Origin of the sequence: Streptomyces himastatinicus ATCC 53653 (assembly GCF_000158915.1) — a bacterium.
In the GTDB taxonomy this organism is placed as follows: domain Bacteria; phylum Actinomycetota; class Actinomycetes; order Streptomycetales; family Streptomycetaceae; genus Streptomyces; species Streptomyces himastatinicus.
Window position 1 is genome coordinate 7,744,445 of sequence record NZ_GG657754.1, and the last position, 51,860, is coordinate 7,796,304.

A 51,860-nucleotide genomic window follows, 5' to 3' on the forward strand; every position below is an offset into this window, starting at 1 on the left:
CTCCGGCGCTTGTGCTCCCCGGCTACTTCTTCTGAGCCGGAACCTTGTCGCCCGTGGCCTTGTCCACGACCTCGCGGCCGTCCAGCGGCTTGTCGAGCGTGACCTTCTTCGTCATCTCCTTGGCCATCAGGATGCACGCCTGGCCCGGCTTCTTCGGCTTGCTCTTGATCTCGACCGTGACCTTCTTGGACGTCTCGTCGGCGGAGACCGAGTAGGTGTCGCAGACGCCGCCCCAGAAGCGCAGCGTCAGGGTCTTCCCGTCCGCGCTGTACGAGGTGATGTCGTCGGCCTTGGAGCCGCGGCCCGGCGTGCCCGGCTCACTGTGCTTCTTGCCCTGGCCCGGGGCCTTGCTGCGGGTCTCCGCCTTCTTCTTGATGAACTCCGGCTTCACGGCCGGGTAGGGGAGGGTCGCCGAGACGCCGTTGGCCCCGGTCGGCTCGGTCTTGAAGATCCACGACGGCACCAGGGCCCGCTGTCCGGCCACGGAGTGTGCGGCCAGCCCGAAGGTCACCGACTTCACGGTCACCTTCCCGGACCCGGCTCCGCCGCTCTTGGGGGCCGTGGCGTTGAGCTTCTTCAGCGCCTGCTCCGCGCTGATCAGCGGATAGCTGTCGTCCTCCTCGGGCGTCGACAGCGCGCCGTTCCCGCCGGTCAGCTCACCGTCCGCGGACACCTGGAGGCTGGTCGTCCAGCCCTGGGTGGGCAGCTTGTCCAGCACCGGGTCCGCGTTCACCATGCGCACGGCGCCGTAGCGGCCGCTCGCGTCGAGCTTCGCGTTCGTCAGCCCGAGCGCCTTGAGCACCGGCTCGGCCGTGCGCTCGGCCTTCTCCTCGGAGACGGCCTTGTCGTCACCGCCGCTCTTGTCGGTGCCGCTCTTCTTGTCGCCCTCGCGGTAGGTCGGGCAGGACGTACTGTCGGCCTTCGGCCCCGCGCCCGGCGGGTGCACACAGGTGTCGCCGCCCGGCGTCCCGAAGCGGGAGTACGACCAGCTGCCCGGGCCCTTCTGGCTCACCCGCAGCACCGGCCCCTGGCCGTCCTTGGTGCCCCCGACCTTCCAGTTGCCGTGGTCGGCCCGGGGGCTGCCGGAGACGTCCAGCGCCTTCGCCAGCCTCGCCACCTCGGCCTTGGTGACCTTGGCGTCGGTGCGGTAGACGGGCGCCTCGTCGGGCCCGTCCGGCAGCTTTCCGTCGACCTCGTAGCGGCCGCTGCCGTTCGGATCGGGCTCGCCGACCGCGATCCCCTCGTGTCCGTCGTTCCCCGCCGGGGCGGCGTACGCGTCCAGTGCGAGGGGCTGGGGGGATCCGTCGCGGCCCGCCGAGCCCGCGCCCTGGGAGCCGCCGCCATTGGCAGCGGTCGAGGCCCAGTAGGCGCCGCCGCCACCGGCGACCAGCACCGCTGCCGCCACCGATACGACGGCCAGCCGGGAACGCCGACGCGGCTGCGGATGGTCGTCGTCGGGGGTCTGCGGGGTGTCGGTCTCCTCGGTGCTCACCGTTTCTCTCCTTCGGCTCCGCTCACGTTGTCCGGCCTACTGCCCTCGCGAGGGGGTTGCCGGTGAGACGGGGGGAAGGGGCGGCTGGTTCCTTCCCCTGGTTCCGAAGCTTTTCGGCCGCGGTGCCCAGCCGCCGTCCTCAGTCGCCGTAGTCGGACATGCCGCCGACCAGATCGGCGGACGCGGTGGGAACCGTGATGCCGCGGATGCGCGACGGGGACACGGGCGCGGCGGGAGGCGCTACGGTGACCACCGGGACCGACCAGTGCGGCGCCATCCGCGCGCCGTAGCCGCGCAGTTCGGCCAGGGCCTCGGGCTCTATCGCCCCGGCGGCGTCCTGGGCGGGGGTGACGTGCTGCGACATGCGGCCTCCCGATCCGAGGGGCCCGTACGGGCACGAGCCCCGCCATCTCTGCACCGTATGCCCTACTACCGGGTAGTTCCTCCCGTTCGTAAGCGGCCCGGGAAGCCGATAGCGTGAAGCGTCCGATTTCGCCGCCGCCCCGAAACAGGAGCAGCTCTCGTGCGTATCGCCGTCACCGGCTCCATTGCCACCGACCACCTGATGACCTTCCCCGGCCGCTTCGCCGATCAGCTGGTCGCCGACCAGTTGCACACGGTCTCCCTCTCCTTCCTGGTCGACACCCTCGAGGTCCGCCGGGGCGGAGTCGCCCCGAACATCTGCTTCGGCATGGGGGTGCTCGGGCTGAGCCCGATCCTGGTCGGCGCCGCCGGCGAGGACTTCGCCGAATACCGTGCCTGGCTGGACCGCCACGGGGTGGACACCCAGTCCGTCCGGATCTCCGGGACGCGGCACACCGCCCGCTTCGTCTGCACCACGGACGAGGACCACAACCAGATCGCGTCCTTCTACACCGGCGCGATGAGCGAGGCCCGCCAGATCGAGCTCCAGCCGATCGCGGACCGGGCCGGTGGCCTCGACCTGGTGCTCATCGGCGCCGACGACCCGGAGGCGATGGTCCGCCACACCGAGGAGTGCCGCTCGCGCGGCATCCCGTTCGCCGCCGACCCCTCGCAGCAGCTCGCCCGCATGGACGGCGAGGACATCCGGGTGCTGGTGGGCGGTGCGCAGTACCTCTTCACCAATGAGTACGAGGCCGCGCTGATCGAGACCAAGACCGGCTGGACCTCGGAGCAGATCCTCTCCAAGGTCGGCACCCGCATCACCACGCTGGGCGCCCAGGGCGTCCGGATCGAGCGCGAGGGCGAGGAGCCGATCGTCGTCGGCTGTGCCGAGGAGGAGCAGAAGGCCGACCCGACGGGCGTCGGCGACGCCTTCCGCGCGGGCTTCCTCTCCGGCCTCTCCTGGAACCTCCCGCTGGAGCGCGCCGCCCAGGTGGGCTGCATGCTCGCGACGCTGGTCATCGAGACGGTCGGCACGCAGGAGTACGAGCTGCGCCGCGGTCACTTCATGGAGCGCTTCGCCAAGGCTTACGGCCACGAGGCGGCGGCCGAGATCGGCGACCACCTGGTCTGACGGCAGGGCACGGCACGCGGCGGCGGGGCCGGGGGAACGTTCCTCCGGCCCCGCCGCCGTATCCGTTTCAGGCCCGGCGGCTTCCCGGCCGGCGGTTTCAGGCCCGGCGGCGCACCCGGTACGCCGTGCCGCGCTCGGCGGGGCGCTCACCCTCGTACGTCTGCCCCCGCATCTCGCACCACGCCGGGATGTCCAGCCGGGCCGCCTCGTCGTCGGACAGCACGGTCACCACCTCGCCCACCGGTACGTCGCCGATGACCTTGGCCAGTTCGATCACCGGGATCGGGCACCGCTTGCCCAGCGAATCGACCACCAGACCGGACGTCTCAGCAGCGGCCTCCGCGGCAGCGGCGGCCACCGCCTCCGGGGCGCCCAGCCGCTCGCGTACCCCGGCCACCACGCCCGGCAGCACCTCCAGGAACCGTTCCACGTCCGTCCCCGCGGTCCCACGCGGGAGCGAGACGCGGATGTTGCCCTCGGACAGCACCCCCATGGCCCGCAGCACATGGCTGGGGACCAGCGTGCTCGACGTGCACGACGACCCGGACGAGACGGAGAACTCCGCCCGGTCCAGCTCGTGCAGCAGCGCCTCTCCGTCGACATAGAGACACGAGAAGGTGACCAGATGCGGCAGCCGCCGCTCCGGATCGCCGGCCACCTCTACGTCCGGCACCAGCTCCGGCACCCGGGCCCGGATGCGGTCCACAAGACCCCGCAGCCGCTCCGCTTCCTCCGCGGCCTCGGCCCGTACGGCGCGCAGCGAGGCGGCGGCCGCGACGATGGCCGGAAGGTTCTCGAACCCCGGGGCGCGGCCCGACTCCCGCTCGTCCACCGGGGCGGGGCGGAACCGCGTCCCCTTGCGCACCGCGAGAAGCCCGACCCCGGCCGGGCCGCCCCACTTGTGGGCGCTCGCGGTCAGCAGCGACCACCGGCCCTCCACCGGGCCCCAGCCCAGCGACTGGGCCGCGTCCACCAGCAGCGGCACGCCGTCCGCCGCGCACGCCTCCGCCGCCTCGGCCACCGGCTGCACCGTGCCGACCTCATGGTTGGCGGACTGGAGGCAGGCCAGCGCGATGTCCTCGGGCGCCTCGCGCAGGGCCGCCGCGTACGCCTCGGGCGCGACCCGTCCCGTACGGTCCACCGGGACCTCGGCGACCGTGCCGCCGGACGCCTCGTGCGCCGCCGCGGCCTGGAACACCGCGGAGTGCTCCACGGCGGAGACGATCAGCCGCCGCCCGGCCCGCCGGCGCCCGGCGAGCGCCCCGGCGATGCCGTCGTGCAGGGCGCGGGTCCCCGAAGGGGTGAAGGCCAGCTCGTCCGGGCGGCATCCCACGGACTCGGCGGCCGTCTCCCGCGCGGCGTCCAGCAGCAGCCGGGCGCGCCGCCCCTCGCGGTAGAGCCGGGCCGGATCGGCCCACCCCTCGTCGAGGGCGGCGAGCAGCGCCTGCCGGGCCACGGGGTGCAGAGGTGCGGACGAGGCCGCGTCGAAATAGGGCACGTAAAGAACGCTAGCCGCTGTGCCCGGCGCACGGCTCACGACAAAAACCCGGCGCCCGGCGCATGACAAAAACGCGCATGTGCCACGCACGGGCGTACGGCGTGCCGACGCGCGGCATCACACGAACGGGGCGCTGCCCGCACCACCTGTACCCCGGCCGTTCCCCGGCCACACCCCGTGCCGCCCGCGGTCCCGGAAAACGCTGGCGGAGCAGGTCATTCCGTTGGGATTCCCCGGTGTTCCAGGGGTGATGCCATCCCTTCGGGGAGGGGTCCGGCGCGTTGGGCACCCTCCCCGCGCAGCGCCAAATGGCGTCCAGTAGGGTTTGGTCCGCATAAACATCCAAACCCCTGCCCGCACCGGGCCGGCGACCGACCAGATGACGGCCGCGGCCGACCGCGCGGGCGAGACTCTCGGGAAGGCGCTACGTGAGTCCCAACGGCTCCGACCGCTCGTCGCGGCGCCCGGTGCGGCGGAAGCTGCTGCAGGCGCTGTCCGCGGGCTTGGTCCTGGCGACCGCCACCGGTTGCACATCCAAGGACTTCCCCCGCCTCGGATTGCCCACCCCGGCTACAGAGGAGGCGCCGCGGATCCTCTCCCTGTGGCAGGGCTCGTGGGCAGCAGCGCTCGCCGTGGGCGTGCTGGTCTGGGGCCTGATCCTGTGGTCGGTCGTCCTCCACCGCAGGGCCAGGACCAGGATCGAGGTCCCGGTACAGGTCCGGTACAACATGCCCCTCGAGGCACTGTTCACCGTGGTCCCGATCATCATCGTCTCGGTGCTGTTCTACTTCACCGCGCGCGATGAGAACGCCCTCCTCAAGACCTCCAAGAAGCCCGACCACGTAGTCAACGTCGTTGGCTACCAGTGGAGCTGGGGCTTCAACTACATGGAGAACGTCGACGGGAACGCGGCCAGCCCCAAGGCCACCCCGAAGGAGGTGTCGTCCATCCCCGACAAGATGCTCGACACCGCCCCCAAGGGTGCCGAGGGCGTCTACGACACCGGCACCCCCGGCGAGCGGAATCCGCAGAACGGCAACCCGGGTCCGACCCTGTGGCTGCCCAAGGGTGAGTCGGTCGAGTTCATCCTGACCTCCCGCGATGTCATCCACTCGTTCTGGGTGGTCCCCTTCCTGATGAAGATGGACGTCATCCCGGGCCACGCCAACCGGTTCGAGGTCACCCCGAACCGCGAGGGCACCTTCAAGGGCAAGTGCGCCGAGCTGTGCGGTGTCGACCACTCCCGCATGCTCTTCAACGTCAAGGTCGTTTCCCCGGAGCGCTACCAGCAGCACCTGAAGGACCTGGCGAAGAAGGGCCAGACGGGATACATCCCGGCGGGCATTGCGCAGACGGACCCCGCCAAGAACGCGGAGACCAAGACACAGTGAGCATCCTCAACGAACCCCAGGGTGCCGACGCAACCGCCTCGTACGAGGATGAGTTGCCGGTGCGCCGCAAGCAGCCCGGCAATGTCGTCGTCAAGTGGCTGACCACCACGGACCACAAGACGATCGGCACGCTCTACCTGGTCACGTCGTTCGCGTTCTTCTGCATCGGCGGCGTGATGGCGCTCTTCATGCGCGCCGAGCTGGCCCGCCCGGGCACGCAGATCATGTCGAACGAGCAGTTCAACCAGGCGTTCACCATGCATGGCACGATCATGCTGCTGATGTTCGCCACCCCGCTGTTCGCGGGCTTCACGAACTGGATCATGCCGCTCCAGATCGGCGCGCCAGATGTGGCGTTCCCGCGGCTGAACATGTTCGCGTACTGGCTGTACCTCTTCGGCTCGCTCATCGCGGTGGGCGGCTTCCTGACCCCGCAGGGCGCGGCCGACTTCGGCTGGTTCGCGTACTCGCCGCTGTCGGACGCGGTCCGCTCGCCGGGCGTCGGCGCCGACATGTGGATCATGGGTCTGGCCTTCTCCGGCTTCGGCACGATCCTCGGTGCGGTCAACTTCATCACCACGATCATCTGCATGCGCGCTCCCGGCATGACGATGTTCCGCATGCCGATCTTCACCTGGAACGTGCTGTTGACCGCCGTTCTGGTGCTGCTCGCCTTCCCGGTGCTGGCCGCCGCGCTGTTCGCCCTGGAGGCGGACCGAAAATTCGGGGCGCATGTCTTCGACGCGGCCAATGGCGGGGCGTTGTTGTGGCAACACCTCTTCTGGTTCTTCGGACATCCAGAGGTGTACATCATCGCGCTGCCGTTCTTCGGAATCATTTCCGAGGTCATCCCGGTCTTCTCGCGCAAGCCGATGTTCGGTTACTTCACCCTGGTCGCCGCGACGATCTCCATCGCGGGTCTGTCCGTGACCGTGTGGGCGCACCACATGTACGTCACCGGCGGGGTGCTACTGCCGTTCTTCTCCTTCATGACGTTCCTGATCGCGGTCCCGACCGGTATCAAGTTCTTCAACTGGATCGGCACGATGTGGAAGGGCTCGCTGAGCTTCGAGACCCCGATGCTCTGGGCGATCGGCTTCCTCATCACCTTCACCTTCGGTGGTCTCACCGGCGTCATCCTGGCGTCGCCGCCGATGGACTTCCACGTCTCCGACTCGTACTTCGTGGTGGCCCACTTCCACTACGTGGTCTTCGGCACCGTGGTCTTCGCGATGTTCTCCGGCTTCCACTTCTGGTGGCCGAAGATGACCGGCAAGATGCTGGACGAGAAGCTCGGCAAGATCACCTTCTGGACGCTGTTCATCGGCTTCCACGGCACCTTCCTGGTGCAGCACTGGCTGGGCGCCGAGGGCATGCCGCGCCGGTACGCCGACTACCTGGCGGCCGACGGCTTCACCGCGCTGAACACGATCTCCACGATCAGCTCGTTCCTGCTCGGCCTGTCGATACTGCCGTTCCTCTACAACGTGTGGAAGACGGCCAAGTACGGCAAGAAGGTCGAGGTCGACGACCCGTGGGGCTACGGCCGCTCGCTGGAGTGGGCGACCTCCTGCCCGCCGCCTCGGCACAACTTCCTCACCCTGCCGCGGATCCGTTCCGAATCCCCGGCATTCGACCTGCACCACCCCGAGATCGCGGCGCTCGACCAGCTCGAGCACCAGGGTGCGGCCGACCAGGACAAGGCCCTCGCGGGTGGTAAGGAGGCCGACAAGTGAAGGTCCAAGGCCGGATGTTCATCTGGCTCGCCGTCTTCATCCTGCTGATGGCGGTCGTCTACGGCGTGTGGTCGAAGGAGCCCGCCGGTACCACGGCGCTGTTCCTCGCCTTCGGGCTGAGCATCATGATCGGGTTCTACCTGGCGTTCACCGCGCGCCGGGTGGATGTCGGAGCGCAGGACAACAAGGACGCTGACGTCGCGGACGACGCCGGTGAGCTGGGCTTCTTCTCCCCGCACAGCTGGCAGCCGCTGTCCCTGGCCGTCGGTGGCGCCCTGGCCTTCATGGGTGTCGTCTTCGGCTGGTGGCTGCTGTTCTTCTCCGCCCCGATCATCATGGTCGGCCTCTTCGGGTGGGTCTTCGAGTACTACCGCGGCGAGAACCAGAACCAGTAGCAAGCTCTCTCGGAGGGGCCCGGCACCGACCACGGTGCCGGGCCCCTCTGCCGTGTCACCCTGCTGCCTCGCCCGGCGCGCCGTCCGTCGCGCGCGTCCATAGCGTGAGCGCATGAACCACACACCTCGATCTCCTCGAACCCGGGCGGTGCTCTCCAGTGCCCTGCTGGTGGCGTCGCTGATAGCGGGTCTCAGCGGATGCGGGGGCCCCTCCTCGGACCCGCTGTCCGCCAAGCCGTACGACGCCGCCGACCAGATCTCCTTCAGCGGCGAGAGCGGCGCACACAACGCCGACCCGGACCGGCCGCTCCAAGTGACCGCAAAGGGCGACGACGGCCGGATCACGGACGTCACCGCCACCGACGCGGCGGGCAGGTACGTACGGGGCGAACTGGCGCCGGACGGCAGCCGGTGGCGCTCCACCGTGCCGCTGGCGGCGGGCGCCCACTACACGCTGCGGGTGTCCACGGAGGACTCGGGCGGCGCGCCGGGCCGCCGCACGATCGACTTCACCACCAGCTCCAAGCGCAGGCTGCTGAAGGTCACCTTCGGCCCGAAGTCGGGCGAGTACGGGGTGGGCCAGCCGGTCACCGCCAAGCTGAGCCGCCCGGTGAAGGACCCCTCGGCCCGGGCCGTGGTCGAGCGGGGCCTGAAGGTCGACTCACAGCCCGCGGTGGAGGGTGTCTGGCACTGGGTGAACAGCAAGACGCTGCACTACCGCCCGGCCGAGTACTGGCCCGCGCACGCGACCGTCAAGGTCCGCTCCAACCTCAAGGGCATCAGGGTCGGCGGCGGGCTCTACGGCGGTGACGCCAAGCCGCTGCGGATCACCACCGGCGACCGGATCGAGGCCCTGACGGACTCCGGGACCCACCAGATGACGGTGCGGCGCAACGGGCAGGTGATCCGGACCATCCCGATCACGACCGGCATGCCCGGGTTCGACACCCGCAACGGCACCAAGGTGATCCTCGCCAAGGAGTCGGCGGTGCGGATGACGGGCGCCAGCATCGGCCTCGGCTCCGGTTCCTACGATCTGATGGTCTACTGGGCGGCCCGGGTCACCGAAAGCGGTGAATATGTCCACGCCGCGCCCTGGTCGACGGGCTCGCAGGGCTACGCCAACGTCAGCCACGGCTGCACCGGCATGTCCACCGCGAACGCCCAGTGGTTCTTCAACACCGTGCACCTCGGCGACCTCGTCAAGGTCGTCAACAGCAACGGGGACGACATGGCCACGTTCGGCAACGGCTACGGCGACTGGAACATGGCCTGGACCGACTGGCGTCAGGGCAGCGCCCTCGCCGCCGGCCAGCGGGACGGCAGCACCCCGGCCGACTCGGCCCGGCTCCGCCCCATGGCATGACCGCGTGACACCGCACCCAGTGCGGTCAGGCGCCCACCGCGAGCCGCTTGCGGAGCAGCCCGGCCAGCGCGTCCGTCAGGGCCACCGGGTCCACCGGATGCGTCACCGCGGCCTCCGCGCGGCTCCAGGTGGCCAGCCAGGCGTCCTGCGGGCGGCCGATGAGCAGCACCACCGGCGGGCACTGGAAGATCTCGTCCTTGATCTGCCGGCAGACGCCCATCCCGCCCGCGGGGGCCGTCTCCCCGTCCAGGACGCAGACGTCGATCCCGCCGTCCTCCAGCGCCTCCAGGACGGCCGGGAGCGTCGCGCACTCCACGAACTCCACCGGAGGCAGATCGGCGGCGGGTCGGCGACCGGTCGCGAGCCGCACCTGTTCGCGGGTGTTCGCGTCGTCGCTGTAGACCAGCACCGTGGCGGTCGGCCGCATCGTTTCCTCCGCATCAGCCAAGGGGACTACCGGGCTCCTGCGGCGGATGTTACTCCCGTACAGCCTTCCGGAGGAGGGGGCGAACCGATCTCTCCCTCCTTCGAGGGATCGCCCGGAACAGCGGCGACGAGCAGCATCGATGCCCTTGACGCCGCCCTGGACACTCCGAACGGCACCCCCGGGAGTGAGGGCCGGATAAGCGACCGACATAATGTCGGTCGTGGCGACAGCAACGACAGTAGAAACCGGGCACGCGCACCCGTCGGTCAACCGGCCGAACCTCACCAGCGTCGGAACCATCATCTGGCTGAGTTCCGAGCTGATGTTCTTCGCGGCCCTCTTCGCGATGTACTTCACCCTGCGATCGGTGACCGGAGCCGAGCACTGGAAGGAAATGGCGTCCTCGCTGAACTTCCCGTTCTCGGCGACGAACACCACGATCCTCGTGCTCTCCTCCCTCACCTGCCAGCTCGGTGTCTTCGCCGCCGAGCGTGGCGACGTGAGGAAGCTGCGCTCCTGGTTCGTGATCACCTTCATCATGGGCGCGATCTTCATCGGCGGTCAGATCTTCGAGTACACCGAGCTGGTCAAGAAGGACGGGCTTTCGCTCTCCTCCGACCCGTACGGCTCGGTGTTCTACCTGACCACCGGTTTCCACGGACTGCATGTGACGGGCGGACTCATCGCCTTCCTGCTGGTCCTGGGGAGGACGTACGCGGCCAAGAGGTTCACCCACCAGCAGGCGACGGCGGCCATCGTCGTGTCCTATTACTGGCACTTCGTCGATGTCGTCTGGATCGGCCTCTTCGCCACGATCTACATGATCAAGTAAGCCGGTCACCGCGACCGGAAGCACGTCCTTAAAGCATCGACGCAGAAGATCCTGACACCGGGGTAATCCGTGAAAAAGCTCTCCGCACGACGGCGCCATCCGCTGGCTGCGCTCGTCGTCCTACTCTTCGCGCTGGCGGTCACTGGGGGGCTGTACGCCGCGTTCTCGCCGAGCGAGGCGAAGGCCGATGACAGCTCCGCCCAGTCCCTCGCCATCGAGGAGGGCAAGAAGCTCTATTCCGTCGGCTGCGCCAGCTGCCACGGTACGGGCGGTCAGGGGACCTCCGACGGCCCGAGTCTGGTGGGCGTCGGCTCGGCCGCCGTCGACTTCCAGGTCGGTACCGGCCGGATGCCCGCCCAGCAGCCGGGCGCCCAGGTGCCGAAGAAGAAGAAGATCTACTCGGACGCCGAGACCGAGCAGCTGGCCGCGTACATCTCCTCGCTCGGCGCCGGGCCGGTGACGCCCTCCAAGGGCCAGTACAGCACCGATGGCGCGGATGTCGCGAAGGGCGGGGAGCTCTTCCGTACGAACTGCGCGCAGTGCCACAACTTCGCCGGCAAGGGCGGTGCCCTCACCAACGGCAAGTACGCGCCGTCCCTCGAGGGCGTGAGCAAGAAGCATCTGTACGAGGCCATGCAGACCGGCCCGCAGAACATGCCCTCCTTCCCCGACACCACGATGCCGGAGAAGAACAAGCAGGACATCATCGCGTACCTCGACACGGTCAACAGCGACAAGTCCAAGACCCCCGGTGGCCTTGAGCTCGGCGGGCTCGGCCCGGTCAGTGAGGGCCTCTTCGCCTGGGTCTTCGGCATGGGCGCGCTGATCGTCCTCACCATCTGGGTCGCCGCCCGGACCGCAAAGGCCAAGAAGTCATGAGTAGCCACGAGATTTCACAAGCAGAAGAGAAGCTGCCCGAGGAGCGGGCGGAGGGCGGCGCGACGGTCGTCGCGGAAGACCCGTTCGCCGACCCGGGGCTGCCCCCGCACGAGCACCGTCAGCAGGACATCGACGAGCGGGCCGCCCAGCGGTCCGAGCGCACCGTCGCCCTGCTCTTCACGGTCTCGATGCTGGCGACGGTCGCGTTCATCGCCTCCTTCGTGACGCTGCCGGTCGACAAGTACATCTACGTCTTCCCGATCGGCCACATCAGCGCGCTGAACTTCGCGCTGGGCGTCACCCTCGGCATCGCGCTGTTCGCCATCGGCGCCGGTGCGGTCCACTGGGCCCGCACCCTGATGTCCGACGTGGAGATCGCCGACGAGCGCCACCCCATCGAGGCCGACCCCGAGGTCAAGGCCAAGGTCCTCGACGACTTCCGGGCGGGCGCCAAGGAGTCCGGCTTCGGCCGCCGCAAGCTCGCCCGCAACACCCTCTTCGGCGCGCTCGCCCTGGTGCCGCTCTCCGGCGTCGTGCTGCTGCGCGACCTCGGCCCGCTGCCCGGCACCAAGCTCCGGCACACCAGCTGGGGCAAGGGCAAGCGGCTCATGAACTACAACACCATGCAGCCGCTGCGGCCCGAGGACATCTCCGTGGGCTCCCTCACCTTCGCCATGCCCGAGGGCATGACCGAGGAGGACCACGACTTCCAGACCGAGATCGCCAAGGCCGCCCTGATGCTGGTCCGGCTCCAGCCGGAGAACATCAAGGACAAGCGCGAGCTGGACTGGTCGCACGAGGGCATCGTCGCCTTCTCGAAGATCTGCACCCACGTCGGCTGCCCGATCAACCTGTACGAGCAGCAGACCCACCACGTCCTGTGCCCCTGCCACCAGTCGACGTTCGACCTCTCCGACGGTGGCCGAGTGATCTTCGGTCCGGCCGGTCACGCACTGCCCCAGCTGCGGATCAGGGCCAATGACCAGGGGTACCTCGAAGCCATGGGCGACTTCTCGGAGCCCGTCGGTCCTGCTTACTGGGAGCGCGGATGAGTACTGCAACAGACACGGGCACGCCGCGGCGCGGCAAAGCGCCCGCGGGCGAGCGCGTCGCCGACTGGGCCGACGGCCGGCTGGGCATCTACAGCCTGGCCCGGGCCAACATGCGCAAGATCTTCCCGGACCACTGGTCCTTCATGCTGGGCGAGGTCGCGCTCTACAGCTTCATCATCATCATCCTCACGGGTGTGTACCTGACGCTGTTCTTCCACCCCAGCATGGAAGAGGTCGTGTACCACGGCCCGTACGTCCCGATGCAGGGCGTCCGGATGTCCGAGGCGTTCGCCTCGACGCTCGACATCAGCTTCGAGGTGCGCGGCGGTCTGCTGATCCGGCAGATCCACCACTGGGCCGCGCTGGTCTTCCTCTGCGCGATGTTCGTGCACATGATGCGCGTCTTCTTCACCGGCGCGTTCCGCAAGCCGCGTGAGATCAACTGGCTGTTCGGCTTCCTGCTGTTCTTCCTCGGCATGCTGACCGGCTTCACCGGCTACTCGCTCCCCGACGACCTGCTCTCCGGCACCGGTCTGCGGTTCATCGAGGGCGTGTTCCTGTCGATCCCGGTCGTCGGCACCTACATCTCGATGTTCGTGTTCGGCGGCGAGTTCCCGGGCATGGACCTCATCCCGAGGCTCTACCCGGTCCACGTCCTGCTGCTGCCGGGCATCATGCTCGGCCTGCTGGTGGCGCACCTGATCCTGGTCTTCTACCACAAGCACACGCAGTACCCCGGGGCCGGAAAGACCAACAAGAACGTCGTCGGCATGCCCCTGCTGCCGGTCTACATGGCCAAGGCGGGCGGCTTCTTCTTCCTGGTCTTCGGCGTCATCGCGGTCATCTCCGCTATCGCCACGATCAACCCGATCTGGACCATCGGCCCCTACCGGCCCGACCAGGTCTCCACCGGCGCCCAGCCCGACTGGTACATGGGCTTCGCCGAGGGTCTGGTCCGTGTCATGCCGGGCTGGGAGATCACCGCGTGGGGTCACACGCTCGTCCTGGGCGTGTTCATCCCGATCGTGCTCTTCCCGCTGGTCCTCTTCGCGATCGGCTTCTACCCCTTCATCGAGGGCTGGATCACCGGCGACAAGCGCGAGCACCACATCCTGGACCGCCCGCGCAACGCCCCGACCCGTACGGCCTTCGGTGTCGCTTGGCTGACCGCGTACTTCGTGATGCTGATCGGTGGCGGGAACGACCTGTGGGCCACCCACTTCCAGCTGTCGATCAACTCGATCACCTGGTTCGTGCGGATCGGCTTCTTCGCCGGCCCGGTCCTCGCGTTCATCGCCACCAAGCGGATCTGCCTCGGCCTCCAGCGCCGCGACAAGGAGAAGGTGCTGCACGGTCGCGAGACCGGCATCATCAAGCGCCTGCCGCACGGTGAGTTCATCGAGGTGCACGAGCCGCTCACGCAGGAGCAGATGCACGTGCTCACCCAGCACGAGCAGCCGAAGGCGTACGAGATCGGCCCCGAGGTCGACGAGAACGGCGTCCGCCGCAAGGTCAAGGGGTCGCAGAAGCTGCGGGCCAGGCTGTCCAAGTCGTACTACGGCAAGGACGCCTTCATCCCGAAGCCGACCTCCGAGGAGTACAAGGAGATCACCAGCGGCCACGGCCACCACTGATCTCTTCCGTCTTCTGACGTCTGTACGCCACAGACCAGGGCCCCGGCCCGGACCTCACCGTCCGGGCCGGGGCCCTGGTCGTGGTTATGAACGCCGTACGCGCCGATAGGCTTGGCCTGATCGAGCGCGGATCGAGCCATCAGCCACTCAGGAGCGGACCATGGACGTTGTGACCCCAGCCGGAGGCGACAGCACCGCGACGGCCCGCACCTGGCCGGACGTGCTCAGCTCCCTCCTCGACGGCCAGGACCTCAGCGCCGACGACACCGCCTGGGCCATGGACCGCATCATGCGCGGCGAGGCCACCGACGCCCAGATCGCCGGGTTCGCGGTCGCGCTGCGGGCCAAGGGCGAGACCGTCGCCGAGCTGTCCGGCCTCGTCCGCGCCATGTACGGGCACGCCAAGACGATCGAGGTGCCCGGGCCGACCGTCGACATCGTCGGCACGGGCGGCGACCGCGCCAAGACCGTCAACATCTCGACCATGTCCGCCCTCGTGGCGGCCGGGGCGGGCGCGCGCGTGGTCAAGCACGGCAACCGCGCCTCGTCCTCCGCGAGTGGCGCCTCCGACGTTCTGGAGAAGCTCGGCGTCAACCTGGATCTCAGCCCGGCGCGGGTTGCCGAGATCGCCGAGGAAGCGGGCATCACCATGTGCTTCGCGGTCAAGTTCCACCCGTCGCTGCGGCACGTCGCGGCGGCCCGCCGCGAGCTGGGCATCGCCACCCCGTTCAACTTCCTCGGCCCCCTCACCAACCCGGCCCGGGTCCGCTGCCAGGTCACGGGCGTCGCCGACGCCCGGATGGCGCCGATCATGGCCGGGGTGCTGGCCGAACGCGGCTCCTCGGCGCTGGTCTTCCGGGGCGACGACGGTCTGGACGAGCTGACCGTCACCGCGACCTCCCAGGTGTGGGTGGTGCGGGACGGCGCGGTCCGCCGGGAGACCTTCGACCCGCGCGACATCGGCTTCGACCTGGCCCCGGTGGAGGCGCTGCGCGGCGCCGACGCCTCGCACAACGCGGATGTGGCCCGCCGCGTGCTGGCGGGCGAGACGGGCCCCGTCCGGGACGCGGTCCTCCTCAACTCGGCCGCCGCGCTGGCGACCCTGGACTGGGACGCCGAGCCGGTGGGCACCCCCCTCCCGGCCCGCATCGCGGCGGGCGTCACCCGAGCCGCCGCCTCGATCGACTCGGGCGCCGCGAGGGAATCCCTGGAACGCTGGGTGCGGGCCAGCAACGCGTAACCCTGGGTTTCGTTGCCGGGTGCGGCCCGGTGGCCGGGTTGTGCCCACCCGTCCCGCCCCGCGGGACGATTGCCCACAACGGGTCCAATATCCAGCCCCTCCGGCGTTTGAGGAGCGGGGGTGCAGGGGCGGAGCCCCCGCGGCGGGGGCCGGGGGCTTGCCCCCGGTTTCGGGAAGGGGCGGGTAGGGGACAGTCCAGCATGCGGACGCGCCGTGGTCACCGCGGAGCGGCGTGGCATAATCCCCCCAGGTCACGAGCGACAGCGACTTCGGCCCCGGCCCGCTGTCCGGCAACCCTCCGTCCGTGGCGGGGTGCCCCGGGTGATGACCAGGCCGCACGCAGCGAGGCGTGCGGCAAGCGCGGACCCCTCGCACTAGGGGTCCTGGTGGTCGAGGGAGTTCTTCCGTGACGCAGCGAATGCGCTAGGGCCGCAGCGCCCCGTTTTCCCCCCAGCTCCGCGCGGAGCCACCGTGCACCACACCCGCCCGCGCGTTGAGCGAGTTCCGCATGCTCGCAAACCCATCGGGAGAATCCGCCATGTCCGCATGCCCTTCTGCTGTCGAGACCTCCGCCCCGCTCGCCGTCCTCGGCAGTGACGTCACCGTGCCCCTGGTCACCGGCGGCGAGGTGACCTACGCAGCCCTCGACTACGCGGCCAGCGCGCCCGCCCTGCGGCGGGTGTGGGACGACGTCGCCGCGTACGCCCCGTACTACGGGAGCGTCCACCGCGGGGCGGGCTATCTGTCGCAGCTCTCGACGGACCTCTTCGAGAACAGCCGCAAGGACGTCGCGGCGTTTCTGGGGTGCCGGGAGGACGACCAGGTGGTCTTCACCCGCTCGACCACCGATTCGCTCAACCTGCTGGCCGCCGCGCTGCCCACCGGCACGGAGGTGTTCGTGTTCGAGACCGAGCACCACGCCTCGCTGCTGCCGTGGGAGCAGCGGGAGGACACCCGGGTGACGTACCTGAGCGCGCCGCGCTCGCCGCGGGAGGCCGTGGAGACGCTGGAGAAGGCGCTGGCGGGCCGGGACAAGGGCCCGGCGCTGGTGTGCGTGACGGGCGCGTCGAACGTGACGGGTGAGCTGTGGCCGGTGCGGGAGCTGACCGCGGCGGCGCATGCGCGGGGCGCCCGCATCGTGCTGGACGCCGCGCAGCTGGCCCCGCACCACCCGGTGGACGTCGCGGACGCGGACGTGGACTGGGTGGCGTTCTCGGGCCACAAGCTGTACGCGCCGTTCGGGGCGGGCGTCCTGGCGGGCCGGGCCGACTGGCTGCGCGAGGCGCGGCCGTATCTGGCGGGCGGCGGCGCGAGCCGCAAGGTCGCGCGGCGGGACGACGGCGGGGTGGACGTCGAGTGGCACACCACCGCGGCGCGGCACGAGGCCGGTTCGCCGAACGTGATCGGCGTGTACGCGATCGCCTCGGCGTGCAAGGCGCTGTCCGAGGCCGGGTTCGACGGCCTGGTGGCGCGGGAGCGGCAGCTGATCGCGAAGGTGCGGGAGGGCCTGGCGGAGGTGCCCGAGGTGCGGCTGCTGTCGCTGTTCGGGGACGACGCGCCGCGCGTGGGGGTGCTGTCGTTCGTGGTGGAGGGCTGGAACAGCTCGCACTTCGCGGCGGCGCTGTCCGCGGAGTACGGGATCGGCGTACGGGACGGGCTGTTCTGCGCCCATCCGCTGGTGCGGACCCTGCTGGGCAGCGAGCCCGGCGACCAGGGGGAGTGCGGCGCGCCGGAGGCCGCCCCGGGTGAGCGCTCCCTGAACGCGATCCGTGTCAGCTTCGGCGCGGGCACCCCGGACGAGCATGTGGAGCGCTTCGTCCGGGCGGTGAAGGAGCTGGTCCGGGACGGCGCCAAGTGGGACTACCGCACGGAGGACGGCCGCTGCGTGCCGGTGCGCTAGAGGGAAGACACCCGCTAGCTGTCGAGGCCGATCGCGAAGGCGGCTTCCAGATCGTGCTGCGAGTACGTCCGGAAGGCGATGTGGGTCTCGGTGGAGGCCACCCCCGGCAACTTGCTGATCTGGCCCGTGATGATGTCCGCGAGGTCGTCGTGGCGGGCCACCCGCACCATCGCGATCAGATCGTGGGCGCCGGTGACCGAGTAGACCTCGCTCACACCCTCCAGCGCGGCGATCTTCTCGGCGGTCTCCGGGATCTGGTCCACGCTGGTCTTGATGAGCACGATCGAAGTGATCACGGCTGGCTTTCTCCCTCGCTGGCCCTGGCTGCGCCGCCCACTCTATCCGGCCGCCCGAAGCGGGCCCACGCGTAGAGAAAACCCAGGGTGAAGCCCACGAGATGGGCGAGGTAGGCCACTCCGGGGCGGGCGTCGGCCTGGCGGGCGGCGAGCCACTGGAGGGTGACCCAGAAGATCAGTACGACCCAGGCGGGGAAACGCAGCGGGAGGAAGAACAGGAACGGGAACAGGCTGGTCACCCGGGCGCGCGGAAAGAGCCATAAAAAGGCGCCGAGGACGCCGGAAATGGCACCGGAGGCGCCGACCAGCGTCTGCGGCGAGGAGGCGTGGGCGGCGGCGTAGCCGAGGAGCGCGAGATAGCCGGTGACGAGGTAGAAGAGGGCGAAGTGCATACGCCCCATCCGTTCCTCGGTCATCGCCCCGAAGACGTAGAGGAACAGCATGTTGCCGAGGAGGTGCAGCCAGTTGCCGTGGACGAAGAGCGCGGTCAGCGGCGTCAGCGGCTCGGCGGGGGTGCCGCTCCACAGGGCGCTGGGGACGACTCCCCAGCGCTCGAAGTACGAGGTCTGGGCCTGGAGGAGGTCCCCGCCGGAGCCGTAGCGGGGGTCGAGCCCTGAGGCCGGTCCGAGGACGAAGATCAGGCAGCAGATGACGATGAGGGCGTACGTCATCACGGGACGGCCGGACCCCGCCGACTTCTCGATCATGGGCAGATCATCGCGTACCCGGCACAACCTGCACAGAGCGCCTCGCCGCCGCCCGGGGGCGGGGTACGGGCCCGACAACGCCCGGGGCTCAGGCCGTAGGGTTACAGGACGCCGATGAGCCGAGTAGCGAGGACCCGACACCATGGCCGTTCCCACGCCGACAGCCGAGACCCGCTGGCGCTGCACGCTGTGCGGCAACCTCACCCGTTTCGATGTGACCCGCTCGACGAAGGCCGTGGAGTTCATCCACCTGGACCTGGCCGGGGAGCCTCGGGTCGAGGAGCGCGATGTGCTCAGTGAGACCATTGAGTCAGTACGTTGTCGCTGGTGCAACGCGGTCGACCAGATCGAGCTGGTGGACCGTCCGAGTGCGAACGCGAGCGCCTGAGACACGGAGCGAGGAGAAGGTGGTGGACCGGACGGGCGGCCGCGAAGCGGCCGGTGACGCCGAGGGCGTCACCGAGGCGCTGGACCGCCCCCTGCCGGAAGGGGTGCGGCGGCGCGTGGTGGCGCTGGTCGCGGATGCGTTCGGTGGTCTGACGGTCACCGAACTGCCACCCCAGCTGCGGCAGTACGCCCGTTTCACCCCGAACCGGCGCGCCAAGTTCGCGGGAAACGCGATGGCCGCCGCGGTGGAGAGCGACCCCGTTTTCCGGCAGCGGATCGGACAGCGGCTGCGCGAGACCCAGGCGGAGCTGACCGAGGCCATCGAGGGCGGTTCGCCGCCCGCGGCCGCGGACCCGGTGGACGTCGCGGCGGTGGCGTACGTGCTGCGTCCCGTGGGCTGGGTGAAGCTCGTCGAGGCGGCGGGCGAGGAGGCCCAGCGGGCGTCGGCCGAGCGGGCCGGCGAGGAGGCCGAGCGCGAGCTCCAGCGGCTGCGCGAGGAGCTGGCGGCCGCCCGTTCGGTGGCGCGCAAGGAAACCGACAGGGTCCGCGCCGAGCTGGACGCGGCCCGCAAGGAGACGGACGCGGTGCAGCGCAAGCTGCGCAGCGCGCAGAGCGATGTGAAGCGCGGGGCGGCGGCGCTGCGCAAGGCCGAGGGCGAGCTGGAGACCGTGCGGTCGGAGGCGGCGTCGCGGCAGGCGGCCGCCGACGGTGAGGCGCGGCGGCTGCGGGCCCGGCTGGCGGAGGCCGAGTCCGCCCTGGAGGCGAGCCGGCGGGCGGTGCGCGAGGGCCGCAGCGTGGAGGACATGCGGCTGCGGCTGCTGCTGGACACGGTGCTGGATGCCGCCCAGGGGCTGCGCCGCGAACTGGCGCTGCCGCCCGCGTCGATGCACCCGGCGGACACGGTGGACGCGGTCGAGCCGGGCAAGATGACGCCGAAGGACATAGCGACCAGGGCGCTGTCGGAGATGGATCCGGCGCTGCTGGACCAGTTGCTGGCGCTGCCGCAGGCGCATCTGGTGGTGGACGGCTACAACGTCACCAAGACCGGCTATCCGACGATGCCGTTGGAGAAGCAGCGGCTGCGGCTGCTGGGCGGGCTCGCGGTGCTCGCGGCGCAGACGGGCGCGGAGATGACGTGTGTCTTCGACGGGGCGGAGCTGGCCGCTCCGGTGCTGCTGGCGCCGCCGCGCGGGGTCCGGGTGCTGTTCAGCAAGCCCGGAGTGACGGCGGACGAGCTGATCCGGCAGCTGGTGCGGGCCGAGCCGCCGGGCCGTCCGGTGGTCGTGGTGTCCACCGACCGCGAGGTCGCGGACGGGGTCGCACGCGCCGGAGCGCGCCCCGTGGCATCCGCTCTGTTGCTGAAGCGACTTGCGCGCACCTGACGGCCGATAATCATCAGCACAGCGTCAATTGACCGTCACTGCCCGTGCGATGTTTGTAAAAGATGCGTCCCTGGCCAATTTTTTTGTCGTCGGGATTTGAACGGATCACGGCAGGGTCACTAATGTCGGCTCGAACCTTCGCGCGGTTGATCACCCATCCGGGGTGACAGCGGGGGTACCGCCGAGTCCGCGGCGTATCCGCGGAGCCCGGGGTCGCACCTCAACCCCTGGTAGGCGGCCGGAGGAAGAAGGAGCTCGCCTTCGTGGCGTCCCACCGTCGACCCAAGCAGCCGAGCCGCACTCGGGTATCCGTACTCACGGCGACCGCCGCAGCCGCCGTCGCGCTCACGTCCCAGGCCGCCCAGGCCGCTCCTAAGCAGGACAAGAAGGACGTCAAGGAGCAGGTCGACAAACTCTACGAAGAGGCGGAGGCGGCGACCGAGAAGTACAACGGCGCCAAGGAGAAGCAGGAGAAGCTGGAGAGCCAGGTCGGCGACCTCCAGGACAACGTGGCGCGCGGTCAGCAGGATCTGAACAAGCTGCGCGACGGCCTGGGTTCGATGGCCACCGCCCAGTACCGCACCGGCGGTATCGACCCCTCCGTACAGCTGATCCTCTCCTCCGACCCGGACACCTACCTCGACAAGGCGTCCACCCTCGACCAGGTGAGCGGCAAGCAGGCCGAGTCCCTGCGGAAGATCGCCGACAAGCAGCGCACGCTCAAGCAGCAGCGCGAGGAGGCGTCCACCAAGCTCCAGGACCTGGCGGACACCCGGAAGGCCCTGGGTGAGAAGAAGAAGCAGATCCAGGGCAAGCTCGCCAAGGCCCGGAACCTCCTCAACACCCTCACCGAGCAGGAACGCGCCAAGATGGCGCAGGAGGAGAAGGAGCGCGCCAACCGCGCCAGCAGCCGGGCCGACCTGGGCAGCGAGGTGCCCGACTCGCAGCGTGCCGCCGCCGCGCTGGCCGCCGCCAAGACCAAGATCGGCTCGCCGTACGTCTGGGGCGCCACCGGTCCGTCCTCCTTCGACTGCTCCGGCCTCACCGGCTGGGCGTACCAGCAGGCCGGGGTCCAGCTGCCGCGCATCTCCCAGGACCAGGCCAACGCCGGTACGCAGATCGGCCGCGGCGAGCTCAAGCCCGGCGACCTGGTGCTGTTCTACGGCGACCTGCACCACATAGGTCTGTACGCGGGCAACGGGCAGGTGCTGCACGCCCCCAAGCCGGGTGCCGGTGTGCGCTTCGAGTCGATGGACAACATGCCGTTCCAGTTCGGCGTGCGGGTCTGACGACGTCCGTTCGGGCGAATCAGGACAACTCCCCACGACTCCCGCCCCGTCGGTGACCTGCGGTCTCCGGCGGGGCGTCAGTTTGTGTGCCCGCGATCGGCTTTGGAACCCGGGTGGTGGCGCCGCTACTGTCTGCGCGCAGTTCCTCACCGACTCCGCGGAAGGGAGTGCGGCTCCCATGGCGTCCTCTCGCCGCTTCTCGAAACCCGGTCCCGTCCGGGCCACCGTCGCCCTCACCGCCGCCTCGGCGGCCGCCGCCACCGGCGCCGTGCTGGCCGCCCCGGCCGGGGCCGAACCCCACGACACCCCGGCGGACCGCCCCTCGGCCCGGACCGCGGCCGACCGGATCGACCGGCTCTACGAGCAGGCGGAGCGGGCCACCGAGCGCTACAACGCGGCCGGCACCCGAGCCCACCGGCTGCGCCGCGAGACGGACCGCCTCCGGGACCGCGCGGCCCGCGGCCAGGAGCGGGTCAACCGGATGCGGGTGGCGCTCGGCGCGATCGCGGGCGCGCAGTACCGCACCGGCGGCTTCGACCCGGGCCTCGCCCTCCTCCTCTCCTCCGACCCGGCCCACTACCTCGACCGTGCCGCCATGCTGGACCGCATCACCAGCCGCCAGGCCGGTCAGCTGCGGGTCCTGGCCCGCGCCCAGCGCACCCTGCGGCAGCAGCGCGCGGACGCCGCGGACCGGCTGCTGAAGCTGGAGCGCAGCCGCCTGGCCGTCGCCCGCCACAAGCGCGAGGTGCAGCGCAAGCTGGCCACCGCGCGACGGCTGCTGGGCGCGCTGCGCCCGGGGGAGTGGGAGGCGTACGCACGCGCCTCGCGCGACGGGGACGGGCACGGGGCGCACGCCGTACCGGGCGCGCCCCCCGGTGGCGCGCACGCAACACCTGGTCTGCCGCCGTCCTCACCGCGCGCCGCCGCCGCGTTCGGCGCGGCGCGGGCCGCGGTCGGCCTGCCGTACGCCTGGGGGCAGGCCGGGCCCACCGCCTTCGACTGCTCCGGGCTGACCCAGTGGGCCTACCGCCGGGCCGGGGTGGCGATCCCGCGCACCTCCCAGGCCCAGGCGCACACCGGGCAGTCGGTGCCGCTGTCCCAGGCCCGCCCCGGCGACCTGATCGTCTACCGCTCCGACGCCGGGCACGTCGCCATGTACGCCGGGGGCGGGCGGGTGATCCACGCGCCCTACCCCGGCGCGGCCGTCCGCTACGACCCCGTCGGCATGATGCCGATCTTTTCCATCACTCGCGTCTGAAGCACGGCGGCGGCTCGTACGATCTATGGCGTGACGGGTCGGTGGAGAACGGGGCGATGGCGGACGGCACTCTGTCTGCCGGTGGTGTGGGCGCTGCCGCTGGCCGCGCTCACCGCGTGCGGCACGGCCGTCCCGCCCGACGACCCCGCGGGGCGCGACGGGCGCGCCGTGCAGCGCATGCTCGACCAGCGGGCCGCGGCGGTACGCAGCCGGGACGCGGGCGCCTTCCTCGCCACCGTCGACCGCCGCTCGGCCGGTTACCGGGCCGAGCAGCGGCGGGTGTTCCGCCGCCTGTCCGCCGTACCGCTGCGCTCCTGGACGTACCGGCTGGTGCACACCGGCGGCTTCCGGCCCGCCGTCGGCAGCGGCCGCCGCCTGGCCGCGCAGGTCGAACTCCGCTACCGGCTCGCCGGATACGACACCGCCCCCGTTGTCGCCCCCCAGTACCTGACGCTCGCGCAGCGCGACGGGCGGTGGTTCGTCGCCGACGACGACGGCCGGGTGGACGGCAAACGCGGCGTCGACCAGCTGTGGGACCAGGGCCGGGTCGACGTCGTCCGCGGCAAGCACAGCCTCGTCCTCGGCGTCGGCCAGAACCGCCGCCTGCTGCGCGGCGTCGCCGCCACCGCCGACCGGGCCGTGCCCGCCCTCGACCGGGTCTGGCCCGGCTCCTGGGCCGGGCGCGTCGTCGTCGAGGTGCCCGCCTCGCTGGACCGGATGGCCGCCCTGCTGGGCGCCTCCGCGAGCGGCTACCGGGGCATCGCGGCCGTCACCACCGGCGAGGTCGGCGGCGCGAGCGACTCCTCACCGGCCGACCGCGTGATCGTCAACCCCGATGCGTACCGGGCGCTCGGTGACTTCGGCCGCCAGGTCGTGGTCACCCATGAGACGGCCCATGTCGCCACGCGTGCCGCCACCACCGCCGCCACGCCGCTGTGGCTCTCCGAGGGCTTCGCCGACTGGACCGGCTACCGCACCCCCGGGCGCACCCCGCGCCAAGTCGCCCCCGAACTCTCCGAGTCCGTCGCGAGCGGCCGCCTCCCCAAGGCCCTCCCGCCCGACGAGGCCTTCCGCTTCGGCAGCCGCCCCGACCGGCTCTCCGAGGCGTACGAACAGGGCTGGCTGGCCTGCCGCATGATCGCCGACCGGTGGGGTGCGGGGAAGTTGGTCGCCCTGTACCGAGCGGTCGGCGCCGCTCCGCGGCGCGAGGGCGCGGTTGAGGCGGGCCTGCGCGATGTGCTGAACGTCAGCCTGACGGACTTCACGGCGGAGTGGCGCAAGTACGTGGCGGGCGTGCTGGGCTAAGCCCCCACCCCGCCCCTTCCCGAAACCGGGGCCCCGCCCCGGCCCCCGGGCGGGGCTGGGGGCCGCCGCTGGGTGCGGCTCCGCCGGGTGGAGCCTGGGGTTTCGTTGCCGGGTGCGGGCCGGTGGCCGGGTTGTGCCCACCCGTCCCGCCCCGCGGGACGATTGCCCACAACCTTTCCAGCCCCTCCGGCGATTGAGGAGCGGGGCCGGGGCGGAGCCCCGGGGTCGGGTAGGGGCGGGGTGGGGAAAAGCCGCTCGCACCCCCACCCGGTACTGTCGGCCACGATGGACAAGACCCTGCTCGTGACGAACGACTTCCCGCCCCGCCCCGGCGGCATCCAGGCGTTCCTGCACAACATCGCCCTCCGCCTCGACCCGGCGCAGATCGTCGTCTACGCCTCCACCTGGAAGCACGGCGAGGAGGGCAAACAGGCCACCGCCCGGTTCGACGCCGAGCAGCCGTTCCCCGTCATCCGCGACCGTACGACGATGCTGCTGCCCACGCCCCGCGTGACCCGCCGCGCCACCGAGCTGCTCCGCGAGCACGGCTGCCGCTCGGTGTGGTTCGGCGCCGCGGCGCCACTCGCGCTGATGGCCCCGGCACTGCGCAAGGCGGGGGCCGAACGGGCGGTGGCGACCACGCACGGGCACGAGGCGGCCTGGGCCCAGCTCCCCGCCTCCCGGGCGCTGCTGCGCCGGATCGGCGAGGGTACGGACACGATCACCTACCTCGGCGAGTACACCCGCTCCCGCATCGCGGAAGCCCTCACCCCCGAGGCCGCGGCCCGCATGGTGCAACTGCCGCCGGGGGTGGACGAGAAGACGTTCCACCCGGGCTCGGGCGGGGACGAGATCCGGGCCCGGCTGGGGCTCGCGGAGCGGCCGGTCGTGGTGTGCGTATCGCGGCTGGTGCCGCGCAAGGGGCAGGACACGCTGATCGAGGCGATGCCCCACATCCTGAAGCGGGTGCCGGCCGCGGTGCTGCTGATCGTGGGCGGCGGGCCGTACGAGAAGGATCTGCGACGGCTCGCGGAGACGACGGGCGTGGCCGAATCCGTACGGTTCACCGGCCCGGTGCCCTGGGAGGAGCTGCCCGCCCACTACGGCGCGGGCGACGTGTTCGCCATGCCGTGCCGTACGCGGCGGGGCGGGCTGGACGTCGAGGGCCTGGGCATCGTCTACCTGGAGGCGTCCGCGACCGGGCTTCCGGTGGTCGCCGGGGACTCCGGCGGCGCACCGGACGCGGTGCTGGAGGGCGAGACCGGCTGGGTGGTGCCGGGCGGCTCCGCGGAGCAGAGCGCGGAGCGGATCGTGGCCCTGCTGGAGGACGAGGCGCTGCGCCGCCGGATGGGCGAGCGGGGCCGCGCCTGGGTCGAGGAGCGCTGGCGCTGGGACCTGCTGGCGGACCGGCTGCGTTCGCTGCTGTGACGACAACGGGCCCGGGGAAGCCCCGGGCCCGGTCCAAGAGAAGTCCAAGAGAAGTCCAAGAGAAGCGCCGCGGCGCTCAGCCCCCGTACAGCGCCTCGATCTCCGTCGCGAAGTCCTTCGCCACCACATTCCGCTTGAGCTTCAGCGACGGCGTCACATGCCCCGAGTCCTCGGTGAACTGCTGCGTCAGCACCCGGAACTTCCGCACCGACTCCGCCTTCGAGACCGCCGCGTTGCCGTCGTCCACGGCCGTCTGGATTTCGGCCAGCAGATCGGCGTCCTCGCGCAGGTCGGCCGCCGTCGCACCGGCCGGTTTGCCGTGTTCGGCGGCCCAGCGGGGCAGGAACTCCTCGTCCAGGGTGATCAGCGCGCCCACGAACGGGCGGCCGTCGCCGACGACCATGCACTCGGCGACCAGGGCGTGCGCCCGGATGCGGTCCTCGATCACCGCGGGGGCGACGTTCTTGCCGCCCGCGGTGATGATGATCTCCTTCTTGCGGCCGGTGATGGTGAGGTAGCCGTCCTCGTCGAGGGTGCCGACGTCCCCGGTGTGGAACCAGCCGTCGGCCAGCGCCTCCGCCGTCGCCGCCTCGTTGTTCCAGTACTCCGTGAACAGGTGGTCCCCGTGCAGCATCACTTCGCCGTCGTCGGCGATACGGACCACCGAGCCCGGCATCGGCTGGCCGACCGAGCCGATCTTCTGCCGGTCCCACGGGTTGAAGGTGGTGGCCGCACAGGATTCGGTCAGGCCGTACCCCTCCAGCACCGTGAAGCCGATGCCCCGGGTAGAAGTGGCCGAGCCGCTCCGCCCAGCGGGCGCGCGGAGATGCGTGGTGCGCGGCGCTAGGCGCCCGATGGCGGCGTCGGCGGCCTTGTCGAAGATCTTTCCCTTGCCCTCGGCCTGGGCCTTGGCCCGCGCCGAGTTGTAGACCTTCTCGAAGACGCGCGGCACGCCCAGCACCAAGGTCGGCTGGAACGCGGCGAGTTCATCGGTGAGCGTCTTGATGTCCGAAACGTGGCCGAGTTTGATCGGTGCCAGGACCGCGCAAATCTCCACCAACCGCCCGAAGACATGCGCCTCCGGGAGGAAGAGCAGCACGGAGGAGTCACCGGTGGCGAAGATCGGCTTGAGCCGCGCCACCGCGTTGCCGCATTCGGCGAAGAAGCTGCGGTGCGACAGGACGCAGCCCTTGGGGCGGCCGGTGGTGCCCGAGGTGTAGACGATGGTGGCGGGGGAGTCCGCGTTGGCGAGCGAGGAGCGCTCGTCCACCGTCTCGTCCTTGACGTCCGACCCCAGCGTCCGCAGCGTTCCGATCGCGTCGTCCTCGATCTGCCAGACGTGCTTCAACTCGGGCAGGGTGTCCCGTACGGACTCCACGGCCGCCTCGTGCACCCCGGTCTCGACGAGGACCGCGACTGCGCCCGAGTCGCTGAGGATCCACTGCACCTGCTCCGGTGAACTCGTCTCGTACACCGGCACGGTGATGGCGCCCGCGCTCCAGATGGCGAAGTCCAGCAGCGTCCACTCGTAGCGGGTGCGCGACATCAGGCCGACCCGGTCGCCCGCCGACACCCCGGCCGCGATCAGGCCCTTGGCGGCGGCGCGTACCTCGGCCAGGAAGTCCGCCGCGGTGACGTCCTCCCACCGGCCGTCGACCTTGCGGCCGACCACCGCGACATCGGGGTGCTGCGTCGCGTTGCGTTGGATGAGGTCCGTCAGATTGCCGTCGGCCGGAACCTCGTAAAGGGCCGGAAGGCTGAACTCGCGCAAGACTGCTGCTCCTCGTGGGCGCCGGCGCCGCTACAGGGCAATGGGGGGTGCTGGACTGCCCGGACGTTACCCATCGGTATGGCTGTGGGATAGGGGTTTCCGTACAGATGTTTTATGCGTCACACATCGCCCTCATACTGCCCGCAGACTAGTGGACCGCCACCGGGGCCCGGAAGGAATCGCAGGTGGACGCGGGTCACTGTGCGAACGGAACACCTTACGGACGGATGGTCACAGGTCTTAGGGTGACACGCATGCGAGTCCACGTGGTGAGTGACGTGCACGGGAACAGTCAGGATCTGGGGAAGGCGGGGGACGGGGCAGATGCCCTGATCTGCCTCGGCGACCTCGTCCTCTTCCTGGACTACGCAGACCACTCCCGCGGCATCTTCCCCGACCTCTTCGGTGTCGAGAACGCCGACCGCCTGGTCGAACTCCGCACCGCCCGCCGCTTCGAGGAGGCCCGCGATCTGGGCAACCGGCTGTGGGACGGGATGGACCGCCACGCGGCCATCGAGTCGGCCGTACGCAGGCAATACGCCGAGCTGTTCGCCGCGTTCCCCGCCCCGACGTACGCCACCTACGGCAATGTCGACATACCGGCGCTCTGGCCTGAATACGCCGAATCCGGCACCACGATCCTCGACGGCGAGCGGGTCGAGATCGGCGGTCTCGTCTTCGGCTTCGTCGGCGGGGGCCTGCGCACCCCGATGCGCACCCCGTACGAGATCGACGACGAGGCGTACGCCGAGAAGATCGCGGCGCTCGGCGGCCGCGGCGAGGTGGACGTGCTGTGCACCCACATCCCGCCCGAGGTGCCGGACCTCTGCTACGACACCATCGCCCGCCGCTTCGAGCGCGGCAGCGAGGCGCTGCTGGACGCGATCCACACCATCCGGCCCCGCTATTCGCTTTTCGGTCATGTGCACCAACCGCTCGCCCGCCGGATGCGGATCGGCGCCACCGAATGCGTCAACGTCGGACACTTCGCCTCCTCCGGGACCCCCTGGACCCTGGAGTGGTGACCCACCCGCGATAGCCTTCACCGGCAGACACCCCATGCGGCGGACCGGTACGGAGGAGCCACGGCGATGGCGGAACACACCAGCTCGAGCATCACGATCGAGGCGGCCCCGGCCGACGTGATGGAGGTGATCGCCGACTTCGACCGTTACCCGGAGTGGTCCGGTGAGGTGAAGGAGGCCGACATCCTCACCAAGGACGGCCAGGGGCGCGGTGAGCAGGTACGGATGGTGCTCGACGCCGGGGCCATCAAGGACGACTACACGCTCCAGTACACCTGGAGCGGCGACCAGGTCAGCTGGTCCCTGCTCAAGTCCCAGATGCTGCGCACCCTCGACGGCTCCTACCGGCTGGCCGCGCTGGACGGTGGCAAGAGCACCGAGGTGACGTACCAGCTCACCGTCGACGTCAAGATCCCCATGCTCGGCATGATCAAGCGCAAGGCCGAGAAGGTCATCATCGACCGGGCGCTCGCGGGTCTGAAGAAGCGCGTCGAGGCCGCTTAACCCCCGATTCGGCGCGCGGCCGCCACCGGGCCGGGCGTGGGCCGGTGGCGGGGTACGCTCCGGCGGGGGCGGCCACCGGGAGCCGCACCGCACACCCACGTACCACCCTGCCGGAGGCTCTCTTCATGCGTACGGTCCTCGTCACCGGTACGGGCGGCGCGGGCCGCACCACCGTGGCCGCCGCGACCGCCCTCGCCGCCGCCCGCGAGGGACAGCGCACCCTGCTGCTCACCGCGGACCGGGACGGCACGCCCGAGGCGCTGCTCGGCATCGGCCCGCTGCGCGGCGCCCCCGGGGGCAGCGCCGACCGGCTGCCGTGGTCCGTACCCGTCGCGCTGACCCCGGGGCTGTGGGCGGCCCGGGTCGTGACCGAGGAGTGGTTCCGCGACGAGCTGACCGTCCTCCAGGACCGCGGTCGCGGCATGCTCGACATGCTGGGCTCGACCCCGCTGGACGGCGAGGAGCTGACCGCGCTCCCCGGCGTGGAGTCGGTCGCACTGCTGCGCGCGCTGCGCGCCGCGCAGACCGCCCCGCCCGGCACCGGCTGGGACGTCCTCGTGGTCGACCTGCCGCCCGCGCCGGAGACCGTCGCCCTGCTCGCCCTGCCCGAACAACTGCGCCGCTATCTGCGGCGGCTGCTGCCCGCCGAGCGGCAGGCGGCCCGCGCGCTGCGGCCGATGCTGGCGCAGCTGGCCGGGATGCCGATGCCCGCGCAGAAGCTGTACGAGCTGGCCGAGCGCTGGGAGCACGAGCTGGCCGCCGTCCAGGGCGTCCTGGAGTCGGAGGCCACGACCGTACGGGTGGTGGTGGAGCCCGGGCCGCTCGCCGACCGCGCGCTGCGCACCGCCCGCGCCGGGCTCGCTCTCCACGGTTGCCGGGTGGAGTCGGTCATCGCCAACCGGCTGCTGCCCACCGGCACCCCCGACCCCTGGCTCGGGGCGCTGTCCGGACAGCAGCAGGCCGCGCTGAAGGACCTGTACGAGCAGTGGGCACCGGCCGTGCCGATCCGCGAGCTGCCGCACCTGGGCCGCGATCCGCAGGGCCTCGGCGACGCCACCGATGCCCCCGACACCGCCGACAGCGGCCCCGGTGACGACCCCGGAGTGGTCTCCGGGGTGGTGGTCTCCGGTGGGGGCGGCGCGCCCCGCCCGACCGCCGGTCTTGGCGCGCTGGCCGGTCCCGTCGGGGCGCCCGATCCGCGCCCTGACCGCCCGGCGGCCGACCCGTGGACCGTCGAGGACCGGCTGGCCGACGAGGGGGTGCTGCTGTGGCGGCTGCCGCTGCCCGGTGCCTCCCGGGACGGGCTGAGTCTGGTCCGGCGCGGCGACGAACTGATCGTCACGGTCGGGACGTTCCACCGCGTGCTGCCGCTGCCGTCCGCGCTGCGCCGCTGCACGGTCTCCGGGGCCGGGCTGCGCGACGGCCACCTCCAGGTCCGCTTCACCCCGGACCCCGACCTGTGGCCGAGGCGGCCCTGACCTCCCGTACGCCCCTCCGCGGGCTCTGACCGAGGCCCGTCGTTCCGGTAACGTCGAGAGCAAGCCCGGTTGAACGAACGGACCGGGCAGCCAGCCTCCCCGCCGCAGGAGTTCGCCATGAGCGATGCCACCGAGCGCCCCGCCGACAGCCCCGGCACCGACGTACCGGTCACCGAGATCGACCCCGATGCCTGGGAGCGCGCCTGCGCCGAGGACCTGGCCGCCGAGAAGGAACGGCGGCGGGCCCGGGAGGGTGGTGGCGAGGAGCCGGGCAGTGCCGCCGAGGAGCTGCGCAAGCTGGCCGACGCCGTCGCGGAGAAGCTGGCCGGACTCCAGACCCCGCTCGCCGGTACGGCGGTGGAGGGGGCCGTACAACAGTTGATCGCAGGGGCGAAGGCGGCCGTTGAGCCGGTCATAGAGCGCAATCCCGACGTATTCGAGCATCTCGCCAGCGCCGGAAGCGAACTGCTCGCCGCCTACCGCGCCGCCGTGACGGGCCAGGAAGAGCGTTGGACCCGCGGTGGCGACGACAAGGACACATCTCACGGAGACGAAGGTCAGAGTTCGAGTAGTGAACACATCGACCTCGATTGAGCGCTACCTCCGGTACCGTTAGCCGTGGCGGGGTTCGACCAAATAACTGAGGGACTCATGGGACTCACCATCGGCGTCGACATCGGCGGCACGAAGATCGCGGCTGGCGTGGTCGACGAAGAGGGCTCGATTCTCGAAACGAGCAAGGTATCGACCCCGCCGACCCCCGAGGGAGTCGTCGACGCCATCGCGGACGCGGTGCGCAAGGTCAGCACCGGTCATGACGTCGAGGCGGTCGGCATCGGTGCGGCCGGTTACGTGGACGACAAGCGCGCCACGGTGCTCTTCGCGCCCAACATCAACTGGCGGCACGAGGCGCTGAAGGACAAGGTCGAGCAGCGCGTCGGCCTGCCCGTCGTCGTCGAGAACGACGCGAACGCGGCCGCGTGGGGCGAGTACCGCTTCGGCGCCGGCGCGGGCCACGACGACGTCGTGTGCATCACCCTCGGCACCGGCCTCGGCGGCGGCATCATCATCGGCGGCAAGCTGCACCGCGGCCGCTTCGGCGTCGCGGCCGAGTTCGGCCACATAAGAGTCGTCCCCGACGGTCTGCTCTGCGGCTGCGGCAGCCAGGGCTGCTGGGAGCAGTACGCCTCGGGCCGCGCCCTGGTGCGTTACGCCAAGCAGCGCGCCGCCGCCACCCCGGAGAACGCCGAGATCCTGCTCGGCCTCGGCGACGGCACCGCCGAGAACATCGAGGGCAAGCACATCAGCGACGCCGCCCGCCAGGGCGACCCGGTCGCCATCGACTCCTTCCGCGAGCTGGCCCGCTGGGCCGGGGCCGGGCTCGCCGACCTCGCCTCGCTCTTCGACCCCTCGGCGTTCATCGTCGGCGGCGGGGTCTCCGACGAGGGCGATCTCGTCCTGGAGCCGATCCGCAAGTCGTTCCGCCGCTGGCTGGTCGGCAACCAGTGGCGGCCGCACGCCCAGGTGCTGGCCGCCCAGCTCGGCGGCAAGGCCGGGCTGGTCGGCGCGGCCGACCTCGCCCGCCAGGGCTGACGGCCAGAGGGGGACCGTGGTGCTCGCGGATCTGCCCGCCTCCACCAGCGGCCCGGACGGGGCCGTGGTGCGGGTGCTCAGCTACAACATCCGCTCACTGCGCGACGACCGCGAGGCGCTGGCCCGGGTGATCCGGGCCTGCGACCCCGATGTGGTCTGCGTCCAGGAGGCACCGCGCTTCTTCCGCTGGCGCAAGGCCGTCGCCCGGCTGGCCCGCGAGACCGGCCTCGTCTACGCCACGGGCGGGGCCACCGCCACCGGCCCCATGATCCTCACCTCGCTGCGCGCCCAGGTCGAGCGGACCGAGGACATCCTGTTACCCCGCGTCCCCGGCCTGCACCGGCGCGGCTTCGCCACCGCCGTACTGCGCTTCGGCGGCGGACACCGGGACGATGACGGTATTCGCCTCGGCGTCGTCAGCTGCCATCTGAGCCTGGCCGCGGCCGAGCGTTACGACCAGGCCGGGATGCTGCTGGACCGGGTCGCCGCGCTCGACGTGCCGTACGCCGTCGCCGCCGGGGACATCAACGAGCAGCCCGACGGGCGCGCCTTCCGCCGCATCGCCGGGACGCTGCGGGACGGCTGGGCCACCGAGCCGTGGGGGAGCGAGCACACGTTCGACCCGGGGGATCCGCGCCGCCGCATCGACGCGCTGTTCGCATCCGACGGCATCGAGATCATCGGCTGTGGGGTGCCGTCCGGGCTGCCCGGCGTCGGCGACGCCGATCTGCGGGCGGCCACGGACCACCTGCCGGTCCTGGCCGCGCTCCGGCTGCCCCGCGTGGCCGCGTAGCCCCTTCGGTCAGAGGAAAGCGTTCAGACGACGGCGCCGCGCCCCGGGTCGTCGTCCTCCTCGTCGTCGCTGTCCTGCATCCGCATCACCAGCGTGACGAAACCGCCCAGGAAGCCGCCGACGCCCAGCGTCGCGATCCACCAGGTCAGCTCCACCTGGAACAGCACCACGCCGAGCAGCAGCAGCGGCCCGCCCAGCACACCCAGCCAGGCGAACCGGGACGTGGTGTCGGACTCGGGGAGCGGCGGCGGCTCGGGCGGGACGAAATGGCCCTCGTCGGTCTCGTCGAAGTCGTCATCGGAGGACTCCGCGGCGTCCCAGTCGCGCGGGCCCACGCCCGGCGCGAACACGATGAAGCTGCCGACGGGCTTGTCGCCCTTGCCGGCGGCATCGCCCGGATCGCTCTTGTCGGCCTTGTCTGCTTTATCGGCCTTGGCGAGGGTGTCCGGGGGCGTCGCGCTCCTGCGGTCGTCCTCGGCGTCGGGGTCGAAGTCGTCCTCGAAACGGCCCTCGAAGCGGTCGTCCAGCCCGTCGTCCAGCTCGTCCAGCGGGTCGTCGCGGCGGTCGTCACGCCGCTCCTCGCGGCGGGAGTCCTCGCGGCCCCACTTCTCCGTCAGGTTCTCGGCGACGGGCCACTTCTCCGCACCCGGCGGATCCGGCGGCTCTTCCCCGTACGCGGCGACGATCGCCGCGAAGGCGGCGTCGTCGTCCCGGCGCGCCCCCGCCTCATTCTCGTTCGAATCGCGCTCAGCCACTGGCCGCCGCCCCCTCCTTCCCGCCGATGTCCCCGGGATGTGCCCCGTTGTCCTCACCCATACCCGCGGTCAGCCGGGTGATGAACGTGTCCGTCTCCTCGAAGATGAACTCGGCGTCGTAGTCCAGCGTCGCCACGTGGTAGCTGCGCTCCAACCGCCGCTCGGTGACGTCCCGGGACGAGACCTGGCTCAGGATGCGCTCGGAGTCGGCGGGCGGCACCACATGGTCCTGCGGGCTGTGCATCACCAGCAGCGGCTGGGTCACCTGCGGCAGTTCGGCGTCGACCACCCGGTAGAAGCGGCGCATCGAGTGCACGGCGTGCAGCGGCATCCGGTCGTATCCCGATTCCTGGGAACCCGGCTTGGCGATGTCGCTCACGATCCCCTTGACGGAGGGCACCAGATGACGCAGCACCGGAAGGGCCACGGCCAGCGGATCGTGGATCCGGTTGGCGGGATTCACGACGGCGACGCCGCTGATCTCGGAGCCGTGCTGGGCGGCCAGCCGCAGCGCGAGCGCGCCGCCCATCGACAGCCCGCAGACGAAGACCCGGGCGCACCGCTCGCGCAGCGCCCGCAGCTCCCGGTCGACCTCGGCGTACCAGTCCTGCCACCCGGTGACCGCGAGATCCTGCCAGCGGGTCCCGTGGCCGGGGAGCAGCGGGAGCGAGACGGTCAGCCCGCGCCGGGCGAGGTGCTCGGCCCAGGGGCGCACCGACTGCGGCGAACCGGTGAAGCCGTGACAGACGAGGACGCCGATCTCTCCGCCGTCGTGGCGGAACGGCTCGGCTCCGGGGAGGAGCGGCACCACGGATCTCCGTTCGGTGGTGAAGCGGTCAACGGGACCTCAGCGTACGCGGCGCGCCCCACCGGGGGTAGGCAGGTTAAGGTCTCCTCGTCGGATACAGGAGGTTCTCGGTTGTTCTACGGTGCAATGAAGCTGTCGGTGGGTGGCACATTGAAGCTCGCCTTCCGGCCCTGGGTGGAGGGACTGGAGAACGTCCCCGACGAGGGGCCGGCCATCCTCGCGAGCAACCACCTCTCCTTCTCCGACTCCTTCTTCCTGCCCGCGATGCTCGACCGGAAGGTCACCTTCATCGCCAAGCAGGAGTACTTCACCACTCCGGGGATCAAGGGCAGGCTGACCGCGGCGTTCTTCAAGGGCGTCGGCCAGCTGCCGGTGGACCGCTCGGGCAGCCGGGGCGCGGGCGAGGCCGCGATCAAGGCGGGGATCGAGGTCATCAAGCGCGGTGAGCTGTTCGGCATCTACCCGGAGGGCACGCGCTCCCCGGACGGCCGTCTCTACCGCGGCAAGCCCGGCGGTCTGGCGCGGGTCGCGCTGGCGACGGGCGCGCCGGTGATCCCGGTCGCGATGATCGACACCGAGAAGATCCAGCCGCCGGGCAAGGTGATGCCCAAGCTGATGCGCCCCGGCATCAAGATCGGCAAGCCGCTGGACTTCAGCCGCTACCACGGCATGGACGGCGACCGCTTCATCCTGCGCTCGGTGACCGACGAGGTCATGTACGAGATCATGAAGCTGTCCGGCCAGGAGTACGTCGACATCTACGCGACCGCGGCCAAGCGGCAGATCGCGGACGCGGAGGCGGCCCGTAAGAAGGCCGAGAAGGCCGCCGAAAAGGGCGCCGACAAGAGCGACAAGAGCTCGGACGACAAGAGCTCGGACGACAAGAGCACGGACGACAAGAGCACGGACAAGGACAAGACCGGGGCGTAACGTCGCGCCGGGCCCGGGGGTGGGGGGAAGTTGGCGCTACAGCCCAAGCGCGAGCGTGTCGTACGCATGTCCGTGGAGCAGCCGCTGTGGCATGCGCTGACCGCCTACCGGGTGCTCACGCTGATCTACGCGCTCTGTCTCTTCGTCTACTCCTTCCACGACTACGACCGTCCGCTCGGCGCCGCCGCCTATATGGCGGTGCTGACCGTGTGGACGGCGCTGACCTTCCGCATGGTCTCCTCGGCCGAGCGCTGCACCCGCCGCTTCCTGATCGGCGACCTGGCGGTCGCGATCACCGGCATCCTGCTCACCCCGCTGGTCGACAACCACGACCGCATCGCCGAGGGCACGCCCACGCTGCCCTCCATATGGACGGCGGGCGCGGTTCTCGGCTTCGCGATCAAGGGCGGCTGGCGGTGGGCCGCGTGGGCGTCGACCGTCGTCTGCGCGGCCAACATCATCGAGCGCGGCGGGTTCGCGCAGGACACCGTCCACATGCTGATGCTGGTGTGGGTCGCGAGCGTGGCCATCGGGTACGTCGTGGAGGTCGCCCGCGCCAGTGAACGCACCCTGGCCCGCGCGCTGCGCATCGAGGCGGCGACCCGCGAACGCGAGCGGCTGGCCCGCGACATCCACGACAGCGTGCTCCAGGTGCTGGCCATGGTGCAGCGGCGGGGCGCCGCGATCGGCGGCGAGGCGGCCGAACTGGGCCGGATGGCGGGGGAGCAGGAGATCGCGCTGCGCTCGCTGGTGGCCACCGGTCTGGTCACCCCGCCGCGCGCGGCGGCCGACGACCGCCACGACCTGGACGAGGCCGAGCCCCCGGCATCGCCGCCCGCTCCTGTCCCCGCTTGTGCCGACACCCTGCCGGAGGACGCCGCCGACCCCTGCGATCTGCGGGCCCTGATCGCCCCGCACGCCGGATCCCAGGTCACCTTCTCCGAACCGGGCGCCCCGGTGGTCCTCCCGGCCGCGGCGGCGGGGGAGTTGGCGGCCGCTGTCGGTGCCGCGCTGGACAATGTGCGGGTGCACGCGGGCGACGGCGCCCGCGCCTGGATCCTGCTGGAGGACGAGCCGAACGCGGTGATGGTGACCGTACGGGACGACGGGCCCGGCATCCCCGAAGGCAGGCTCGCCGACGCCGAGCGGGAAGGGCGGCTCGGCGTCGCCCTGTCGATCCGGGGGCGGCTGCGCGACCTCGGCGGCACCGCCGAGTGGATCTCGGCGCCGGGCCAGGGCACCGAGGTGGAGCTGACGGTTCCGAAACCCGCGCTGAACGCGAAGGACCGGACATGAAGGGAACGACCGCACGATGACCGACGACGTCCGGGAAGCCGAGCCGCCGGTGACGGTGATGGTGGTGGACGACCACCCGATGTGGCGCGACGCCGTCGCCCGCGATCTGTCCGAGGCCGGGTTCGACGTGGTGGCCACCGCGGGGGACGGCCCGCAGGCGGTCCGCCGGGCCAAGGCCGCCGAGCCCGACGTCCTGGTGCTCGACCTCAACCTGCCCGGGCTGCCCGGCGTCGAGGTCTGCAAGGAGGTCGTCGCCGCCCACCCCAAGCTGCGGGTGCTGGTGCTCTCCGCGAGCGGTGAGCACGCGGACGTCCTGGAGGCGGTCAAGTCCGGCGCCACCGGCTATCTGCTGAAGTCGGCCAGTACGGAAGAGCTGATCGACGCGGTGCGCCGTACCGCCGTCGGCGACGCCGTGTTCACCCCGGGCCTCGCCGGTCTGGTGCTCGGCGAGTACCGGCGGCTGGCCAGCGAGCCCGCCCCCGCCACCGCCGACCAGCCGGTCGCCCCGCAGCTCACCGAGCGGGAGACGGAGGTGCTGCGGCTGGTGGCCAAGGGGCTCTCGTACAAGCAGATCGCCGAGCGTCTGGTGATCTCCCACCGCACCGTGCAGAACCACGTCCAGAACACCCTGGGCAAGCTCCAGCTGCACAACCGGGTGGAGCTGGTGCGGTACGCGATCGAGGCGGGGCTGGACGACGCGTAAGCCGCGTCCACCGCCCTGCCGCTCGAACGGGTGAACTTCCTTCCCAACTCCCTTTGCCACCACAGGAATCGCTTTCCGCCCCATCCCCTGTGACCTGGATCACCGTTAGCGTGGCCCTCGTATCGGGCCCAATCTCGGGATTTCAGCGGCAGAAGGGACGAAAAGGATGCGGGTCGGAGTGCTGACCGGCGGTGGCGACTGCCCCGGTCTCAACGCGGTCATCCGCGCCGTCGTGCGCAAGGGCGTGCAGGAATACGGCTACGACTTCGTCGGCTACCGGGACGGCTGGCGCGGTCCCCTCCAGAACGACACCGTTCCCCTCGACATCCGCGCGGTACGCGGCATCCTGCCGCGCGGCGGCACCATCCTCGGCTCGTCCCGCACCAACCCCTTCAACAGCGAGGACGGCATCCGCCGGGTCAAGGAGGGCCTGGCCAAACAGGAGGTTGACGCCCTCATCGCCATCGGCGGCGAGGACACCCTCGGCGTCGCCGCCCGGCTCTCCGGCGACTACGGCATCGCCTGCGTCGGCGTCCCCAAAACCATCGACAACGACCTCTCCGCCACGGACTACACCTTCGGCTTCGACACCGCGGTCAACATCGCCACCGAGGCCATCGACCGCCTCCACACCACCGCCGAATCCCATATGCGGGTCCTCGTCGTCGAGGTGATGGGCCGCCACGCGGGCTGGATCGCCCTCCACGCGGGGCTCGCCGGCGGCGCCAACGTCATCCTCATCCCCGAGCAGCGCTTCGACGTCGACCGCATCTGCGGCTGGGTCGAATCCCGCTTCAAGATCCGTTACGCGCCGATCGTGGTCGTGGCGGAGGGCGCGATGCCGAAGGACGGCGATGCCGTCCTGAAGGACGAGTCCTTGGACTCCTTCGGTCACGTCCGGCTCTCCGGGATCGGTGAGTGGCTGGCCAAGGAGATCGAGCGGCGCACGGGCAAGGAGGCCCGTACGACCGTCCTCGGCCACGTGCAGCGCGGCGGCACCCCCAGCGCCTTCGATCGCTGGCTCGCCACCCGCTTCGGTCTGCACGCCATCGACGCCGTGCGGGACGGGGACTTCGGCAAGATGGTCGCCCTCCGCGGCACCGATATCGTCCGCGTCCCCTTGGCCGAGGCGACGGCCCGCCTGAAGACGGTGGACCCGTCGCTGTACGCGGAGGCGGAGGTCTTCTTCGGCTGACCCCGCCGCTCCCGCCGGGGCGCCGTCCCCGGCGGGAGGTCCCGCCGGGGCTCCGCCCCGGACCCCGGGGTGGCCGCGGGGCGGGCCGGGTGCTGGCGCTGGGGGTTCGTCGCCGGGTGTGGGCCGGGTGGGTCTTTCCCCTCCCCGCCCCTTCCCGAACCGGGGCTCCGCCCCGGGCCCCGGAGCCGGGCCTCGCTTTCGTTGCCGGGCGCGGCCCGGTGGCCGGGTTGTGCCCACCCGTTCCTCCCCCAGCTACCGCTGGGAGGTGCCCCCTCCGCGGAACGATTGCCCACAACCAGGTCACATCCCAGCCCCGCGGGCGTGCCCCGCCCCTCCGGCCGGGACACCCCAGCCGCTCCGGCTGAGACAACGCAGCCCCTCGTCCGGGACTCCCCAGCCCCTGCCGGGCCATCCCAGCCCCTCCGGCGTTTGAGGAGCGGGGGCCGGGGCGGAGCCCGCCACGCGGCGGAGCCGCATATCGGTACTGCGGGAAGGGGCGGGGTGGGGAACGGTCAGACCCGCACAGCCGCCAGCAGCTCCGCCACCACCACCGCCCCATCCAACGACAGCACCGACTCCGGATGGAACTGCACCCCCGCAAACCCCGGCCCCCGCAGCGCATGCACCTCCCCGGAAGACACGTCGCGGCTCAACTCCACCCGATGCATCGCCAACTCCGCCTCCACCCCCTCACCGCACCGCGCAGCAAACCTGTTGTAGAACCACACCCGTCTCCTCCCCGCCCGAAGAAGTCGATCCGCTCCTGCGCCCCCCTGAAACGCACATTCCTTCCGCACGATCTCCAACCCCAGCTCCGCCGCGATCAGCTCGTGCCCCAGGCACACCCCCAGCAGCCCATGCTGGTGCCCGGCGACCAACTCCGCGGCCAGCCCCCGCAGGAACCGCATCTTGGGGTCCGCGGCGTCCCCCGGATCCCCCGGCCCGGGGCCCAGCACGACCGGCCCGTCGTGGGTCAGGGCGGCCTCCCGGACGCCCGGCTCGTCGTACCGCCGCACCGTCACCGTCAGCCCCGCCATCCGCAGCAGATGCGCCAGCATCGACGTAAACGTGTCCTCGGCGTCGATCACCAGCGCATGCCCGGACAGCAAATGCTCCGCCGCCTGCATCCGCAACCAGAACGGCGCCAGGTCCGCCCGCCGCGCGTCCAGCGCCGCCCGCACTCGCGGGTCGTCCGCGAGCCGGGGCCGCAAGCCGGAACCGGACCGTACGGGCGCCTCCCGCACGCCGAGCGCGGTCAGCACCCCGGCCGCCTTGGCATGCGTCTCGGCGACCTCACTCCGCGGGTCGGAGTGGCGCACCAGCGTCGCCCCGACCGGCACCCGCAGCGCCCCACGGCCGTCGATGTCGGCGGTGCGGATGAGGATCGGCGAGTCGAGGGTCTGCGCGCCGCCCCCGTCCCGCCCGATGAGCGCCAGCGCGCCCGCGTAATACCCGCGCCCACCCGGCTCGTACCGCTCGATCACGCGGCACGCGTTCTGCACGGGCGACCCGGTGACGGTCGCCGCGAACATCGTCTCCCGCAGCACCTCCCGCACGTCCAGCGAGGACCGCCCCCGCAGCTCGTACTCGGTGTGCGCGAGGTGCGCCATCTCCTTGAGCCGCGGCCCGACCACGACGCCGCCCATGTCGCCGACGGTGCACATCATCTTGAGTTCCTCGTCCACGACCATGGACAGCTCCTCCACCTCCTTGGGGTCGTGCAGGAACTCCAGCAGCCCGTCCACCGACGCCCCGCCCTCCGGATAGCGGTACGTCCCGCTGATCGGGTTCATCACGACCGTCCCGCCGGACATGCGTACGTGCACCTCCGGGCTGGCCCCGACCAGCGTCCGCCCGCCGCCCAGCCGTACGACGTACGTCCAGTACGCGCCCCGCTCACCGGCGAGCAGCCGCCGGAAGAGCGCGAGCGCGTCGGTACTCGCGAACCCCGGAATCTCCCCCTCGAAGGTCCTCCGAATGACGAAATTGGCACCCTCACCAGTGCCGATCTCGTCCTCGATGACCCGGCTCACGATCTCCGCGTACGCGTCGTCGTCGACGTCGAAGCGCCCGCCCTCGACCCGCACGTCGTGCGCGGGCAGCGCGTCCAGCAGCTCGGCGAGCGGCAGCGCGTACGTGGTCTCGGGCCGCAGCACGGCCAGCGGCGTCCCGTCGTCCCGTACGTCGAACCCCCGCTCCCGGATCTGCCGGAACGGCACCAGCGCGAGCGCGTCGCTCACCGGCCCGCCGCCCTCCGGCGCCCCGGTCGGCAGCGGGATATCGGTCAGCCGCTCCACCTCACCGGCCGGGCCGATGAGCACCTCGACGGTGTCGGGGTCGTGCCCTGGCGTACGGCGGTGCAGCAGGGCGAAGGGCGGGCAGTCGTCGGCGAGCAGGCGGGCGACGAGGGCCTGAGCGTCGGGATGCGTCATAACGGATGTTCCTTCCGGAGAGGAGGAACGACCCGCGGAAACGCCGAAGGCCGCCCCTCGGGCGGCCTTCGCGTGTGTCTGTGGGTGCGCGCGATTCAGTGGGCCGCCGGATGAGCGGTCCACCACCAGGTCATGGTCAGTCGCGCGAACATGGTCAGGACTCTACCTCAGTCCCACGGGTTCGCAGGCTGGCCGTCGATGGCCGTCCAGAACCGGGTGTTCTCCGGTACGTAGCCGTAAGCCCAGAAGGACCAGCCACCGCCGTACTCCAGGTTGGGGCCGTAGCGCCCATCGTGATGCTCGCCCTCCCGCCAGCCGGGCCCGTAGTACTGCTCGCAGATGCCGTCGGCGGCCGCCCGGCTGGTCAACCGGGTGCCCGACACGGGCGGCGTCGCGGCCACGGTGCCGCGCGCCCAGGGGTGGTAGAAGTCCGGGTTGATGCTGGCGGGCACCGGGGCGCCGGTGACTCTGAGACACAGGATCGGCAGGACGGCGGTGGCAGGGGTGTCGCCTTGGTACGCGTTGGTCGACGGGTCGGAGCTCACGCGGATCGTGCCGTCGGCCTGCTTCTCGGCGACGGTCCAGGTCATCCCGGCGTGGTTGGCGGCGGGTGCCGCCTGGGCCGCCGGGGCGGCGGTCAGCGACATCAGCGCGAGCGAGGCGGCGGCCGCCAGGGCGGCGGCGCTGCGGCGGAGCAACTTCCTCATGGGACTACTCCTTCGGATGGGGACCGGCCACGGGGGCGGGCCGGTCACCCGAACAGCGTCCGAGGAGCGCACGGTTCCATCACGTCTTCTGCGCGGCATGTCCATAAACGGCCGAGGGATGCCCGAACGCCCGTTCTTGCGCCACGGCTTCTGTGTGTGCTTGGTACGGACCTTTGTCACGTGGCGTGCATGGGGAGCAGTACCGCGGTGACGAGGGTGTCCTTGAGCCATGCTTCGTAGTCCTCGGGGGCCCAGTCGGCGTCGAGAACGAGGCTGTCGTGGACGCCGGCACTCATCAAGGCGACGGCGATGTCCACGGCCTTGGGGTGGACGCCGCAGCCGGTGGCGCGGACGCGTTCGATGACCCTCTCGACCCCGAGCCTGTTCCGTCGTGCTCCTTCCGCCTGGGTGGCCGCGATGTCCGGGGAGACCGCGGCGCCGGTGTTCAGCATGGTGGCGATGTCGCCGCAGCGTTCCCGCGCCTGGCGGCATGCCTTGGCCAGCAGTCCCAGCAGGGTGTCGGGATCGGTCAGCTCCGCCGCCTCGGCCAACAGCTCCGGCAGGCCGGCTTCCTCATCCATCAAGTCGACCAGCCCGTTGAGCACGCCGGCCTTGGAACCGAAATGCGCGTAGATGGTCTGCGGCGCGACCCCGGCTTCTTTGGCGATGGAGCGGATCGGTGTGCGGGCATAGCCGTGTTCGGCGAACAGCCTGCGCGCGGCGGTGAGGATCGTGCGCAGCGTGAGCGCCTCGCGTCGATCACGCAGCCGGACGACTCCCGGCAGATCCGACATGTGTATGCTCCCGATTAGAACGTTGTTCCAAGTTCTGGAACGTCATTCTGTAGCCTACCAAGCTGCCGCGACAGGAGGGAGAACCGCATGAAGCTCGTGGTTTTCGGGGCGAACGGCCCGACAGGGCGACTTGTCACCCAGCGGGCGCTGGCGGAGGGCCATGCCGTGACGGCCGTGACCCGGCGGCCCGAAGCCTTCCCGATCGAGAATCCGCACCTGCGGGTGGCGGGCGCCGATGCTCTGGACGCGGCGATGGTGGATGAGGTGGTGGCCGGCCATGACGGCGTTGTATCGGTCCTCGGCGTCCCGTACACCAAGGAGCCGGTCACGATCTACTCGCAGGGTGCGCGGAACATCGTGGCGGCGATGAACCGGCACGACCTGCGGCGGCTGGTATGCGTGACCTCGATCGGCGTGCACCCCCAACTCGCACCCGAGGAGAAGTTCTTCTACCGCAAAGTGGTCGGGCCGATCCTGTTGTCGATGGGGCGCCCGCTGTACGAGGACGCGCGCCGCATGGAGGAGATCGTGCGCGCCACCGATCTCGACTGGACGATCGTCCGCCCCTCAGGACTGTTCGACGCCACGACGGTCACCGACTACCGCATCGCCGTCGCGCCCGAGCGGCTGCCCGGCATGTTCACCTCCCGCGCCGACCTGGCCGACGTGCTCCTGCGCGAGGCCACCGGCGATCAGCACGTACGCGCCTGCATCGAGGTGATCACCACTCAGGGCACCCCGAGCTACGCCCGCGTGTTCCTCAAAGAGGCGTTGCATATCGGCGCATGACCCCGCGCCGGTGGGCCGGGTGTGTGTGGGCGGTGTGGAGGTGCCACCCCGGTGCCGGGGCTGTCGGTGGGGGCCGTTAAGTTACAGGGCCCGCGTATCGGTCTGATGCGCGGTCATCGCCATGCTCTTCAACGGGGAGAACCGCTCTGTCCACGAACGCACCGCCGCCCGGCGGCCACAGCCCTTCCTACCCGGCGCAGCAGCCGTACCCGTACGGCCAGCCCCAGTACGGCCAGCAGCCGCCGCACGGCCAGCCGCAGTACGGTCAGCCCTACCCGGGTACGCCCGCTCCGCCGCCTCCGCCCCGGCGCGGCTTCTTCAGCCGCTTCAACCTCAAGACCAAGATCCAGATGATCGCCGGTGTCTTGGTCGCGATCTTCTGCGGTATCTGGTACGGGGTGCTGGGCCACGACAGCCCCGACACCGGCCCGGCCAACACGGACAGCACCAGCGCGTCCTCCGCCGAGGTCGGCGACTGCCTCCAGAAGAAGGGCACCGACACCGATCCGGACCTCACCATCGTGGACTGCGGTGGCGCCACCGCGGACTACAAGGTGAAGCAGCGTGAGGCGATGGACTACAGCTGCGATCCGCAGTACGCCACGTACCAGCTGACGCGGAACGGCAGGCCGCAGTTCACGCTGTGCATGGAGCGCATCAGCAAGTAGCACGTGGGTCAGTAGGGCCGGTGCGCTCCGGGCCGTGTGCTCCGCCATCCGGCGGAGCACACGGCCCGGAGTGTTTTGTGGGCGTCGTCGGTGGGTGGGCGGAACGGGCCGGTGGGGCGCCCTGACCGGATGCCGGGTGCGGGCTTCGTCTCGGTTCCGGTGGTTGGAGCATTGGGGGGCGATGGGGCCGGGTCCCGCCGTTGCCTTCGGACGGTTCGCTCGGGCGAGGGCCGGTGGCGGCTCCGCGCCTTCGTGGCGTGGGGCGGTGCCGGGCTGTGGGCTCGTCAGGGGCGTCCACTACCGGTTGGAGGTGGCTCACGGACACGGGGACCGTGGTATCCGGCGTGGCCGGTGTCTGTGAGCCGACTCAATGTCACTGGCCGTCAGACGGCGACGGCGCGGCTTGGCCCCCGGGCCCTGTCCATGCTCCATCGCCGAAGGCGCGACGAAAGCCGCGCCTTCGGGATCAGAGTTCGCCGTTCGCGGCAGCGGTGACGAAGTCGCCGAAGGCGGCGGGGGAGAGCAGCAGGACGGGCCCGTCGGGGTTCTTGGAGTCGCGGATGGCCATCCGGCCGGGTATCTCGGCAACCTCCACGCATTCGCCGCCGTCGTCCGCGCTGTAGCTCGACTTGCGCCACTCAGGACTGCGTTCCATAGCGTTCCTCCATCACGTGCGCGATCAGATCTGCCGAGTCCTGTACGGACAGGGCGGCAGCCTGCAAGTGAGCGTAACGAAGGCTGAGATCGCCGACGTACTCCGGATCGGCGGTCATGTAGCCCGCTCTGCGCGTCTCGTCGTACGCCAACTCCGGGCTGTTCTTGAAGCGCAGCAGCGCGAAAGCCCCACCAAAACCTGCATGTGCTCCGGCCGTGAACGGCAGGATCTGGATGTGCACGTGCGGGTGATCGCGGAAACTCAACAGGTGCGCCAGTTGGGCCCGCATCACGTCCCGACCGCCGATCTCCTGGCGCAGCACCCCTTCGCCGAATACGGCCCACAGCAGCGGCGGGCGCTTCCTGTGAAGGATCTGCTGGCGTGACAGTCGCTGCTCCAGCTTTGATTCGAGCTGGTCCTTGCTGAGCACGCTGAGCACCGCCCGTGCGTAGTCCGGGGTCTGTAGCAGGCCGTTCACCACGGTCATCTCGAACACGAACTTCTGGGCGGCTTCGGCCTCCAGCTCGCTGTGATCCTTGAGTTCGAGGGGCACGCCGAAGCGCAGAGCCATCTCCAGCAGCCGCAGGAGCGCGCCGCCCGTGTTCAGCACGTCGTCCAGCTGTCTGGTGAAGCGATTGGTCGGGATCTTCTTGGCCGTCTCGTACTGACCGATCAGCGAACCGGTGCAGTAGACCTTGCCGCCCAACTGATCCTGCGTGAGCCCGGCGGCCTCGCGATATCGGCGTAGCTCCGCGCCAAGGTGATGCATCGGAGACGTAGTCGGGTCCAGCTTTCGGATGTTCGGCATGACAGCCCCCAACAACCAGCACGTTGTGTTCTTGCGGTAGCCCACGGTAATCGTCCGGATCCACTCTTGTGTCGTGAACGAAGACATTGCGTACCCGCCGCCCCACTACCACCTGACCTTCACCACGCTGTCCGCGCATGCGGCCCGCCACATCCGACGTATCGTCCGTACGTTCCTCGCCATGTGGGACATGCCGCACCTGGCCGAGCCCGCCGGGCTGGCCGTGACCGAGCTGCTCGCCAACGTGATCAAGCACGTGCCCGGCGGGAGCTGCACCGTGGTGCTGCTCGCGCAGGAGGGGAAGCTGCGGGTCGAGGTCGGCGACGCCTCGTCTGTCGTGCCCGTCAGGCGGGCCGCCGGGCCGTGGGAGGAGAACGGGCGGGGGCTGGCGATGGTGGAGCTGGTCACGGACGCTTGGGGCGTGGAGCGGAACCAAGGCCGACCAGGGAAGAAGGTGTGGTTCGAGCTCAAAGCGTGAGGCGGGGTGTCTCACACCGTGGGCGGCGGGCTGGACGCGAATGAAGACCCCGTACCCTTGTCCGGGTGACCGTGAACGCTGAATCCCACGCCGGTGGCAACACCTGGCAGTCCCTTCCCGCGGCGCAGCAGCCTGACTGGCCGGACCAAGAGGCTCTGCGCGAGGTAATCGCTGAGCTCGAGGCCTATCCGCCGCTCGTCTTCGCGGGCGAGTGCGACCAGCTGCGGCACCGCCTGGGGGCCGTGGCCCGGGGTGAGGCGTTTCTGCTTCAGGGCGGTGACTGCGCCGAGGCCTTCGACGGGGTGGGCGCCGACCAGATCCGTAACAAGCTGAAGACGCTCCTCCAGATGGGCGCCGTGCTGACCTACGCCGGGTCCGTCCCGGTGGTGAAGGTCGGCCGGATCGCCGGGCAGTACAGCAAGCCGCGCTCGAAGCCGACCGAGACCCGCGACGGGGTGACCCTGCCGACGTACCGCGGCGACTCCGTCAACGGCTTCGAGTTCACGGAGGAGGCGCGGATCCCGGATCCGCAGCGGCTGAAGCGGATGTACCAGGCGTCGGCCTCGACGCTGAACCTGGTCCGCGCCTTCACCACCGGCGGCTACGCCGATCTGCGGCAGGTGCACGCCTGGAACCAGGACTTCGTGAAGTCGTCCCCGTCGGGGCAGCGCTACGAGGCGCTGGCGCGCGAGATCGACCGCGCGATGAACTTCATGAACGCCTGCGGGGTGGACCCGGAGGAGTTCAAGACCGTCGAGTTCTTCTCGTCGCACGAGGCCCTGGTCCTGGACTACGAGTCGGCGATGACCCGTACCGACTCGCGGACCGGCGACCTGTACGACGTGTCCGGCCACATGGTGTGGATCGGTGAGCGCACCCGGCAGCTGGACGGGGCGCACATCGAGTTCGCGTCGAAGGTCCGTAACCCGGTGGGCGTGAAGCTGGGCCCTACGACCACGCCCGAAGAGGCGCTGACGCTGATCGACAAGATCGACCCGGACCGCGAGCCGGGCCGTCTCACCTTCATCACGCGGATGGGCGCGGACAAGGTCCGCGACAAGCTGCCGCACCTGGTGGAGAAGGTCACCGCGTCCGGTGCGCAGGTCGCGTGGGTCTGCGACCCGATGCACGGCAACACCTTCGAGGCCGCGTCGGGCCACAAGACGCGCCGCTTCGACGATGTGCTGGACGAGGTCAAGGGCTTCTTCGAGGTCCACAAGGAGCTGGGCACCCACCCGGGTGGCATCCATGTGGAGCTGACCGGTGACGACGTCACGGAGTGCGTGGGCGGCGGCGACGAGATCTTCGTCGACGATCTGCACCAGCGGTACGAGACGGCCTGCGACCCGCGGCTGAACCGCAGCCAGTCGCTCGACCTGGCGTTCCTGGTCGCGGAGATGTACCGGGACCAGTAGAGATCATTCATACGCAGGTGGGGCGCGGATCACATCGATCCGCGCCCCTCGGCGTTGTAAGGCTCCGGCATGACAGGTAAGGTAAGGGTTACCTTATTGATCAACGCTGGAGAGTCTGCCCGTGTACGTCTGCTCATGCTTCGGGATCACCGAGAAGCAGGTGCGCGAGCACGCGTCCACGGGCGCGTGCACACCGCGCCAGATCGCCGGTGCCTGCAAGGCGGGCACGGACTGCGGTTCCTGCGTACGCAAGATCCAGGCGCTGCTGGGCCGGGGCGCGTGCCCGCGCCGCGAGGCCCCGCTCGAGCCCGTCGCGCTGCCTGCCGCGGCGGCGGTCGAGGTCGAGGTAGAGGCCGCCGAAGCCGCCTAGCCTGCCGTCCTGGCCCGTCAGCTGCTCGGCTGCTCGATCTGCTGGGCGATGTAGAGCGCCTCACCGAGCTTCTCGATCAGATCGAGCTGGGTGTCGAGGTAGTCGATGTGCTCCTCCTCGTCGGCGAGGATGCTCTCGAAGATGTTGGCCGAGGTGATGTCGCCCTTGGACCGCATCAGCTCGATGCCGCGCTTGAGGCGGTCGATGGCCTCCAGCTCCACCTGACGGTCGGCCTGGAACATCTCGGTGACGGTCTGGCCCACCCGCACGTGGAAGAGCCGCTGGTAATTCGGGAGACCATCCAGAAGGAGGATCCGGTCGGTGAGCATCTCCGCGTGCTTCATCTCATCGAACGACTCCGACCGGGTGTATGCGGCCAGTCGTGTCCAGCCAAAGTTGTCCTGCATCTTCGAATGCAGAAAGTACTGATTGATGGCTGTCAGCTCGCCGGTCAGCTGCTCGTTGAGGAATTCCAGAACCTCGGGGTCGCCCTGCATCGAAGGGGCTCCTTCCCATCAGAAGGGGGAATGCCAGGTTCCGGCATCGTTGCATCGCCGCAGCTGGGGCGTCCAGCAAGGGCACGCTTAGTGCGAGTTGCCCGGTCGCCGCCCCGGCGCCGCATGCCCTGGTCCCGACCACCCCCGGCGGTCTGAGAGCATGGAGTCCATGGGTCAGTCGGAGCACCGTGAGGGAGAGCTTGCGCAGCTGCCCCCGGGGCAGCGACTCCAGCGCGGGTGGCCGGTTACGCACTATGGGCCGGTCCCGAAATTCCGGCCGGACCGCTGGGAGTTCCGCGTGTTCGGCGCGACGGCGGACGGGGAGAAGCACTGCTGGTCGCATGAGGAGTTCTCCGCCCTTCCGTACTCGACGGTCGTCGCCGATCTGCACTGCGTCACCAAGTTCTCCATGCTGGGCGCGGAATGGGGCGGCGTCGCGGCGAGCGAGATCGTCAAGCTCGCACCGCCGGCGCCCGACGTCACGCACGTCATGGTGTGGGCGGAGTACGGATTCAGCTCGAATCTGCGGCTGACGGATTTCATGACCGAGGCGGCCATGTTCGCCACCCACAAGGACGGCGAGCTGCTGACCGCCGAGCACGGCTTCCCGCTGCGGCTGATCGTCCCGCACCTCTACGCCTGGAAGGGCCCGAAGTGGGTCCGCGGCGTCGAGTACATGACCGCCGACCGGCGCGGTTTCTGGGAAGAGCGCGGCTATCACAACATCGGCGACCCCTGGAGCGAGCAGCGCTACACGTACCAGGAGGAGCCGGGGGACGGCCCCGAGCTGTAGGCCGCCTTTTGCTCAGTCGGTGCGGCTGGACCAGCCCTCGGGGAGGGCGCCGGGCGCCGTCGCGATGACCGACTCGTCGTCCGTGCCGACGTGCTCGAAGAGGGTGATCCTGGCGAACTCGGGCACGACGTACACCGGGTACGTCGGGCCCTGGTCGCGGTAGGCGCGCATCGCGTCGAGGTGGTCGTTCTGGTAGCAGACGGTGCGTTCGCCGTGCTCCTCGACCCAGTGCGGGAAGAAGATCACGCCGTGCAGGCGGCGCTTGCGCGGCATGACGTTCACCGAGACGGAGGTGCCGGTGGGCTCGTTCCAGGAGATCTTGAAGCTGTCGTCGTCCAGTTGGACCAGATCGACGTGCTGGCCCTTGACCCAGCGGCCGCCGACCATGCCGGAGTGGATGCGGTAGTCGATGGTGTGGTCGTTCTTCACGTACATCTCGTACTGCCAGCCGTTGGCGTACGTGTAGATGAAGCGGTGGCCGACGATCCCGGAGAGGTCCTGCGGGGGGACGGGGTTGGCGACGGTGGTCATGGTCTGCCTCCTCGGGGTGGGTCTGGGTTCGGCTGACCATTCAATTTTGCAACAAAACTGTTTTGTGTCAAAATTTTGTGCCCCGGCAGAATGGGGTCATGGACACCGCGACCGAGTTCGGCCGACTCCTCGGCCCCCTGCGCAGGGCGGTCCTGCGCACCCGCCACACCGCAGAACTCCCCGACCTGCCCGAGGCCCAGATCGAGCTGTTGCGGGTGCTCGCGGCAGGAGACGCGACCCCGCGCGAGGTCGCGGCGCGGCTGCGGGTCGCGCCGTCCACCGTCAGCAACCTGGTCCGTGCGATGACCGCAGCCGGTCTGGTCGAACGCATCCCCTCCACTGTCGACCTGCGCACCGTGCGGCTCGCCGCCTCGCCCAAGGCGCTGGACATGCTCGACGCCTACGACCGCACCAGCACGGCCGCCCTGCGCCGGGCGCTGGACGGCCTCGCCCCGTCGAGCCGCGAGGCGCTGGAGCGGGCGCTGCCCGCGCTCGACGACCTGCTCGCCGCGCTGGAGGCGGAGGCGCCGGGGGAGGGGTGACGGTTCTCAGTGATACTGGTGCACCACCGCGTGCCCCTTCCCCCTCCCGATCATCCACTTGTTGACCGGCGTCGTGATCGCGAAGGCGACCGCGAAGGAGAGGGCCAGGCTGAGCCAGAACAGCGCGTCGGAGAGGGTCGCGTCCATCGCCCCCGGGAACAGCAGCAGCGTGCCGTTGTCCACCAGCTCCATCACGGCGATCGACACGGTGTCCGCCGCCAGGGCGACCCGTAGCGCGCTGCGCAGGCCGAGCCCGGCGCGGAGGACGCCGCGCATCGTGAGCGCGTAGCCGAAGACGAAGGCGAGCACGATCGCCAGGATCATGGTGGGCGCGTTGTGCCAGGCCAGTGCCGTGCCGATGGCCATGCCCAGGATCTCGCCGATGGCGCAGCCGGTGAGGCAGTGCAGCGTGGCCTGGGCGGCCATGGGCCAGCTGGCGGAGGCGGTGCCGTGGTTGTGGCCGTGTTCGCCGTGTTCGCCGTGCGCGTGGTGCGTGTGGTGCTCCATGCGATCCATGTCGGATGCCCCCAGGGGGTAGTAGCGATCCTTCGGCGAAAGGAACGCTATACCCCTAGGGGGTATTCCTCAATGGTGTTGTCTAGTCATCCCGCAACGCCTTGAGCCGGGCGATGTCCGCCGCATGCCCCTCGATCCCATCGGCCCCGCCCGGCGTCTCGACCACCAGCGGCACCCCTTGCGTCGCCGGATGCGTGAACAGCTCCCGGAACGGCTCCTCGCCGATGTGCCCCGCGCCGATGTTCTCGTGCCGGTCCTTGTGCGCGCCGACCACGTCCTTGGAGTCGTTCGCGTGGATCAGCTTCAGCCGCCCCTTGCCGGTGACGTCCACCAGCTCGTCGAGCGTCTGCTTCATCCCGCCGGGCGCGGCCAGGTCATGGCCCGCGGCGAAGACGTGACAGGTGTCGAGGCAGACGCCGAGTTTGGGATGCCGGTCCAGCGCCTCGAAGTACGGCCCGAGGTCCTCGACCAGCGCACACAGGGACGTCCCCTGCCCCGCCGTCGGCTCCAGGAGGAGCGGCGGGTCGTCCTCATGCGTCAGCTCGTCCAGCAACGGCAGCACCCGCTCCCGCACCTGCGCGATCGCCGTCCCCCGCGCCCGCCCGCCGGTCGCCGACCCGGTGTGCACGACGACCCCGAGCGCCCCGATCTCCCGCCCGCGGCGGAGCGAATGCCGCAGCGAATCGACGGAGCGGTCGGCGGTGGCCTCGGTGTGCGACCCGAAGTTGATCAGGTACGGAGCATGGATGTACACCGGCACCGACTGCTCGGCACAGGCCGTACGGAAGGCCTCGTCCTGCGCCGGGACGCCGGGCGGCGTGGCCCAGCCGCGCGGATTGGCGACGAAGACCTGCACGGCTTCGGCGCCGATGTCCCGCGCATGCGGAAGGCCGGTGGAGGCGAGGCCACCGGCGACGCGGATGTGCCCGCCGATGGGATTGCGACTGCGGTTCGTACTCACCCTTCCAGCATCCCAGCCGACGAAGGCGGATCGGACGGCCCGGGGGCTTGTTCCCCACCCCGCCCCTTCCCGAACCGGGGGCAAGCCCCCGGCCCCCCGGTTGGGGGCTCCGCCCCCAAACCCCCGCCGGGGCTCCGCCCCTGGCCCCCGCTCCTCAATCGCCGGAGGGGCTGGGTGGTTGGGCCTCGGCCCCTGGTCCTGCTCCTCGGACGGTGGAGGGGCTGAGGTGTGGAGCTCGGGCCCCGGCCCCTGCTCCGCGAACGGCGCTGGGCTGGGGTGGGGGGCACGGTTTCTGGTTCCTACTGCTCGAACGCTTGGGGGTTGGGATGTGGGGTTCGGCTCCTGGGCCCTGCTCCTCGAACGCTGGAGGGGTTGGGAGGTGGGGCGCCCGCACCGGCGGGGTTCGGGTCGGGGCGGAGCCCCAACCCCCCCAGCCCGGTTCGCGCTTGAGGCGGGGGCGGCACCCTGAAACCCAGTCCGGCCGACGTACGAGGCGGGGGCGGAGCCCCGAAATCCCATTCCGGTCCGGGCTTGAGGAGGGGCGGCACTCCGAAGCCCCCCTGGGCGGCGCTGGAACCCAGGCCGGTCTGTGCTTGCCCAGGGGCGAGGGCCCGAAATCCAGCCCCTCCGGCGTTTGAGGAGCGGGGGCGTGGGGGGCGGA

At 70.7% G+C, this 51,860-nt stretch carries 53 protein-coding genes and 1 riboswitch; of the genes, 34 read left to right on the forward strand and 19 right to left on the reverse strand.

What is annotated here, in order from left to right; translation table 11 throughout:
• Window positions 1-22: 22 nt before the first annotated feature.
• Together SSOG_RS32900 and SSOG_RS32905 are read right to left on the reverse strand one after the other, a co-directional pair.
• The gene (locus tag SSOG_RS32900; protein ID WP_009718581.1) at window positions 23-1,492 is read right to left on the reverse strand and encodes a hypothetical protein; all 1,470 of its coding nucleotides are present in this window, start codon (window positions 1,490-1,492) and stop codon (window positions 23-25) included.
• A 139-nt stretch (window positions 1,493-1,631) separates the two neighbouring features.
• Window positions 1,632-1,856 (reverse strand): hypothetical protein, encoded by a 225-nt coding sequence (locus SSOG_RS32905; RefSeq protein WP_039939251.1) that lies wholly within the window; start codon window positions 1,854-1,856, stop codon window positions 1,632-1,634.
• A 159-nt stretch (window positions 1,857-2,015) separates the two neighbouring features.
• Here SSOG_RS32905 and SSOG_RS32910 point away from each other — a divergent pair, with 159 nt between their 5' ends.
• Window positions 2,016-2,990, forward strand: coding sequence for a carbohydrate kinase family protein (locus SSOG_RS32910; RefSeq protein WP_009718583.1), 975 nt, complete (start codon window positions 2,016-2,018; stop codon window positions 2,988-2,990).
• Window positions 2,991-3,087: 97 nt separating this feature from the next.
• On the opposite strand, the gene SSOG_RS32915 is transcribed toward SSOG_RS32910, so the two are convergent.
• The gene (locus tag SSOG_RS32915; RefSeq protein ID WP_039939252.1) at window positions 3,088-4,488 is read right to left on the reverse strand and encodes a cysteine desulfurase/sulfurtransferase TusA family protein; all 1,401 of its coding nucleotides are present in this window, start codon (window positions 4,486-4,488) and stop codon (window positions 3,088-3,090) included.
• A gap of 428 nt (window positions 4,489-4,916) precedes the next feature.
• Here SSOG_RS32915 and ctaC point away from each other — a divergent pair, with 428 nt between their 5' ends.
• From ctaC to SSOG_RS32935, 4 genes are all read left to right on the forward strand, one after another.
• Window positions 4,917-5,879 carry an aa3-type cytochrome oxidase subunit II gene (gene ctaC / locus SSOG_RS32920; RefSeq protein ID WP_009718585.1) on the forward strand — a complete coding sequence of 321 codons (963 nt, stop codon included), beginning with the start codon at window positions 4,917-4,919 and terminating at the stop codon, window positions 5,877-5,879.
• On the forward strand, window positions 5,876-7,615 hold the full coding sequence (ctaD, locus tag SSOG_RS32925) for an aa3-type cytochrome oxidase subunit I (protein WP_009718586.1): 1,740 nt from the start codon (window positions 5,876-5,878) through the stop codon (window positions 7,613-7,615). The genes ctaC and ctaD overlap by 4 nt, the downstream gene beginning before the upstream one ends.
• Entirely contained in the window at window positions 7,612-8,010 is a 399-nt protein-coding gene (locus SSOG_RS32930; RefSeq protein WP_009718587.1) for a cytochrome c oxidase subunit 4, read from the forward strand. Before ctaD ends, SSOG_RS32930 begins: the two co-directional genes overlap by 4 nt.
• A gap of 112 nt (window positions 8,011-8,122) precedes the next feature.
• On the forward strand, window positions 8,123-9,376 hold the full coding sequence (locus SSOG_RS32935; RefSeq protein WP_009718588.1) for a L,D-transpeptidase: 1,254 nt from the start codon (window positions 8,123-8,125) through the stop codon (window positions 9,374-9,376).
• Between the two features lie 25 nt (window positions 9,377-9,401).
• On the opposite strand, the gene SSOG_RS32940 is transcribed toward SSOG_RS32935, so the two are convergent.
• Complete coding sequence (locus SSOG_RS32940; protein ID WP_009718589.1) at window positions 9,402-9,803, reverse strand: DNA-binding transcriptional response regulator; 402 nt, start codon at window positions 9,801-9,803, stop codon at window positions 9,402-9,404.
• A gap of 211 nt (window positions 9,804-10,014) precedes the next feature.
• On the opposite strand from SSOG_RS32940, the gene ctaE reads away from it, so the two are divergent.
• The 6 genes from ctaE (at window position 10,015) to SSOG_RS32970 (ending at window position 17,340) form a co-directional block, all read left to right on the forward strand.
• Entirely contained in the window at window positions 10,015-10,635 is a 621-nt protein-coding gene (gene ctaE, locus SSOG_RS32945) for an aa3-type cytochrome oxidase subunit III (protein ID WP_009718590.1), read from the forward strand.
• Between the two features lie 69 nt (window positions 10,636-10,704).
• Complete coding sequence (gene qcrC, locus SSOG_RS32950; RefSeq protein WP_009718591.1) at window positions 10,705-11,514, forward strand: cytochrome bc1 complex diheme cytochrome c subunit; 810 nt, start codon at window positions 10,705-10,707, stop codon at window positions 11,512-11,514.
• Entirely contained in the window at window positions 11,511-12,566 is a 1,056-nt protein-coding gene (gene qcrA, locus SSOG_RS32955; protein WP_009718592.1) for a cytochrome bc1 complex Rieske iron-sulfur subunit, read from the forward strand. Before qcrC ends, qcrA begins: the two co-directional genes overlap by 4 nt.
• Complete coding sequence (gene qcrB, locus SSOG_RS32960; protein ID WP_009718593.1) at window positions 12,563-14,200, forward strand: cytochrome bc1 complex cytochrome b subunit; 1,638 nt, start codon at window positions 12,563-12,565, stop codon at window positions 14,198-14,200. The genes qcrA and qcrB overlap by 4 nt, the downstream gene beginning before the upstream one ends.
• A 160-nt stretch (window positions 14,201-14,360) precedes the next feature.
• A complete protein-coding gene (gene trpD, locus SSOG_RS32965; protein WP_009718594.1) occupies window positions 14,361-15,440 on the forward strand; it encodes an anthranilate phosphoribosyltransferase in 1,080 nt (359 codons plus the stop codon).
• A gap of 249 nt (window positions 15,441-15,689) precedes the next feature.
• Window positions 15,690-15,807: riboswitch (SAM riboswitch) on the forward strand.
• Window positions 15,808-15,978: 171 nt separating this feature from the next.
• A complete protein-coding gene (locus SSOG_RS32970) occupies window positions 15,979-17,340 on the forward strand; it encodes an aminotransferase class V-fold PLP-dependent enzyme (protein WP_039939254.1) in 1,362 nt (453 codons plus the stop codon).
• A 14-nt stretch (window positions 17,341-17,354) separates the two neighbouring features.
• On the opposite strand, the gene SSOG_RS32975 is transcribed toward SSOG_RS32970, so the two are convergent.
• Together SSOG_RS32975 and SSOG_RS32980 are read right to left on the reverse strand one after the other, a co-directional pair.
• A complete protein-coding gene (locus SSOG_RS32975) occupies window positions 17,355-17,636 on the reverse strand; it encodes an Lrp/AsnC family transcriptional regulator (protein ID WP_009718596.1) in 282 nt (93 codons plus the stop codon).
• Window positions 17,633-18,343 (reverse strand): rhomboid family intramembrane serine protease, encoded by a 711-nt coding sequence (locus SSOG_RS32980; RefSeq protein ID WP_234365168.1) that lies wholly within the window; start codon window positions 18,341-18,343, stop codon window positions 17,633-17,635. Before SSOG_RS32980 ends, SSOG_RS32975 begins: the two co-directional genes overlap by 4 nt.
• A 142-nt stretch (window positions 18,344-18,485) precedes the next feature.
• Here SSOG_RS32980 and SSOG_RS32985 point away from each other — a divergent pair, with 142 nt between their 5' ends.
• From SSOG_RS32985 to SSOG_RS33010, 6 genes are all read left to right on the forward strand, one after another.
• Window positions 18,486-18,731: a hypothetical protein gene (locus tag SSOG_RS32985; RefSeq protein WP_009718598.1), complete on the forward strand. Its 246-nt coding sequence runs from the start codon at window positions 18,486-18,488 to the stop codon at window positions 18,729-18,731.
• A 19-nt stretch (window positions 18,732-18,750) separates the two neighbouring features.
• Complete coding sequence (locus SSOG_RS32990; protein ID WP_039939255.1) at window positions 18,751-20,112, forward strand: NYN domain-containing protein; 1,362 nt, start codon at window positions 18,751-18,753, stop codon at window positions 20,110-20,112.
• Window positions 20,113-20,375: 263 nt separating this feature from the next.
• Window positions 20,376-21,401, forward strand: coding sequence for a C40 family peptidase (locus SSOG_RS32995; protein ID WP_009718600.1), 1,026 nt, complete (start codon window positions 20,376-20,378; stop codon window positions 21,399-21,401).
• 178 nt (window positions 21,402-21,579) lie between these two features.
• A complete protein-coding gene (locus tag SSOG_RS33000; protein WP_009718601.1) occupies window positions 21,580-22,659 on the forward strand; it encodes a C40 family peptidase in 1,080 nt (359 codons plus the stop codon).
• Window positions 22,660-22,689: 30 nt separating this feature from the next.
• Window positions 22,690-23,964: a hypothetical protein gene (locus SSOG_RS33005; RefSeq protein WP_234365167.1), complete on the forward strand. Its 1,275-nt coding sequence runs from the start codon at window positions 22,690-22,692 to the stop codon at window positions 23,962-23,964.
• A gap of 285 nt (window positions 23,965-24,249) precedes the next feature.
• Window positions 24,250-25,392 carry a glycosyltransferase family 4 protein gene (locus SSOG_RS33010; RefSeq protein ID WP_009718603.1) on the forward strand — a complete coding sequence of 381 codons (1,143 nt, stop codon included), beginning with the start codon at window positions 24,250-24,252 and terminating at the stop codon, window positions 25,390-25,392.
• A gap of 76 nt (window positions 25,393-25,468) precedes the next feature.
• Here the strand turns inward: SSOG_RS33010 and SSOG_RS33015 are convergent, their stop codons facing one another.
• Window positions 25,469-27,163, reverse strand: coding sequence for an AMP-dependent synthetase/ligase (locus tag SSOG_RS33015; protein ID WP_009718604.1), 1,695 nt, complete (start codon window positions 27,161-27,163; stop codon window positions 25,469-25,471).
• A 254-nt stretch (window positions 27,164-27,417) separates the two neighbouring features.
• Here SSOG_RS33015 and SSOG_RS33020 point away from each other — a divergent pair, with 254 nt between their 5' ends.
• The 6 genes from SSOG_RS33020 (at window position 27,418) to SSOG_RS33045 (ending at window position 32,556) form a co-directional block, all read left to right on the forward strand.
• Window positions 27,418-28,188 carry a metallophosphoesterase family protein gene (locus tag SSOG_RS33020; RefSeq protein ID WP_039939256.1) on the forward strand — a complete coding sequence of 257 codons (771 nt, stop codon included), beginning with the start codon at window positions 27,418-27,420 and terminating at the stop codon, window positions 28,186-28,188.
• Window positions 28,189-28,254: 66 nt separating this feature from the next.
• A complete protein-coding gene (locus SSOG_RS33025) occupies window positions 28,255-28,692 on the forward strand; it encodes an SRPBCC family protein (protein WP_009718606.1) in 438 nt (145 codons plus the stop codon).
• Window positions 28,693-28,817: 125 nt separating this feature from the next.
• Complete coding sequence (locus SSOG_RS33030; protein WP_009718607.1) at window positions 28,818-30,170, forward strand: ArsA family ATPase; 1,353 nt, start codon at window positions 28,818-28,820, stop codon at window positions 30,168-30,170.
• Window positions 30,171-30,287: 117 nt separating this feature from the next.
• Window positions 30,288-30,764, forward strand: coding sequence for a DUF5304 domain-containing protein (locus SSOG_RS33035; protein WP_009718608.1), 477 nt, complete (start codon window positions 30,288-30,290; stop codon window positions 30,762-30,764).
• Between the two features lie 57 nt (window positions 30,765-30,821).
• Window positions 30,822-31,763 carry an ROK family glucokinase gene (locus SSOG_RS33040; RefSeq protein ID WP_009718609.1) on the forward strand — a complete coding sequence of 314 codons (942 nt, stop codon included), beginning with the start codon at window positions 30,822-30,824 and terminating at the stop codon, window positions 31,761-31,763.
• A 16-nt stretch (window positions 31,764-31,779) separates the two neighbouring features.
• A complete protein-coding gene (locus SSOG_RS33045) occupies window positions 31,780-32,556 on the forward strand; it encodes an endonuclease/exonuclease/phosphatase family protein (protein ID WP_039939257.1) in 777 nt (258 codons plus the stop codon).
• Window positions 32,557-32,579: 23 nt separating this feature from the next.
• Here SSOG_RS33045 and SSOG_RS33050 read toward each other — a convergent pair whose 3' ends face one another.
• Together SSOG_RS33050 and SSOG_RS33055 are read right to left on the reverse strand one after the other, a co-directional pair.
• Window positions 32,580-33,311 carry a hypothetical protein gene (locus SSOG_RS33050; RefSeq protein WP_039939258.1) on the reverse strand — a complete coding sequence of 244 codons (732 nt, stop codon included), beginning with the start codon at window positions 33,309-33,311 and terminating at the stop codon, window positions 32,580-32,582.
• The gene (locus SSOG_RS33055) at window positions 33,304-34,119 is read right to left on the reverse strand and encodes an alpha/beta hydrolase (protein WP_039942103.1); all 816 of its coding nucleotides are present in this window, start codon (window positions 34,117-34,119) and stop codon (window positions 33,304-33,306) included. The genes SSOG_RS33050 and SSOG_RS33055 overlap by 8 nt, the downstream gene beginning before the upstream one ends.
• Before the next feature lie 126 nt (window positions 34,120-34,245).
• Here SSOG_RS33055 and SSOG_RS33060 point away from each other — a divergent pair, with 126 nt between their 5' ends.
• The 4 genes from SSOG_RS33060 (at window position 34,246) to SSOG_RS33075 (ending at window position 38,243) form a co-directional block, all read left to right on the forward strand.
• Window positions 34,246-35,049 (forward strand): lysophospholipid acyltransferase family protein, encoded by an 804-nt coding sequence (locus tag SSOG_RS33060; protein WP_009718613.1) that lies wholly within the window; start codon window positions 34,246-34,248, stop codon window positions 35,047-35,049.
• A 66-nt stretch (window positions 35,050-35,115) separates the two neighbouring features.
• Complete coding sequence (macS, locus tag SSOG_RS33065; RefSeq protein ID WP_009718614.1) at window positions 35,116-36,345, forward strand: MacS family sensor histidine kinase; 1,230 nt, start codon at window positions 35,116-35,118, stop codon at window positions 36,343-36,345.
• Window positions 36,346-36,361: 16 nt separating this feature from the next.
• On the forward strand, window positions 36,362-37,048 hold the full coding sequence (locus SSOG_RS33070) for a response regulator (protein WP_009718615.1): 687 nt from the start codon (window positions 36,362-36,364) through the stop codon (window positions 37,046-37,048).
• Window positions 37,049-37,214: 166 nt separating this feature from the next.
• Window positions 37,215-38,243, forward strand: a complete 1,029-nt coding sequence (locus tag SSOG_RS33075) for a 6-phosphofructokinase (RefSeq protein ID WP_009718616.1) — start codon at window positions 37,215-37,217, stop codon at window positions 38,241-38,243.
• A 512-nt stretch (window positions 38,244-38,755) separates the two neighbouring features.
• Here SSOG_RS33075 and SSOG_RS33080 read toward each other — a convergent pair.
• The 4 genes from SSOG_RS33080 to SSOG_RS33090 form a co-directional block, all read right to left on the reverse strand.
• A complete protein-coding gene (locus SSOG_RS33080) occupies window positions 38,756-40,675 on the reverse strand; it encodes a phenazine-specific anthranilate synthase component I (protein ID WP_009718617.1) in 1,920 nt (639 codons plus the stop codon).
• A 95-nt stretch (window positions 40,676-40,770) separates the two neighbouring features.
• Window positions 40,771-40,827, reverse strand: a complete 57-nt coding sequence (locus SSOG_RS58570; RefSeq protein ID WP_106516695.1) for a trp operon leader peptide — start codon at window positions 40,825-40,827, stop codon at window positions 40,771-40,773.
• Window positions 40,828-40,842: 15 nt separating this feature from the next.
• A complete protein-coding gene (locus tag SSOG_RS33085; RefSeq protein ID WP_050800043.1) occupies window positions 40,843-41,382 on the reverse strand; it encodes a hypothetical protein in 540 nt (179 codons plus the stop codon).
• A 176-nt stretch (window positions 41,383-41,558) separates the two neighbouring features.
• Window positions 41,559-42,176, reverse strand: a complete 618-nt coding sequence (locus tag SSOG_RS33090; protein WP_009718619.1) for a TetR/AcrR family transcriptional regulator — start codon at window positions 42,174-42,176, stop codon at window positions 41,559-41,561.
• 87 nt (window positions 42,177-42,263) lie between these two features.
• Here SSOG_RS33090 and SSOG_RS33095 point away from each other — a divergent pair, with 87 nt between their 5' ends.
• Window positions 42,264-42,965 (forward strand): NAD(P)-dependent oxidoreductase, encoded by a 702-nt coding sequence (locus tag SSOG_RS33095; RefSeq protein ID WP_009718620.1) that lies wholly within the window; start codon window positions 42,264-42,266, stop codon window positions 42,963-42,965.
• 350 nt (window positions 42,966-43,315) lie between these two features.
• Entirely contained in the window at window positions 43,316-43,633 is a 318-nt protein-coding gene (locus SSOG_RS47050; RefSeq protein ID WP_009718621.1) for an LppU/SCO3897 family protein, read from the forward strand.
• Between the two features lie 466 nt (window positions 43,634-44,099).
• Here the strand turns inward: SSOG_RS47050 and SSOG_RS33105 are convergent, their stop codons facing one another.
• Both SSOG_RS33105 and SSOG_RS33110 read right to left on the reverse strand, forming a co-directional pair.
• On the reverse strand, window positions 44,100-44,288 hold the full coding sequence (locus SSOG_RS33105) for a DUF397 domain-containing protein (RefSeq protein WP_009718622.1): 189 nt from the start codon (window positions 44,286-44,288) through the stop codon (window positions 44,100-44,102).
• Window positions 44,272-45,096, reverse strand: a complete 825-nt coding sequence (locus SSOG_RS33110) for a helix-turn-helix domain-containing protein (RefSeq protein WP_039939259.1) — start codon at window positions 45,094-45,096, stop codon at window positions 44,272-44,274. Before SSOG_RS33110 ends, SSOG_RS33105 begins: the two co-directional genes overlap by 17 nt.
• A gap of 73 nt (window positions 45,097-45,169) precedes the next feature.
• Here SSOG_RS33110 and SSOG_RS33115 point away from each other — a divergent pair, with 73 nt between their 5' ends.
• The 3 genes from SSOG_RS33115 to SSOG_RS33125 all read left to right on the forward strand — a co-directional run bounded on the left by SSOG_RS33115 (window position 45,170) and on the right by SSOG_RS33125 (window position 47,359).
• On the forward strand, window positions 45,170-45,574 hold the full coding sequence (locus SSOG_RS33115) for an ATP-binding protein (RefSeq protein ID WP_009718624.1): 405 nt from the start codon (window positions 45,170-45,172) through the stop codon (window positions 45,572-45,574).
• Between the two features lie 65 nt (window positions 45,575-45,639).
• Window positions 45,640-46,989: a class II 3-deoxy-7-phosphoheptulonate synthase gene (locus tag SSOG_RS33120; RefSeq protein ID WP_009718625.1), complete on the forward strand. Its 1,350-nt coding sequence runs from the start codon at window positions 45,640-45,642 to the stop codon at window positions 46,987-46,989.
• A gap of 121 nt (window positions 46,990-47,110) precedes the next feature.
• On the forward strand, window positions 47,111-47,359 hold the full coding sequence (locus SSOG_RS33125; RefSeq protein WP_039939262.1) for a (2Fe-2S)-binding protein: 249 nt from the start codon (window positions 47,111-47,113) through the stop codon (window positions 47,357-47,359).
• A 17-nt stretch (window positions 47,360-47,376) separates the two neighbouring features.
• On the opposite strand, the gene bfr is transcribed toward SSOG_RS33125, so the two are convergent.
• Complete coding sequence (bfr, locus tag SSOG_RS33130; RefSeq protein ID WP_009718627.1) at window positions 47,377-47,856, reverse strand: bacterioferritin; 480 nt, start codon at window positions 47,854-47,856, stop codon at window positions 47,377-47,379.
• A gap of 169 nt (window positions 47,857-48,025) precedes the next feature.
• Between bfr and SSOG_RS33135 the strand changes: the two genes are divergently transcribed.
• The gene (locus SSOG_RS33135) at window positions 48,026-48,649 is read left to right on the forward strand and encodes a sulfite oxidase-like oxidoreductase (RefSeq protein ID WP_039939264.1); all 624 of its coding nucleotides are present in this window, start codon (window positions 48,026-48,028) and stop codon (window positions 48,647-48,649) included.
• A 12-nt stretch (window positions 48,650-48,661) separates the two neighbouring features.
• On the opposite strand, the gene SSOG_RS33140 is transcribed toward SSOG_RS33135, so the two are convergent.
• Window positions 48,662-49,180 (reverse strand): phenolic acid decarboxylase, encoded by a 519-nt coding sequence (locus SSOG_RS33140; RefSeq protein WP_009718629.1) that lies wholly within the window; start codon window positions 49,178-49,180, stop codon window positions 48,662-48,664.
• 98 nt (window positions 49,181-49,278) lie between these two features.
• On the opposite strand from SSOG_RS33140, the gene SSOG_RS33145 reads away from it, so the two are divergent.
• Entirely contained in the window at window positions 49,279-49,722 is a 444-nt protein-coding gene (locus tag SSOG_RS33145) for a MarR family winged helix-turn-helix transcriptional regulator (RefSeq protein ID WP_039939267.1), read from the forward strand.
• 6 nt (window positions 49,723-49,728) lie between these two features.
• Here the strand turns inward: SSOG_RS33145 and SSOG_RS33150 are convergent, their stop codons facing one another.
• The gene (locus SSOG_RS33150) at window positions 49,729-50,229 is read right to left on the reverse strand and encodes a DUF4396 domain-containing protein (protein ID WP_039942106.1); all 501 of its coding nucleotides are present in this window, start codon (window positions 50,227-50,229) and stop codon (window positions 49,729-49,731) included.
• Window positions 50,230-50,320: 91 nt separating this feature from the next.
• Entirely contained in the window at window positions 50,321-51,199 is an 879-nt protein-coding gene (locus SSOG_RS33155) for a deoxyribonuclease IV (protein ID WP_009718632.1), read from the reverse strand.
• Between the last annotated feature and the right edge of the window lie 661 nt (window positions 51,200-51,860).

Bases quoted from the DNA above. Each gene is read 5' to 3' on its own strand.
- SSOG_RS32905 (WP_039939251.1), bottom strand. From the start codon at position 1,856: ATGTCGCAGCACGTCACCCCCGCCCAGGACGCCGCCGGGGCGATAGAG.
- SSOG_RS32935 (WP_009718588.1), top strand. From the start codon at position 8,123: ATGAACCACACACCTCGATCTCCTCGAACCCGGGCGGTGCTCTCCAGT.
- SSOG_RS32940 (WP_009718589.1), bottom strand. From the start codon at position 9,803: ATGCGGCCGACCGCCACGGTGCTGGTCTACAGCGACGACGCGAACACC.
- ctaE (WP_009718590.1), top strand. From the start codon at position 10,015: ATGTCGGTCGTGGCGACAGCAACGACAGTAGAAACCGGGCACGCGCAC.
- qcrA (WP_009718592.1), top strand. From the start codon at position 11,511: ATGAGTAGCCACGAGATTTCACAAGCAGAAGAGAAGCTGCCCGAGGAG.
- qcrB (WP_009718593.1), top strand. From the start codon at position 12,563: ATGAGTACTGCAACAGACACGGGCACGCCGCGGCGCGGCAAAGCGCCC.
- trpD (WP_009718594.1), top strand. From the start codon at position 14,361: ATGGACGTTGTGACCCCAGCCGGAGGCGACAGCACCGCGACGGCCCGC.
- SSOG_RS32970 (WP_039939254.1), top strand. From the start codon at position 15,979: ATGTCCGCATGCCCTTCTGCTGTCGAGACCTCCGCCCCGCTCGCCGTC.
- SSOG_RS32980 (WP_234365168.1), bottom strand. From the start codon at position 18,343: ATGATCGAGAAGTCGGCGGGGTCCGGCCGTCCCGTGATGACGTACGCC.
- SSOG_RS32985 (WP_009718598.1), top strand. From the start codon at position 18,486: ATGGCCGTTCCCACGCCGACAGCCGAGACCCGCTGGCGCTGCACGCTG.
- SSOG_RS33000 (WP_009718601.1), top strand. From the start codon at position 21,580: ATGGCGTCCTCTCGCCGCTTCTCGAAACCCGGTCCCGTCCGGGCCACC.
- SSOG_RS33010 (WP_009718603.1), top strand. From the start codon at position 24,250: ATGGACAAGACCCTGCTCGTGACGAACGACTTCCCGCCCCGCCCCGGC.
- SSOG_RS33020 (WP_039939256.1), top strand. From the start codon at position 27,418: ATGCGAGTCCACGTGGTGAGTGACGTGCACGGGAACAGTCAGGATCTG.
- SSOG_RS33025 (WP_009718606.1), top strand. From the start codon at position 28,255: ATGGCGGAACACACCAGCTCGAGCATCACGATCGAGGCGGCCCCGGCC.
- SSOG_RS33030 (WP_009718607.1), top strand. From the start codon at position 28,818: ATGCGTACGGTCCTCGTCACCGGTACGGGCGGCGCGGGCCGCACCACC.
- SSOG_RS33035 (WP_009718608.1), top strand. From the start codon at position 30,288: ATGAGCGATGCCACCGAGCGCCCCGCCGACAGCCCCGGCACCGACGTA.
- SSOG_RS33040 (WP_009718609.1), top strand. From the start codon at position 30,822: ATGGGACTCACCATCGGCGTCGACATCGGCGGCACGAAGATCGCGGCT.
- SSOG_RS33060 (WP_009718613.1), top strand. From the start codon at position 34,246: ATGAAGCTGTCGGTGGGTGGCACATTGAAGCTCGCCTTCCGGCCCTGG.
- macS (WP_009718614.1), top strand. From the start codon at position 35,116: ATGTCCGTGGAGCAGCCGCTGTGGCATGCGCTGACCGCCTACCGGGTG.
- SSOG_RS33070 (WP_009718615.1), top strand. From the start codon at position 36,362: ATGACCGACGACGTCCGGGAAGCCGAGCCGCCGGTGACGGTGATGGTG.
- SSOG_RS33075 (WP_009718616.1), top strand. From the start codon at position 37,215: ATGCGGGTCGGAGTGCTGACCGGCGGTGGCGACTGCCCCGGTCTCAAC.
- SSOG_RS33080 (WP_009718617.1), bottom strand. From the start codon at position 40,675: ATGACGCATCCCGACGCTCAGGCCCTCGTCGCCCGCCTGCTCGCCGAC.
- SSOG_RS33085 (WP_050800043.1), bottom strand. From the start codon at position 41,382: ATGAGGAAGTTGCTCCGCCGCAGCGCCGCCGCCCTGGCGGCCGCCGCC.
- SSOG_RS33090 (WP_009718619.1), bottom strand. From the start codon at position 42,176: ATGTCGGATCTGCCGGGAGTCGTCCGGCTGCGTGATCGACGCGAGGCG.
- SSOG_RS33095 (WP_009718620.1), top strand. From the start codon at position 42,264: ATGAAGCTCGTGGTTTTCGGGGCGAACGGCCCGACAGGGCGACTTGTC.
- SSOG_RS47050 (WP_009718621.1), top strand. From the start codon at position 43,316: ATGATCGCCGGTGTCTTGGTCGCGATCTTCTGCGGTATCTGGTACGGG.
- SSOG_RS33105 (WP_009718622.1), bottom strand. From the start codon at position 44,288: ATGGAACGCAGTCCTGAGTGGCGCAAGTCGAGCTACAGCGCGGACGAC.
- SSOG_RS33110 (WP_039939259.1), bottom strand. From the start codon at position 45,096: ATGCCGAACATCCGAAAGCTGGACCCGACTACGTCTCCGATGCATCAC.
- bfr (WP_009718627.1), bottom strand. From the start codon at position 47,856: ATGCAGGGCGACCCCGAGGTTCTGGAATTCCTCAACGAGCAGCTGACC.
- SSOG_RS33135 (WP_039939264.1), top strand. From the start codon at position 48,026: ATGGGTCAGTCGGAGCACCGTGAGGGAGAGCTTGCGCAGCTGCCCCCG.
- SSOG_RS33140 (WP_009718629.1), bottom strand. From the start codon at position 49,180: ATGACCACCGTCGCCAACCCCGTCCCCCCGCAGGACCTCTCCGGGATC.
- SSOG_RS33145 (WP_039939267.1), top strand. From the start codon at position 49,279: ATGGACACCGCGACCGAGTTCGGCCGACTCCTCGGCCCCCTGCGCAGG.
- SSOG_RS33150 (WP_039942106.1), bottom strand. From the start codon at position 50,229: ATGGAGCACCACACGCACCACGCGCACGGCGAACACGGCGAACACGGC.